Below are 57671 nucleotides of genomic sequence, written 5' to 3'. Positions count from 1 at the left end.
TGCAGTCTTCAGACTACTATTCAGTTGCGGTGCCGGGAGTCTCCCGAAACATACCATCTACCTCAATATGTAATATGTCAGCACCCCTCGGACGAACGTTACCAGACCACTCCCGCACTTGGGAATACCTCAATAAAGAATGCAGTATCGACTTTACCCGTAGAATTCTTACTCAAATACGAGGACTCACAACGCTTTTGATAAAGCAAACGATAACACTGTTCTGCCCCACGCTAATTGTAGATTCACTGCATTCAGATTGCGTCTTATTGTTTCCTCAAACCTAAGCATCAAAAAATGGCTAACAGCAAGACGCATATAAATACTATAAAAATAGTGACACAGAGTTTGTAGCTGGTTTTGTCCACAAACAGAGGTTGTGTGATAAAGGTGCGTTACAACGCCAAGTTATTAAACCATCCCCATAAACTTCCGTTTACCTGTGTCACAAATCATTAAAAAATGACAACGAGAAGAATACGCGTACATATTCTGAGAGTCAACTCTTTGCCTATCACAACGGAATAATACTAGACAGAATCAACCCTCTTTATTTTCTTTCATAGACGCTACATGATATGAAAGAAAACTGGAGTGGGTTGCGGGAATCGAATCCACATCAGCAGCAACCTAGAAGGCTAAGGTAATAGTCTACGATACCCACATATGGTGCCGACTACCGGAATCGAACTGGTGACCTACTGATTACAAGTCAGTTGCTCTACCTACTGAGCTAAGTCGGCATTAATTGGTTCATCAGGGACATCCGTGACCGAGCAATATAAAGTCACCCATCAGAACCGCTGTAAATAATACGGATAGAACTATTATTTTCAACCAAAGCAATGTCAGTTAATGTAAAGTTTTTTTGTTAAAGTTATGTTTCTTTTGTAAAACCAACTAAAGATTAAAATATTGAAAAATCAAAAATAACAAATAGCAATAATATTTATTTTTGAATATGCCTTATATTGATTTAGAAACGAAAAAACCCGCACAATGGCGGGTTTTGAAATTTGTTCATACCTGTTATTCGCCCCGCGATACAGCTATGCGAAGCATACCGTAATTTAAGCAGTTTGTTGGCAAAAAAGCAATAACTTTTTAGCGACGCGTCACATTAAACACATTTTGCATTGGTATATAAAGCATATACTCCACAATGTTTAACCATGCATCAATACGATTTCTACACGTTTTAAGGCTCCACTCAGGATGTAGCTCATTGAACGCTTCTGCCATCTTTAACTTACTCATCCCACTCCCCATATAACGCTGACTCAGGACATTGTATAGCCCGGGATGATCCGCCAAGACTTCGCCTATAACCCCATCGATTTTTAGCGCTTCTGAATCGGTACAATGCGCCAGCCAACTCTTTTGCTTACCGCTGATCATTTCCCGCAAAAATGCTTCAAGTTCAGGCTTGTCCAGCCCTGCTTTTTTCATTCTGCGAAGTGCCTCATTAATTGCCGTTTTTGTCAGTTTTTTAGAGGTCAGCAACTGGTTGAACATATTCCCCGGCTTTCCGCCGCCAATATATGACCAGCGCCCCCACATGCGTAGTTTCCCCTGAATCCATATACTTTCCAGCGTGGTGAGCCGAAGGTGTTCTCCGGGTTTTCCCGTATTAATTGGATAGATCATATAAGGCTTTCCTCTCTCCAGATTTTTTGCGTGCAGAAAACACCCTCTGCATGCATGAGGCGAATTTCTGTTTTCATGAAATCGTAGATTTTTACCCTGCCATCGATTATGTCATGACAGGCGCTACAGGCGATCGCCGCCTACATGTCATGGGGTTTTGTCGCGATGCCGCATGTTCCCGCCAGTCGGTAATGCGCCAGTACGGACGTTTCGGGGTTGTGATTGCAGTAACCCGGAATTCTGACCTGACACATTCGCCCCCGCGCAGCTTTTCGTAAGTCAGCCATTACGCGAACTCCAGCAGCTGCGCGGCCACGTTTTCAACTTCTTCCTGCGAGGAGAATTTTCGGAACAGGATCCAGTTCCAAAGAACGTTAAGCACGGATTTATAAACCTGCCTGAACTCGGTTTCGTCCATGTTGGCAAACGCGATGGATTTCGCCCGGCACCCGCGACTACCGTCCGGATAAAAATGCTCGGTATAAAATCCGGCCTGGATTGTCACCCACTCGCGGAAAGCGTCAAATGACTTGAGCAGTACAGTATCTTGGGTTCTGTGTGTCGCTACGGTATTCAGATATTGTTCCGCGGCATCACTCAGGGCTGGGGTGTGCTCCCGGCCCACTGACTCACACAAAAAATCAACGAAGCCTGAAACCAGTTTTCGTTCACGCGGTGTGATCGCGCCGCCGGCCGGAGTCCAGTAGTCGAAGCCGAGTTGCAGGAGTTTGAAGAACCGCTTGTGAAAGGCATAGTTTCGGACACGCCTGAAGTCGGCATGTATCCACTCACCAGTTTTGATTTGACGTAAAAAATCGCTACTCTCCGGCGTCGCCGGAAGCAGTAAGCCTGAGGAGGTTTGTTTAACCAGTTGTAAATGCACCACTACTATCCTCGTAATGGTGCGACAGGTGTCAGTTGTTCAGGCTGACGCCGATTAGTATAGTTCAGTCATGTTTGGAGCAGAAGTGCTCTGCTGACTTTACGTGTGACTTGTGCTCAATGAGGATCGCGCCGGGAGGTATAGGGATAACGATAAATGTCCCGTCAGCAAGAGTGATTACCTCATAACGTCCAGACACTTTAATTATTGCCAAGAGTTCCTTTTCATTCATGATTGAGATCCTAAAACATGAAACATCTCCTCAGGAGGAGTCCATCCCTCTTCTCCCTGCGCGCTAATCAAGCAGGGGGATTTTATTCAACCCAATGCAGCAATCAACATCAGTAACCTCTCTTCATTAATCCTAATCGACAAAACTGATTATCAATACATGAAATTTGATTAAACATGATTGGAATAGTTATAGACTAACAACAAAAAAATAGTAATCGCGAAAACTATTTTAAGTTTAATCATGCTAAATCCGTAGATATCGAGCATATAGATCGAAATTAATGATCCATAAGCATATATATTAAGGTTTTTTTGAATTGAACTCCCTTAAAAAATGAATGATAATAGATTAATCCTTGGGTTAAATATAGGAATAATATTTTCATTTGTAGCTACTGGCTATAGAAATAATTGGTTTAACAATTTTATTTAAACCAGTAACTGTTTCTTTTTGATTTTTTATGGTGATTTAATAATGTCCTTGACGTTCTCATATTGCTTCAAAAACTCATTAAAAAACCTTACCAACTTCAATGGCCGAACCAGAAGAAGGGAATATTGGTATTACCGTATAGGTGTTCTATTATTCATTATGTTCCCGTGTATAATAGGCTTGCTCCTTGCAGGTATAGATAAAGATATAGTCCAGGTGATAACAACTATCGCATTTATACCATTTACGATGGCCGTTACAGTTAGGCGGTTGCATGACACCAACCGTTCCGGATGGTGGTATTTATTGGCTTTTATCCCTCTTGTTGGTGACCTTGTGCTATTCATCTTCATGTGTCTTAAAGGCACTGAAGGTGAGAACCGTTTTGGCAAAGATCCTAAAGCTGAAGACGAAAGAACACTTGATGTCGCAGGTGAGCAAAAGCTAGTAAAATATTGCAGATAAAAAAGAGCAGTAAGTTATTCCAAATAAATACCACTGTTCTTCAGAAGGCATCCAGCTTGTATCATACAAATCATGATTTCAGGCTGGATCAATAATAAACTGATCCGTAACAGCATGAAATACATTCTCATTCTTATAGCAACACTTGTGGCAATTATTTTAAATATTACTTTGTCATCGATATTAAACAGATGTCATGAAGTGATTGTAAATAAAGAAAACATTTCATCTGCTGAAATTATAAAGGTTAAAGAGGAGAGAAGAAAAGAAATACTTAACCAGATACCTGTTATTAAAATCCCAGAAACCGGTCATATGGTACTTATGAGTAATAAGTCATTACGAGAATCACGTAATAGTTACTCAACTAAAATTATTGCTGAAAGTTTTACTGACTCAGGGCGGATACTTACGCCCCCAAGAGATACTTATATATTAACAAAGTATCCGACACAACTTGGAGATATGACTACCTATGTCACCCCAGATCCTAAGGATGGTAAACGGCATCCTGCTGTAATATGGATATCGGGTGGATATGGCGGATTAAGTGACAGTGAGGATTTTTTTTGGAGAGAACATGATAGAGATGATGACCAAAGCGCCAGTGCATTTCGTAAAGCTGGTCTGGTAGTCATGTTGCCAAGTTTCCGTGGCGAGGATAAAAACCCAGGTCGCTATGAAATGTTTTATGGCGAATTAGATGATATTGAAGCAGCTTTTGATTGGTTGTCGAAGCTGAGCTATGTCGATCCAGAACGTATATACCTTGCAGGCCACAGCACTGGTGGTACACGAGTTCTGCTTGCAAGTGAATATAGTACAAAATTTCGAGGATATTTCAGCCTTGGCGGAATACCAGATCTGAAAGCTCGCGTTGAAGGTGGCGAAATGTCGGTGAGGATTCCTTTTAAACAAACAAAAAAGGAGTTTCAACTACGTTCTCCCGCAAGGTACATTAAATCAATCAAAAATCCTACATGGTATTTTGAAGGAGAAGAGCATTATTGGCAAGCATTCGACAATATCGAAAAAGTAGCTAAAAAAGAAAAAATTCCGCTTTTCATTTACAAGATTCCAAACGGAGATCATTTCAATATTATTGCACCATTAACAGAAATGATAGCTGAAAAAATACTGGCAGATACTGGAAGAAAAAGTAATATTACTTTTTCTGATAAAGATATTGCTAAGATTTCTCATGAATTGACAGGAAGATAGTTATTTGATGGCTATAATTGCAACGCAGAGCGCGTGCCCCATATTTTTATATAAGCTAAATTTTCCTTAGAACTACTGTTATCGCCCCTTATGGGGCGATTTCCTTCAATATATTAAAAAATTACCCCGTGGATTTAATCGTTCTTCCCCGCGCCTCCTCCTTGCGAAGCTGGGTGACAATATCTCGGTGCTTATTCAGCTCCCGCAGCGCTGCGCAAACGCGCTCCCACTTCTGAACCTTATATTTCGCCCGGCGTAACTCGCGATTGGCCATATGTAGAGAGGGAAAAATCATGTCGTCGTGACGATTTTCAGTGAATGACGGAATTGACTGCACCACTTCTACAATATCTTCTGTGCTCGCCGGAGATGTAATTCCTGGCGCGTGTAATCTCACTCTCTCCGGCTGCTGCTCAGGTTTACTGTTTCCCTGGTTTTCCTGCACTTCAGCTACATACTGGTTTGGCAGGCAGTAGCGATATTTACCGTCTTTGGCGACACGATGAACACGCGATTTTTTAGTTGCCATCGCCAGCGTCGACGCCACCTTGCGTGATGTAACACCGAACAAAGCGGCAAGCTCGTCAGCCGTCTGCGGACCATGCTTTTCGAGAGCTTCGGTCAGATGCAGCTCGGTAACCCTGGATGCGGGCATTTCGCCAACATTTTCATTTTCCAGGTCGCAGCCATCTGATAACGACCAGGACGGGCCGTTTTTAGTTACCACTCCAGCGTTTTTCAGTTCCCACAGTTTGTTAATCACTTGTTGACGCTCCATGCCAAGGCGCGCGGCAAGTTCAAGTGATGAGGCCTTCCCCATTGATTCAAGCGCTTTCAGGATAGTTTCCATTTAAACTCCTTAAACTCTGTTACCGGCTCCCCGGCTGCTCCCAAAAATTTTGTGTACCTGATACCCTTTCCAGTTGCGTCGGCACTCCTGCACTGCAACACATTTCGTCGCTGGCTGGCGCTCGGGTAGTGGTTTGGCAGTACAGATTTTTTCCTGCCAGTTCCGCGCCAGTCAGTATTTTTTTCCTTCCCGCTCAAGCCGTCCGTACCGCTGCATGTTCTGGAGCAGGTTGTGTATTTTTTTGTTGGCCACACCAAGAGCATCAGCCAGCTCGCGTGGCGTAGCTTCCCCGTTCTCCAGCAGATGCCGGATCACCGCCTGTTGGTTTTTGCTGTTCATGCCTCTGAACTACCTCACCGCGTCAACCTGACCAACATTCGGGCGCCAGCTTTCCCAATTAAAATTCACCCATCTCCCGCCGTTCATGGTCATGCGATCCATAACACGTTCACCCAGGAGGGCTTTCATTGCGTCGTAGTTCAGATTGGTCAGCATTCCCACGCTGCGCATCGATGCAGTCCGGCGATCAACAATCTGGTGCAGCACAACCTGCTCGTTTTTCGTTTCGCGCTGCACACCAATTTCATCCAGGACCAGCAGATCAACCTCACACAGTTCCCGTAGAAATTTTTCGCCGGACTGCCCGTCGTCGTAGCTGGCGTATAAGGCGCTCATAACGTCTGCAACGGTAACCACAATCACGGTTTTACCGGTTCTTAACAGGTGATTACCGATAGCCGCCGCCAGATGATTTTTCCCTGTTCCCGGCTTCCCGCTGAAAGCGAAATTTGTGCAACCCGAATCAAGTTCACCAGCGATGGACCTGGCCTGGCTGCGTGCGTACCGCTGGCCATCGTTCTGAACCTGATAATTCGCAAACGAACACTTGCGGTGAAGCGGCTGGATGCCCGAACGATTGAGAATTTTTTCAACCCGTACCTGCCGGTTCTGGCGCTCGATCTCCTCGCAGCGCTTCCGCCCTTCGGCAAGTTGCCACTCCCGCCACTCCTCCGGAGTACGGAACGGCGCGGTCAGATGCGCTGGCGCAAATTTTCGAATACGCTCCAGAACTCCGCTTGTCGCTATATTTTTCATGGTCAGTTACCCCTTGAAACCCGGTGGGATCGTGTTGTCCGGTTGCGAAACGCTGTTGATATTTCGACTGTTTGCCATCGTCTGAAACTCTTTCGGCGGATATAACCCCTGATACTCGTGGGCAATGCTGTGCCGAATAACCTGCTCCGGCGTAAATCCCTGTTGCCGGAATTTATCCAGTTCGCGAATTGCCCCATTTGCGCCTTGTGGTGTTTTTACTGGCTTGCCCAGCGCGCGGCGAAACTCGATCCACTCAGACCACAACGGAGCCGAAAGCCAGTCAGGAAGCACCACGTTCAGTGGATTGAATTTTTTGGTTTGAATTGCACCGCCAATGACCAAAATGTTCTGCTCAATTCGCCTTGCGATACCGCTAAGCCGTAAAACGCAAATCCCCACCTCGACAGAGCCAAGTTTGAACAGTGATTTTTGCCGCGGAGAGTTTCGATCAAGCTCAATACCACACCGGACCCCGTTTCCATCAATCACGACAATATCAATCCTCCCTTCACGTCCGTCACCACGTTCAGAAACCGGATACTCGCAGCAAACATTCAGCCCAGCAGCTTGTAACGCTGCGATCGCAGACTCGTGAAATTCCGATGCAGAGTCGCCTGATAATTTGCCCTCCAGCACCCCTGCGACGTAATCCCTAAAGTCCCTTCGGTCAGGGAAGGATTTAAGAACAATACAACCATCGAAACACAAGGTGCGACAGGTTATAGGTTCCGCCACCGGACGTTAAACGGGAGAAGGAAAGATGGGAAGGAATGAAGTGATTCAGTATTTGATGGATAGTTGCAACGTCAGCTTTAGCGCAGCTCTCCAGGCATTGCGCGACAATGGATGGGATATGTTTTTAGCCCAATGCGATCTCCAAGAACAGTATTATCAGGGTTGAAAATGGACAAGCTGCAAAAGATCGATGCTGCAATCGCCCTGCTCCGGGATATGAAAAAGGACTTAAACCGCCTGGCAAAGCTCAGTTCTGTTGATTATCAGGATTTGACACCGAAGCAATGCCAGAAGGTTTCCACCGAGGCCAACTGGATCGGAATGGAGAACATTAAACGCAAACATGAACTGCATGCTCTGGCTGTAGAACTTGGATTTGCAGAACGGCGCGAAACTTACGAGCCGATCGAATTAACTGATGGCTGGCACCGATTTAAATATCAGCCACGTGAACCAGAATAAATACCAGAATTCTCGCTGTAGGGGTATAGCCGAGACCACCGCAGCCCGGAGGTGGTTAAATAAACCGGGCACAACACGAAGGCGCATTTCCGTTGTTTTCTGAGTCGGTCTTGTCTGTAAATTCAAATAGTGGAAGTGCGCCTCCGGTTGTAGTTGCCACTGCGACACCATTGCTGTGTGTAGTCTTGGCGGCATCAGGTTTTGTTTTTCCTTCTGCTCTGCCGCCATTTTTAAAGTCAATTTTGTAGTGCAGTGAATGCGGCTAAGCGCACGCGGAACAGTTAATAAAATACTTATCAGTTGGGTGGATTTGTATCCGGCATTAATTGTTAACTGGTTAATGTCACCTGGAGGCACCAGGCACTGCACCACAAAGTTTTCTTAAAATCGATGAATCAAGAGGCGTTATATGCGAAGCCGTCATTTAACTGCTATCAGTTCGGCACAGAGTAAATTTGCCATCGCTGTATTTTTACAGAATAAGGAAATGTTTGAGCAAGCCATTATTCAGTTTGCCATTGCGACCGGGATTAAAATTAATGAACACTTTGTTCGCTCTTGTTATGACCGTTTTTCTGACAACCGGAGAAGCTCAGGATGTGGTAACCGGAATTTACGACACTGAGGCCGAATGCCAGGCCGCGTCTGTTGAACAAAAAATTTCAGGCGAATGTTTCCCTGTGGAGCAATTCATTCTCCCTGTTAATAGAGAGATACCAGCCGGAGCATAAGGAATAAATTTATGTGGATAAAGTGCGCCTATCATCTTTGTAATAAAGAAATCGAAGAAAAAGAAAGTGTAGAAAAACCACTTCATTTTATGCAGGGGGTTATACCAACCACTGAACTTAAAAAATATTGCTGTGAACAATGCGCTGTATATGACCAGATGGCGCATGAACTTTAAGTAAAGACTTAACAAACTATGAATTATGCCAGTAATGGCAGGGATTCACTCAATCTAATAACTGGAGTTAATTATGAAAATTGAATTTAATGCAACCGTTACTACCCGTGATGAAGTAGTTCATAACGTTTATAAAGACGATAAACAAATTGGATTCATTATTAAAACAGACAGAAAAAATAAACCATATCATTTTGTAGATATGGTCGGAGATTCAGGAAATACCGATTCTTTAAATAAAGCCGTCAAAAATCTTTGTGTGAAAGACTGGTTTGTAAATACCGAAAAAGAAAAACGTCAAGAAGTTATTGCAGTCATTCTGGCAATGAAAATTAGCGGTGAACTCTACAAAGAAAAAGCCTGCAACAGGTGCAGGCTTATCCCCATTTTTTCATCTGGCGATGTGCTGGTCAGCGACCAAACCGACCAGACAGAGATGTGACCAGTAAGCACCCGGAGAGGAAGACTTACTGGACGAGCAGGATTTTAATCGTAGTTGAGGTTAAAAAACAATGAGTACCAAACCACTTTTTCTGTTACGGAAAGCAAAAAAATCATCAGGACAACCCGACGCCGTTTTATGGGCCTGTTGTGATTTTGAATCTGCCTGTGCCACCCTGGATTACCTTATCGTGAAATCCGGTCGGCAACTGAAAAACTACTTCAAAGCTGTCGCGACAAACTTCCCTGTCGTGGACGATCTGCCTCCTGAGGGAGATATCGACTTCACCTGGTGCGAACGCTATCAACTCGGGAAAGACAATCTGACCTGGGAATGCAAACCCGGATCCATTACCCCATCGGCTAATGATGATTCCATCAATGCTGAAATTGAAACCCGGAATGACGATGCCAGCGTACAACCTCAACTCACGGTTGTTGCAACCCTGCCATTACGTCACCGACTTCTGGCGCAGCAGCTCGGCAACGGCGAATACCTGTACCACGTCGATGCAGAGCAAAAAGCAGAAATCCTGCGTATGGAAATGGACACTGAAAATGCCCGTGTTCAGAACATGATGCTCGCGGCCGAAAATGTCGAGCCATTCAAAAAAGCCACCGAACACGACATCCACCGTGTAGTGGTTGCGTTCAACGCGATATTCCCTGCCGACGGTACCCTAAGATTAACCAGTTAGTTCAGGAGTCATAATGTCGTACCCAACTGGAGTTGAACTACATAACGGAAAGATCCGTATAACTTTTACGTACCGTGGCCATCGGTGTCGTGAGATTCTCAAAGGTTGGGTAGTAAACGCTACTAATATAAAAAAAGCCGGCAATCTTCGTGCTCTTATAGTTAGCGAGATTCAGCTTGGGCAGTTCGACTACACGTCACGATTCCCCGAATCAAAAGCGGCAAAGAAGTTTACCTCTGCGCGTGTTGCTTACACATGGGGTGAACTGGTCGATATGTGGACAAGTGCCAAAGAAGAAGATATTTCAAAAAACACAATGACACGAGTAAAAGCCCAGCTTAAAACGATTAATAGGATCATAGGGGAAATGACCCCTATAGCCGCCATTACTCACAGTGACTTAATGAACTACAGGAAAGAACTTCTACGCGGTGAGACTTTTTATGCGGACGGGAACAAGCGTAAAAAAATTGGACGAAGCGTTAATACAGTTAATGACTATATGTCTTTAACGTGTCAGATACTTCGTTACGCACATCGTAGTAAATTTATCACTGATAAACCTTTCGAGTACGTTCCCAAATTGCACAAGGACAGAAAGAAACCAGATCCTTTGCTTCGTGACGAGTATGCAAAACTAATACTCTCCAACTCAGGTCAGGACCGAAATATGTGGCAATTTGCTATCAATACAGGCCTGCGCCACGGTGAACTTGCGGCGCTTGCCTGGGATGACGTTGACTTCTCTGCTGGCGTAGTACGTGTAAAGCGGAATCTGACCAATCAGGGAGATTTCGTTCCACCTAAAACTAGAGCAGGTGAACGAGAAGTAGCCCTTCTGATCCCTGCTCTCGATGCGTTGCGAGCGCAATTTAAGCTGACAGGTCATCTGAATGAAACTGAAATTATTCAACATTTCAGGGAGTACGGCAGTAACGAACCGCAAAAACACAGATTTGTTTTTTTGCCGGGACTAAAACAAAAAAATCCGGGTAAGTATTTTTCCAATCAATCGATAACTGATCGATGGAATGCCGCGGTCAAAAAGGCCGGAATCCGACGCCGAACGCCTTACCAGACTCGACATACATTCGCTTGCTGGGCATTATCTGCCGGAGCCAACCCATCCTTCATCGCAAGTCAGTTAGGCCATGAAGATGCTCAGATGGTGTATCGGGTGTATTCGTCGTGGATTAAAGAATTTAATGGTGATCAAGTACGTATGCTCAATGATAAATACGGCATTGCCCCAATTACGCCCCTATCGATAATTGAAGTGAAATAATTTATATATTATTCAATGCGTTAATTAAATCCATATATACTATAGGGGGGTATGGTATTTCATTTAATAGCCCCGTGTAAACGGTGAAATTTATGGGGTCATGAGGAGAGGCGCCATTGGCCGCCAGTATCGGTTTTTTAAATAAATGCGAGGCGTCTCCAGAAAATAAATAACATCTCCCTGTTTTATACAATCAACTCACCCGCAGCAAATCCGCAAAACGCGTGGTATACCGTGGGGATAGCATTCCTCGTTTCATTTTCCACTGCTGTTCTATTCCCTGCCCGGCAAACCAGAGCGTTCCGCGCCCTTCTTTATTGAGCCGATCCACCACGGTCATCAACTCCGCGCTGTTGCGTCGAGGGCCATTGTCATCAAACAGATTCAACTGTGCCACGCCTGAACTGAAAAAATCCCCCAGCATCACGCCCGCTTTTTGATAGCGCAGTCCGTCTCGCCAGATAACGTCCAGGCAGCGTGTTGCCGCATTGATAATATCCCGACTATCCTGGGTGGGGATCAGCAATTTGGTCGACGCGCTATTAGCATAATAAGGTTCATTCGGGGCAAATGGACTGGTTTTAATAAACGCAGAGATAAACTGACAATACTGGTGTTCCCCGCGCAATTTTTCTGCTGCACGCGCGGCATAGGCGCAAATCGCCTCCCGCATGGCGTTGTAATCCGTGAGCCTCTCACCAAACGATCTTGAGCAGATGATTTCCTGCTTCACCGCTGCAAACTCTTCAAAACCCAGGCAGGGTTCACCGCGTAGTTCACGTACGGTACGCTCCAGTACCACGCTGAAATGCTTGCGGATAACGTCAGTGTGGGTATCCGCCAGATCCAGCGCACTCTTGATACCCATCGCGTCGAGTTTCTTGCTGGTACGGCGACCAACGCCCCAAACATCATCGACCGGAAGCGCCGCCATCAGCTTACGCTGGCGTTCCCTGTTCGAGAGGTCCACTACGCCGCCCGTCTGCTGTTGCCACTTTTTGGCCGCATGGTTCGCCAGCTTCGCGAGGGTTTTGGTGGGCGCAATACCTACGCCGACGAGCAGATGTGTGCGCTTGTGCAGCGTGTGTCGAATTTCACGTCCAAACGCCGCCAAATTGCAGCAATTCCTGACTCCAGAGAGATCGCAAAACGCCTCATCAATTGAGTAGATCTCCACCCGTGGCGCGATCTCTTCCAGGGTGGTCATCACCCGCTGGCTCATATCGGCGTACAGTTCATAGTTGCTGCTGAAGGTAACAATCCCGTGCCGGCGGAAAATTTCTTTCTGTTTGAAATAAGGTGCGCCCATTGTTACCAGCCCTTTGGCTTCGGCGCTGCGGGCAATGACGCAGCCGTCGTTATTCGATAGAACCACCACCGGGCGGCCTTTCAAATCCGGGCGAAACACGGTCTCACAGCTGGCATAGAATGCATTTACATCACAGAGCGCAAACATTCTCACCCCGTCGATTTGACGATAAAAGTCACAACACCAAAGATATCGAGCGTATCTTCACTGCTGATCCGAATCGGTGACCAGGCGCGGTTCATCGGATTAAGCTGCACGGTAGGTCTGAGCTGGAGACATTTTACTGTAAACTCACCGTCCACCGCGGCAATCACAATATCCCCGTGAGCGGCGGTTCTGGCGCTGTCAACAATCAACAGATCGCCCTCATTGATCCCGGCATCAACCATCGAATCGCCTGCCGCTTTCACAAAGTAGGTCGCGCTGGGGTGCTTGATCAACAAGGCATTCAGATCAATACGCTGCTCCACGTAGTCCTGTGCCGGGCTGGGGAACCCGCACGCGACAACATCACTGAAAAGGGGTAGCGCGATCGCCTCGCGCGGTTCTGAAGGTCTGTACAACATCATGACGCATCCCTCACATACTGTTTTTATATACAGTAGTTGTAGTGAAGCATGCAATCAAGTGATGGGAAGACGGGCGCTGTTTATTGCTTAACCACCTCACGTGTAAGTATGGGTTGCGGTTAAAAATATCGGTTTTGTAAATTATTTCGGGAGGCCCAAATGTTGACGTTTTTTCAGCCAACCACACCACCGCTGCGCTGAATTTAACTATTTCTGAAACCGTTCACGTTGTGTTTTATCCGCCTCTTCTGCCTGGTTTGCCAACGGCTGGAATTGAGCCGGACCATAAAATACTTTTGGTAAAGGAAGTGATTCCATCGACGTTCCCGGATATATTTGCAATTCCCCCAGTCGAGACAACTGATACCCCAACACCACGGCGGGCATTGTGAGCATATAAGGTGCCGTTTTTTCGTAAGAGACCGGGGTCGGTAAGCGATTGTGGTCGAGATTATAATTACGCTTCAGCACCAGAAATTTATCAGGCACCCTGCGTTTGCTATTCCACCAGTCACCGTCCAACTCACGAAACTTTCTTTCGGTTTCGGTTCCGGTGACCACCCCGAGCTGCAATAGCGCATGGCGCAGCTCACCGTCCATCGCGGCGTTATAAGCATCGATAGTTTCTGCTTTTCCTTGCAAAATCACGTTGATGGCAAGCCGTGCCCCCAAAAGATTTGAATATAAATCTTCCGGTGAAAATGCAGATATCTCTTCGGAAAATCCGGGAACAGACTGAAAACCGTACCATTGTGCAATTTCGTGCCACTGTGCCAACTGAAACGCCAGATGGCCTGCCAGCCAGGCCGCCAGGGTATAGCGCTGGGACAGTGAAGACGGCGGCGTAAATGCCAAGAGCTGCACTCGGCGAACGCCCAACTCTTCACTGTAGAAATAACGCCAGCGCTGACCCAGTTTGGGAAGAATACGCGAGAAAATATAGAACGTATTATCCGCCGTATCGCGAACATGGGCGATATCAATAAACCCACCGCGATGGGTATAAATAAGACCGCTTTTTTCTGCGCTGAGCCCGACAATATTCTTCACGGCACCCAACGCACTATCGTTATAATGATGGCTACCCAGCGTATCCAGGGTCAGGACGTTGCCAATCTGGTAAACCGGAATCGGGACCCCAACCGCACGGACGTGAAGATCATAGCCAAACGCACAGCAAGGACGTAACGACTCCGGCGGCGAAAGCTGACTGACGACCGGGTAAACCTGGCGCGCGTGCTTTATCGGAAACAGGTCCCCTTCTGCACAGGCCAAACCCGCCACCAACCACAAAAACATTAACCCTTTACGCATTCAGAAAGCCTCCGCAACCTGAAAATAAAAACCGGCACTTTCTTTACCAAACCCCAGATCCAGACGCACGTTCATCGCGGGCTTCACTTCAAACCGATATCCCACGCCTGCCGTGGGTAACAACGGATGATCGTCCAGCGCGCTGATGTTTTTTCCCAGCGTCCCGGCACCCAGCCACAATACAAATCCGTGTCGCCAGTTCAGCTTTCGTCGGTACTCTACCTGCCCACTGACAACGTCGTTGTCCCGGTAGCGGCCCTGATAATAGCCACGCATCCGCCGATCGTCGCCAGCCATCGACAACCGATCCCAGGGAACATCCCCTCGCGTAAAACGGCCCCAGAGATCAAAGGCCAATACCGTTTTTTCATTCAGTAAGTGGTAGTAATCGTATTGCCACTCGGTTGCGTTGAAATGGGTGTCAGACCCTACCGATGGATCGAACCAGGTGTATTCCACTTTAAAGAACTGTCCTCGTTGCGGGCGAGTGATCGCATCGCGAGAATCGTAATTCAGGCTGATGCTGGCACCCGATGCAAGTGAGGAGGACTGCGCGTCATAGCGTGTAAAGGTGTCATCCGCGCGGGGATCATCAATAGTCGCGTGCAACGTTGAAAAGTCCCAACCGGCGCCAAGATAAAGATTTTTAACGACCTCCCGCATAATAATCGGATGCACGCGGATGGCGTTATTGGTGTACTCCTGCTCATTGCCCTGCGCCGCATCGTAGCCAATGCCCCAGAAACCAGTCGGCACTCTGTTCACCGAACCGTCAACAAACAGTCGCCAACGATCGTCAGTAAAAAAGGTGTAACTGCTTAACCCAATCCCTAGTGCGCCGCTGCTACTGACATAGCCGGTAAAAGACAGCGACGAGTTCTGGGTGGTTTTATCATTGGGATCGACCCGATAAATTCCCGCCACGGCCATCCCCAGACCCAGCTTGAGCTCAGGGGTATAAAACGGGCCCGGCAACACGCTCCAGTTAACGCCCTTCTGCGGATCATAGTGGTTATCGGCCCCCAGGCCGGAAAGCAGTTTATCTACTGATTTTTGATCCAGCGCTACTGCCGCCGAAGGCCAGGCGGTCAGCGTCAGTGACAATGTCAGCATGATGCGATGGGGTCTCATCAGAAACGGTACTCTCCCGCCACGAAGAAACTGTTACGCTCATTGAAACCGAATTCTGTGAGGACATTAAATTGCGGCGTCATTTCAAACTGGGTACCAATCAGCATATTCCAGGGTGATGTTAGCTTCTGTTTAACATCAAACCGCCCTTCATTATTCTGGTTCACGGTGTCAATGAGCGGTTGCAGTGCAGCGGGCATATGCAAGTCGGAAAGGCTGCCCCGGAACTCCTGCTGAACATTCTGGTACATACTCCCCAGCCAGACGCTAAGGTGAGACTCTCCGACGGGCCCCTGGAAACGAAAACGGTATCCCACCCGAGGTGACACCGTTAGCGCCGAAATTTTGCCATCCAGAATGTCGAAATCAGTACGGGTGTAGTTGGTGTCCACTAGCGCAAACCAATTTTCATATCCGCCCGCCAGCGTGATCCCGGTTCCCCAGGTCGTGCCTTTGAAGTCGAGAGTAAAATCGATATCCTGCAATTCACCACTCTGATAAAGCTGATGCACCGACGAGGCAATCACCCTGTCAATACCGGAATAGCGTGTCGGATCGGCATCGACGGAAACGTTCGATACCGATGAACCGCGCGTATGTCCCACTAACCCGTAGATATTGAGAAACGGAAACACCCACATATCGATACGCAGGTTTTCTGATTTACTTTGCTCACGGGTATGCCCGGCATCAATATTAAACATATCGGTCGGGATCGCATGGTTACCCAACGCCAGCCCTGAAAAACCAATGCTGTCGACGTCAATGTTCTGGCGCATATTCATATAGCTGAGATTGACGCCAAACGGCAACGGAATCGAGTATCCACGGGCTTTGGCCTCTTCTCCCCAGATGGGAAAGGTGCGCTCTTCCGTATCCGCGGCACACGCCACACCAGAAACCAGCAGAAGCGGCACCATCGTATTAGTCCATCTCATTATTATCCTCATTTATGTCTCGCTTCATTGGTTACAGGCCAGCGCCCACATTGAAGTAAACCGCCTCTTCGTTGTCACTAAGGGCAACATCAATGCCGGTATGCAGACCGTATTCCCGGGCGATTAAATAGCGGAATCCCGCGCCCCAACCAACTTCGGTGCTGGAGTAAAGATCGCCTGCATTGTCGGTAGCACTCCCCGCGCCTACGAATCCCTGAACAATCCAGCGCGACGTCATTTGCCAGGCAAGCTGTGTTTGCACGGTGCTGACATCATTGCCTTGATAGCGATAACGGGAGATCCCACGCAGCGCGATATAAGGACGCGTCATCGGTGGGAGATGTTGGTCATGTCGGGACAGCATTTGATAATTAGTTGCCAGAGAAAGCGTCCAGTCCCGACTTAGCGGCAGGAAAAATTTGCCATCAAGCGTCAGTAAATCGTAGCGGTAATCGCCCCCAAGGTAGTGACCGTAAAACTGATATTCACCGCTGAGCGACACACCGTGTCCCGGCCAGAAAAAGTTATCGGTGGTGTCGTATTCTGCGACAATCCCTAAGCCCGATGACGTGCTGCTGTCACCGAGGACGTGTTTCCAGACGCGGTCGATAACCGGGTTGTTTCGCGCAGAAATATCCATTTTCGCCCAAAACTGTGAGGCCCCTAAAAACACCGGAGAATCACTGACACGAAACAATAACTTTTGTATCCCGCCATAACCTTTGGTCTCAGTTTCAATCGCGTGATTGTTGCTGAAACCCGCGAGGTCACCCGAATAGATATCCAGATCGATATTTGCGTAACCTGCCGCAATAAAGTAACGAATATGATCATCCGTCCAGGTATGCCGGTGGCCGCCCCCCACAAACCAGGTACCGTTATCCGTCGCGCCGCCGCCCAGCGCGGTCATGGCCGGGGGAATGAATTGCCCGTCAACCTGCTGGCCTTTTCCATGAAGAAATAAACCAAACACGCCGCCGCCATAGCCCACGGCAGGTTCTGTAATCACCACAGGGATGGGTAAAAAGCCGTACCGGTTTTCTTGCAAATAGCGGCTCATATCCAGCATCCCATCTTCAGGATCGATCAGGCCAACGGCGTGCGCTTGTCCGCAGAAAATCAGCAGCAAAAGGGAGGTTTTTTTCATGGTGCGGTTCCTTCCGGCGGTATGGCAGGCGCGGCATACCAGTTTTCTTTCGGCACCCTCACCGCATCATCGGGTTGCAACACAAAATTCGGCGACATGATCTGTACGTTAAATTCGTTGAACACATCCTGAATATGGCTGTACAACGCGTTGCGCGCCTCAGCCAATGACTGCCCCGGTAGTAACCTGACCTGCAATTCATAAGAGACATACCAGTCCATTAACGCCAACTGGCGCACAAGCGGCGGCTGGGATAGATCGATTCCTTTTGCCCGCTTGGCAGCCAGTTCCAGCATGGCATGCACCTGCCGCCAGGGGGTGTCATAACCGATGGTGACACCGACAGTCAGATTGATACCGCCCCCCGAGTTTTGTGCGCTGAGATTGGTAATTTTGCCGCTGACCACCACCGCGTTCGGCACCGTGACGACGTAATTTTCACGGGTAATGATTTTGGTAGCGAGCATGCCTATCTCGCTCACCAACCCTTCGTTATCCGCAACGCGAATAACGTCACCTTTACGCAGGGCGCGGGAGTAGATCAGCACCAGCCCGCTCATGGCATGATTCATTACCCCTGCCGACCCGAGTGTCAGCATCAGACCAAAGAACACGCTAATCCCTTTGAACGCCAGTGAATTGGCACCAGGAAGGAAGGGATAGGCTGCTGAAAGGGCGAACAACCACACCACCACGGAAATCAGCTTACGCGTCGCCCCCACGGTTTCAGGGTGAATACCGGGAAGCTGTAAGCGCCCTGCTTCTACCTGATTAAGTACAACTTTAAGCAGCTTAAGAATAAACGCGGTGATAAGAACAATAATCAGGACAATCATCAGCCCCGGTAATGCCGACGCAATCGACAGCGCGATTTCACGCAGCACCCGTATCGACCAATCACCCAAAGATGTCCCCCAGACACGCGTCCAGGGAAACAGGCTAAATACCCAACTGAGCCAGACATACAACGCGACTATGCCCAGCAGAATCATCAATAAGGCATACAAACGTGCCTCGATTGCACCAGTAAAACGCCGCCAGCGCTGGGGGAGCCAGCTTCTGTTGGCAATGATTCGACGCCGGTAATAACGGCGAACCCATCGCCATGAACGGTACGCGCCATAGAAAAAAAGAATCAGCCCCAGCAATCCCGCGGCTGTTTTCACCGCAGACAGCGCCAGCCAACCGCCGTCAAATTGATCGCGCAACGCCGTCCGCTGGGTCTCCATGCGCACCAGCACCCGCTGAGCGGCCTGATCGAGGGTCAGATCGTCGCCTTCATCCAGATCGGCTTGCGCCAGCAGCAGCAGCGGTTTGCCGTTCATGACGATCAGCCTTCCCGGCTGGTTGTAGCGGGTTATCGGCACAATTTTCAGCGGTTCACGCAGGTCCGCCTGCGTAAAATTACGCAGCGTATTACGGATGCGCAACACCCGCTCTTCTGGCGTGGTTAAGCCAAATTTTGCCTGCAGCATCACAATCGGCTGGTGAAAGATATACACCGTCCGCGCACGTTCCTGTTCCGATGGCTGCTGTCGGGGCTCCGCCGCGAATGAGGGAAAAGCCAGAGCGCTAATAAAACCCATCAAAAAAATGAGCAGTACCTTGTTCATACTCACCATCCCGCATGTGTAAACATACTGACCAACACTGTCCGCTTAAATGGAACGGTCTTGAGCATGGTGGAACTCCTTTCATTAGCGGCAAAAAAAGTATAGGAAACAAATTGATGAAAGACGCAGTTAAAAAAAACAATATTTTTACAGTTTTAAACATATCAATATTGTTTATAAAAAAGTGCATGCATGATTAGTAGTCTATTGATTAGAAAGGAGGTAATAAAAAACAATGATTTTTCGATAAACGGTATCGCGGTCATAAACCGGGTATAGTGGCGCCATAAAATCATTAAAACGGATACACCATGAGCACTGCAGGGAAAAGTAACCCACTGGCGATTGGCGGCCTGGTCGCCTTGACGCTCATCTGGAGCTACAGCTGGATCGCCATGAAACAGGTCACGCTGTACATCGGCTCGTTCGACTTCACTGCCCTACGCTGTACTTTCGGCGCACTGGTCTTATTTATTGTCCTGATGCTTCGAGGCCGAGGGATGCGCCCGACGCCTTTCCGCTATACGCTGGCAATTGCTTTGTTGCAGACCTGCGGCATGGTTGGGCTGTCGCAATGGGCGCTGGTCAGCGGCGGGGCTGGTAAGGTCGCGATCCTGAGCTATACCATGCCATTCTGGGTGGTGATTATGGCGGCCATGTTTTTGGGCGAACGCATGCGGCGTATACAGTATGCCGCGATTGCGGTAGCGGCATCCGGACTGCTGCTGGTTTTACAGCCGTGGCAGATGGACTTCACCTCAATGAAAAGTGCGTTGCTGGCGATCCTGTCGGGGATCAGTTGGGGGGCGAGCGCCATTGTCGCCAAGCGCATGTATGCCCGTCATCCGAATATCGATCTGCTCGCGCTAACCTCATGGCAGATGCTGTATGCCGCACTGGTAATGAGCCTGGTGGCCTTCCTGGTCCCTCAGCGCAGCCCTGACTGGCAGCCGGTGGTCTTCTGGGCGTTAGGCTATAGCGCCATACTGGCAACGGCGCTGGCATGGAGTTTATGGCTGTTTGTCCTGCGTAATTTACCTGCCAGTATTGCCAGTTTAAGCACATTGGCGGTACCCGTTTGCGGGGTCCTGTTTTCCTGGTGGCTGCTGGGTGAAGAGCCCGGCGTAGTTGAAGGGAGCGGGATTGTATTGATTGTTGTGGCGCTGGCGATCGTCAGTCTGAAAAAACGGTCCCCTCAGGTGCAGAGCATCAAAAAATAAGTGGCCCAAAACACACGCCCCGCATAATGCGGGGCGTTGATTATCGACATTACGAACGCTTGCGCGGCATCATGCGTAGCAGGGTATTATCCTGCCAAAAATAGTGATGCATCAGGGCGGCGGCGGCATGTAGACCAATGACAAAATAGCCCAGTTTTGCCAGCGTCACATGCCAGGACTTCAGCATATCCACAATATCAAAGTTGGCTTCTGTCGCATGTGGCATAACGATGCCAAAGGCGATCCACGGATTCCCTCGGTTGTACATCATCACCAGACCAATTATCGGCAGGACGATGAACAACAGATAAATAACCAGATGCCCAAGATGCGCCATACCGGTCATCATTGGCTTCGGTTTTGGCACAATCGGCGGCGTCGGATATTTAAGTCTGACCAGCAGGCGCGTTACCATCAGCGCTAAAATCGTGATGCCGCAGGACACGTGTACCATGTTGAACCCGGGGCGATAGCTGCGCGGGAAAAATCCGCGGAGTTCCATGGCACAGTAGGTCACAATCACCAATAAAAAAACCAGCCAGTGGATGCCAATTTGCAGGCCAGAATACTTATTCCCCATAACACTTCCTGAGTAAAAACAATAATGCGTCAACATAACCAGCTTTTGTTAAAAATTCATTAACTTTGTTAGATCCTTTTCCGTTGATTACGTGTAACCGCAAAAAATAACGATTGCCGGTACCCCGCCAGTACAGCGGAATACCGGTTGCAGATGAAGCATTACGTCCCGGTCACCATCAGTACGTCATCGACAAAATTTTTGGCGCGCGGAATATCCGACTCATCCACATGTTCAATAATCAGCGGAATATTCGGATGGTTTTTAGCGAGTAGTTCCACATACAGCAGATAGTTGAGTGACCCGAGGCCGGCAGCTGGCAGTTCCACCGAACCGGCCCCACGGAAGCTATTATGCTCCGCGGCACCGTCACCGAATTTCTCAATAACCACATCAGTTTTTTTGCAGTCCTTGGCGTGGGCAATTGATTTCCTTCGTGATCAGGCACAACAGCGATCGTTCCATGAATCACGATAGATAATATTACCTTCCGTATACTTCCAGGTAATCGCCTCATAACGCAATTCGAGTGTTTCAAGATGGGTGCTGCTCATGCCATTAGGGGCAAGATAAGGGGAAACCGCCGTGATTTTGATGTTTTCCAGGATGATATTGAAATACTCGGCTTCGATGCCCGATTCCAGAATACGGTACATCTTGATTGTCGCCTTCTTCATGGTTCGGCCTTCACAGACCGCGCGGTACAGAAGTGGTGTTGTCTGATCAAATTCTTTCACTATCGTTATAGGGCGGTGTACGCGCGTAGCTGTAAGCTTTCCCCAGCTCGGGTCAACCGGAATAGTGACACCGTGAGAGAATGATTTTAACTCGATAGAACCCTGGCGAAGTGGCATCATGCAACTACCGACTATCGGAGAACCGTTCTCATCTTCAAGCCATAGATGTGCGGGTGTAGACATACTATTTCCTTATAAATAAATTTTCGATGATGCTAACGTTTGTACTTTACAATCTCACATATTGATAAAACAACCATCACAAATACAAAAAATACGGGGATGAGCCAGATTGGGCTGTCAGGGAAAAATAAACCCTGAGCCAAAGCGAAAATTATTGTCAGCACTGCCGGGCCATAATACGAAATCAATGAACTGAATACCCGTCTGAAAAACCTTTTAATAAAATTCATCATGATTATCGAATCATCCTGGTGATGATGTCTGCAATACCATCATCCGATGCCCATTGTGCTTTAAATGACTCAGCCCGCTGAAATAATGGTTCTATCATGAAGTACATCATTTCTAATTGTTGCATGTACAGTGCAGAGTAATAGGCTGGGTATTGGACGTGTAGGCGATGGGCACTATCTGCCGCTTTTTGCACCACGCCGTATATGCCAATAGCCCCAACAACCCCGCCCGCTCTTCGCCCTGCCAGTGCACTGAGTTCAAGACTTAGATTCATACCTGCAGCGACAAATGACGCTGTTGCCAGAGCAAATCCAGCGTTTGTGAGTGAACTGGCGGCAATATGGATATTAACAGCCATAAGCATCTGTTTGATACGCTCCAGTTGATCGGGGGTTTTATATTTAAATATTTCTTCGAAATATATTTTGAGCATGTCATACGCAACATTTCCATGTCGCAAAAGATAAATGACGCCGTTTTTGAATCGAATGTCTTCGGTTTTTTGTTTCTGGCAGACATCCTGATATTCATCAGTAAAGCAGGATGTGTAATACAGTGCTCGCGTTGCACCGGCACCTATCGTTTCAATCTGATTTGATACAGCTTTTCCTACGCCCGTTAATGCGTGGTCGAGTTTTAACGCAAGAATCTTATTAGCCTGCAAATAGCTGATAACTTCATTGCTGTAGTACATAACCGCTCCTTGCTTATTTTCACTAAATCTAGTTTTCCATTATTTCCCACGGGAAAGCGTCCGATAGACCGTGGGGCGGGAGACGGAGAATAATTCAGCCAGATCGCTGATAGAGTACTCGCCGCTTCCGTGCATTCTGCAAAGCTCTTTTTGCTGTTTATCAGACAACTTTGGTTGTTTTCCCCGCAGTTTCCCTTTTGCCCGGGCGATGGCCATCCCTTCGCGAGTACGCAAACGTATCAGGTCACCTTCAAACTCGGCAAGCGTCGCCAGCACGTTAAAGAACATCTTACCCATCGGGTCCGCAGGATCGTAGAGGCTGGCTCCCAGCGCCAGCTTCACGCCACGGGCCTGAAGGGCATCAGCAATTTCTCTTGCATCCGGAACTGAACGGGCCAGCCTGTCCAGTTTCGGTACGACCAGCGTGTCTCCCTGACGAACAGCCGCCAGAGCTTGATCCAGACCGGGTCGCTGGCGATTTGAACCGGTCAGCCCCTTATCGGTATAAATCCGGTCCGGGGAAACGCCCAGGCTGATGAGGGCTTCCTGCTGTGCGGCCAGATCCTGCCGGTCAGTTGAACATCGGGCATAGCCAATGCGTTTTTCAGTCATAAATATGTACGTTTAAGGGGCCATGAAAGAGATTGATACCGTACCAGCTATATGAGACAACGTCAGCAGTGATTATTTCTGAAGCGAAAATTTAATTTTTTACCGTCCGCAGAACGATCCTCTTACGGACATGATTAATCGGGGTCAGGATGACTACCCGTGGTAAAGCGACAGGCAAAAGTGAACGACTGGCTGTTTTAAATAATGCCGAGCAGGAAGCGCTGTATGGTCTCCCTGATTTCGATGATGCACAGCGGCTGGAACTTCTGGCGCTGGCCTGTAGTCGTCAGGGACTTCCTGCCCAGATTTATTGCATTCTTCAGATCGCTTACTTTAAGGCCAAGCACCAGTTTTTCCGCTTCGAGTAGAGTGATGTTAAGGACGACAGCAACTTTATCCTGAGTCATTATTTTCATGGTGAGTAACTTCCGGACCAGTTTCCTACTCCTGAAGTCGGAGCAGCTTTGCTCGTATGAACAGCTACACCCTGGTGACCGACGCTTACTGCGATATGCTGTGCAGCCAGCTGATTTTTACCCTGCTGGAAAACCGGAGCCACGACGCCGCGCAGTCACAGGTGATCACCCATCGGGGGCTGGGCAAACTGCTGTACCAAATCCACAGCCATTACAACGATGAGTGGGATATCGAAAAGTTTATGCATTATTGTCAGGTGAGTAAGTCGCAGCTTTTTCGCTTGTTCCAGGCGACGTTTAATCAAAGCCCGCTCAAATGGCTGAAGAATTATCGTCTGTCCCAGGCACGACGCTTACTCGTGGAAACTCAGGAAAGTATCAGCCGAATTGCGGTTCAGGTGGGATACAACGATCCGCTGCATTTCTCACGGGATTTTCATCGTGCGGTAGGTCTATCACCCAGTGCATTTCGCAAACAGGAACAGCTGGAAGGTGCCCACGCGTCCAGGCATGAGGTGGAATAACGTATACCCCTTTTTATTTCTCGCGAATTCAAGACGTTGTGAATCGTTCCCCGTTTTCAATGTATTAATTATGTTATAGCTACCCTTTGCCACTGAGGGAGCAACGTAATGGAAGCACTGAGCCGTGAAACATTAGAGAATATGATGGCGCAAGCCGTTGCCCACGCGACCACCTACCCGATATGGCCGCAGGGCGAAGCCCCCGGAGCAAAAAATAGCGATGCGGTATTTACGCCTGAACCCCGGCACACCGGAACGTCAGACTACGACCGCGCGGTAACCGGCATTCGCGCCCCTGAAATTACCGTCTACGCCCCCGCCAAACCGAACGGCGTGGGGATCCTGGTCACCCCTGGCGGTTCTTATCGTCGCGTTGTGATGGATAAAGAAGGCAGCGCGCTGGCACCGTTCTTTACCGCGCGTGGCTATACCCTGTTTGTGATGACCTATCGCATGCCGGGAGACGGTCACGAGGAAGCATCAAACGCACCGCTGGCCGATGCCCAGCGCGCCATCCGCTACATTCGCGCCAACGCACAGCAGTGGAAAATCGATCCGCTCCGTCTCGGCGTACTGGGGTTTTCCTCCGGGGGGCACGTCGCCGCCAGCCTGGGAACCCGCTTTGCAGAATCGGTGTATGCGCCGATGGATAGCATTGATGAACAGCCCACTCGCCCTGCTTTCATGGCGCTGGTTTATCCGGTGATTAGCCTGCGGGAAGGTGTCGCCCATCCGGGCTCACGTCTTGAGCTGGTTGGCGCCGCGCCCGCAGAGCAAGACATTCACCACTACTCCCTGGAAGAAAGAGCGGATGACACCACGCCGCCCGCCTTCCTGCTGCATGCGATTGACGATCCAGCGGTCAAAGTCGAGAACAGCCTGGTCTTGTTTACTGCGCTGCGCAAGCTCGGCGTACCGGTTGAAATGCATCTGTTTGAACGGGGCAAGCATGGGTTCGGCATTCGTGATACGCAAGGACTGCCGCTGGCCATCTGGCCGGAGATGATGATGAACTGGATAGCCAGCAAGGTGTAATGATTATGCCGGGTAGGTCGCTAAACCAACCCGGCAAAAATATCAGGATTGCAGATAAACCACCTGCGTTTGCAGGTACTCGTTCAGACCGTGCTTGCCATCTGCCCCGCCGATACCGGACTTGCGCCAGCCTGCGTGGAAGCCCTGCATCGCTTCGAAGTTTTCACGGTTGATATAGGTTTCGCCGAATTTCAGCCCTTTAATCGCCTTCATCGCCGTGTTCAGGTTTTGCGTGTAAATCGATGAGGTCAGACCGTAGTCGCTGTCGTTAGCCATCGCAATCGCCTCATCCAGGGCGTCAAACGACACCACTGGCAGCACCGGTCCAAAGGTTTCTTCGTGCATAATCGCCATCTCCTGGCGCACATCCAGCAATAACGTTGGCGGGTAGTAATATCCTTTCCCCTCAACCGCTTTGCCCCCCAGCACCACGCGGGCCCCTTCCTGCACCGCACGCGCAACTTTCTGCTCCACACGCTCCCGCGCCGCGGCGTTAATCAACGGCCCCATCGCAATGTCCTTACGTTCCGCAGGATTGCCAAACTGCACCGCTTTCATCGCCTCGCCCAGGCGATTAACAAACTGATCGTAAATCCCCTTCTGGACGTACACGCGCTCGGCGCAGTTACACACCTGCCCGGTATTAATCACGCGGGAATCGACAATCGCCTTCACGGCCAGCTCGAGGTCCGCATCATCCATCACGATAGCCGGGGCTTTACCGCCCAACTCCAGGCACACTTTGGTGATATTTTTCGCCGCCGCTGTCATAATTTTCTCACCGGCCACTACGCTGCCGGTCATGCTGACCATCGCCACTTTCGGGTTCCCGGCCAACTCCTGACCCACCGTTTCTCCCCGTCCGAGCACCAGGTTAAACACCCCGCGCGGCAGGCCGATGTCATCGACAATTTTGGCAAAAGCGATAGCGTTGTTCGGCGTAAACTCGCTTGGCTTAATGACAATGGTATTCCCGGTCAGCAAGGCGGGAGCCAGCTTACGGGCGATCAAGAAAAACGGGAAGTTCCACGGCAGAATGCCCGTGGTTACGCCAAGGGCGCGTTTAAACAGCAGGATGTTCTCGCCCGGACGATCGCTTTGCAGGATCTCACCTTCATAGCGGCGAGCCCACTCCGCCATGTAATCGATATAGTCGGCGGTAAACGCGACTTCAACATCCGCCAGTTGCTGGATTTTGCCACCTTCCGCCACGATAAGCGCGCTAATTTCACCGGCACGCTCACGGATCCCGGCGGAAATCTTGCGTAGCCAGCTGGCGCGTTCAATGGCGGGCAGCGCCTCCCACTCAGGCTGGGCGCGATGCGCTGCGTCAATCGCTTTGCGCGCATCCTCAGCACGGCCATCAGGAATACGGGAAATGACCTCTTCCGTCGCCGGATTGACGACATCAATCCAGGCGTCATCGTGCCAGGTCACAAACTGCCCATCGATATACATAGGATGTTGTACGGGTACTGACATGCGTTGCTCCTGTGATTGATTTGTTTTTAACAAGTAAAACCATTGTTAATTAATATCAATCATGCATAACACATTGCCACTGCGATGGTGGTTCTGTGAGCCGCTTCATAAAAGCGTCAAGCAACGCCGTGGTGACGAGAAAAAACCGGCGGGATGAATGCCCGTTTGCACAAAAAAAGCGACAAACGGGCAGCAGAGATTACAGAGAGCGGCTGTTCAGGAAGTCAATCAGCGCGGCATCGCGTTGCAGATGTAACCCTGCTTGTTCGACGGTCGGCGGAATATCCACATGCGTAATAAAATCGCGACCACGGGGTCCATAGCCAGTTTCATCATCACGCAGACGCGGAAGCTCACCGGTAATAAGAGACAGGTAGCGGTCCACCGACCACAGACCTTCAGCGGTTGGTGCGAAATCCACGCCGTCGCCCTGTAGCGTTAACGCAGGGACAAAACCAGGGAAGCTGAGCCAGCGCGGCGCCTGCGGATCGTCACGCGTGACGCGCTCAAAAGTCGCCATGGTGCGGCGCTGCATGGTGGGGTCCTGCACCACAATCACGGTTTCCATGGTCTGGGTTGCCTGACGCAGTAACGCACAGCTAAAGCGGGCATTCTCCCCACAGTTGGTGGATTGGTCCTCCACCCAAATCGTCTCACCGGGAATGTTCCAGAACTGGTGCGCGATATCGGCAAGGATCGCCGCTTCTGCGCGTCCGGCGGTACGCAGGGTGTTATAGCGTGGGTGCTGCGCGATGGCGGCGTACAGAAAGGTCGTGGAATGACCGATACCGCCACTAATCAGCAAGGGAATCTGTTGTTCTTTCGCTATCCGACAGGCCGCGTCGATGGTCGGGATCACCGCATTCCCGGCCAGAATCACGCAATCAGCCTGAACCGTGATATTTTCATCGAAATCATTCTGCGCCAGCCATTGCCCCACGGTGTTAATCGCCGTAAGGGTGGTGGCGGAAAGTGGCGGAAACTGTCTCATGTTCATGACTCCTGGTGTTTATTCTTTACCGGGTTCAGTAAGCCTGATAAGTGCAGCGCCATCAGGCACTGCATCATATCTCGCCGGATGGCGGCGTCGCCTTATCCGACCTACAGCCCCACCACGCGTTAACCCGTAATCTGATCCATCGCCTGCAGGATACGCTTATCCGAAATCGGATACGGCGTACCAAGCTGCTGGGCAAAGTAGCTGACGCGCAGTTCTTCTATCATCCAGCGGATCTCTTTGACATCGTCATCTTCGCGGCGCGCGGGCGGCAGTTTATTGAACCACTGCTGCCAGGCCTGCTGCACGCTGTCCACTTTCAGCATCTGCGCACGATCGCGGTGCGGATCGATGGCCAGTTTCTCCAGACGTTTCTCGATAGCCTGCAAATAACGCAGCGTATCGCCCAAGCGTTTGAAGCCGTTGCCGGTAACGAATCCACGGTAGACCAGTCCGCCCATTTGCGCTTTGATATCCGAAAGCCCCAGCGCCATGGTCATGTCCACGCGGCCTTTCAGGCGTTTATTGATATTGAACACCGCCGTCAGGATCTGTTCGACCTGCTTGGCAATCTCCACCACGGTGTCGTTCAGTTCGGCGCGCACTTTTTCGTGCAGCGCCGCAAAGCCCTCTTCTGTCCACACCGGGCCGCCGTTGGCGTCGATTAATCGATCCACACCACAGGAGATACAGTCATCAATCAAATCCAGCACTTTGCCGTACGGGTTAAAGTACAACCCCAGCTTGGCTTTATTCGGCAACTTCTCGTGCAGATACTTGATGGGCGACGGAATATTCAGCAGTAGCAGACGGCGTAACCCGCTCCACATAGCCTGCTGTTGTTCCAGCGGATTATCAAATAATTTGATAGCCACGCTGTCGCGTTCATCCACCAGCGCGGGCCACGCTTTGACTTTATAGTTACCGCGTTTTTGCTCGTAGCTTTCCGGCAACTGGCCGAAGCTCCAGATGTGCAGCCCGCTCTGTTCGATGCCGTCATCCGCCACCGCCGACAGAGTTTCCTGCACTTTGCCTTTCAGCGTGTCTTTCAACGCCTGCAGCGAACGACCTTCCTGCAGCTTCTTGTTTTTATCATCCACCACCCTGAAGGTGATTTTCAGGTGATCGGGCACCTGATCCCAGTGCCAGTCGTCGCGGTCAACGGTAACGCCAGTCATCCGGCGCAGTTCGCGCTCCAGCGAGTCCAGCAACGGCAGTTCCAGCGGCGTTACGCGGCCTAAAAACGCTTCCGCATAGTTTGGCGCTGGCACAAAGTTGCGTCGCACCGGCTTCGGCAGCGATTTAATCAAGGCGATCACCAGTTCACGACGCAGCCCCGGAATTTGCCATTCAAACCCGGACTCTTCGACCTGGTTTAACAGCGGCAGCGGAATATGTACGGTGACACCGTCGGCGTCAGCGCCGGGTTCAAACTGATAGCTCAGTCGTAGCTTGAGATTGCCCTGATGCCAGAAGTTCGGGTAATCCAGCTTACTGATTTTTTCCGCGCCTTCTTTGATGAGCATGCTCTTTTCAAAGTTGAGCAGGTCCGGCGTTTCACGGCTGACCTTTTTCCACCAGCTATCAAAATGGCGGGCAGAAACCACATCATGGCTAATGCGCTGGTCGTAAAATTCAAACAGCGTTTCATCATCGACCAGGATATCGCGGCGGCGTGATTTGTGTTCTAACTCTTCCACTTCCGCCCGCAGCTTCAGGTTGTCGCGGAAAAACGCATGCCGGGTCTGCCAGTCGCCTTCCACCAGCGCGTGACGGATAAACAGTTCGCGTGACAGCGCAGGGTCTATCAGGCTGTAGTTGACCTTACGCGCCGCGACAATCGGCAGCCCGTAGACGGTGACTTTTTCTGTCGCCATCACCGCACCCTGCGCGCGCTCCCAGTGCGGTTCACTGTACGAGCGTTTGATCAAATGCTGGGCAACCGGCTCCACCCACTCAGGGTCAATACGCGCGGCAATACGTCCCCACAGTCGGCTGGTTTCCACCAGTTCTGCCACCATCGTCCACTTCGGCGGTTTTTTGAACAAACCGGAGCCGGGGAAGATCGAAAAACGAGCGTTACGCGCGCCGGTAAATTCCTGCTTATCGGCATCTTTCATCCCGATATGCGACAGTAAACCGGTCAGCAGCGCGACGTGGATCTCCCGATACTCAGCAGGCTCGCTGTTAACCGGGATCCCTAACTCTTTCACCACCTGACGTAGCTGGGTGTAAACATCCTGCCATTCACGCACGCGCAGATAGTTGAGGAAATCAAGCTTGCACTGGCGGCGGAACTGATTCGACGACAGCGCTTTTTGCTGCTCGCCAAGGTAGTTCCACAAGTTCACAAAGGCGAGGAAGTCGGACTCTTTGTCGTGGAATCGACGGTGTTTTTCGTCAGACGCCTGCTGTTTGTCCATCGGACGCTCACGCGGATCCTGAATGGACAGCGCCGAGGTAATAATCATCGCCTCACGCACGCAGCCATGCTTCTGCGCTTCCAGCACCATCCGCGCCAGACGCGGATCCACTGGTAACTGGCTGAGTTGGCGGCCCAACGGCGTGAGTTTATATGCGGTTTGCTGTTCATCAGTGGTGATTGCGCCCAGCTCTTCCAGCAGGCGCACACCGTCCTGAATATTGCGTTTATCCGGCGCTTCCACGAACGGGAACGCGGCGATATCGCCCAGCCCCAGCGCGGTCATTTGCAAAATGACGGAGGCCAGGTTGGTACGCAAAATTTCCGGATCGGTAAATTCCGGGCGCGACAGGAAGTCGTCTTCGGAATACAAACGAATACAGATCCCTTCCGATACGCGTCCGCAGCGGCCTTTACGCTGGTTGGCGGAGGCCTGCGACACCGGCTCAATGGGCAAGCGTTGAACTTTGGTGCGGAAGCTATAGCGGCTGATACGCGCGGTACCCGGGTCAATGACGTACTTGATCCCCGGCACGGTCAGTGAGGTTTCCGCCACGTTGGTCGCCAGCACAATACGGCGTCCGCTGTGCGACTGGAACACGCGGTTCTGCTCGCTGTTGGAGAGACGCGCATACAACGGCAACACTTCGGTGTGGCGTAAATCCAGCTTATTCAGCGCATCGGCGGTGTCGCGGATCTCACGCTCGCCACTCATGAAGATCAGAATATCGCCCTGGCTTTCACGTCCCAGTTCATCCACCGCGTCAAAAATCGCCTGCAGCTGATCGCGCTCGGTGTCGTCCGCATCTTCAACAATCGGACGGTAGCGCACTTCCACCGGGTACGTTCGACCGGAGACTTCGATAATTGGCGCGTTATTGAAATGCTTTGAAAAACGCTCAGGGTCGATGGTCGCCGAGGTGATAATGACTTTCAGATCCGGGCGACGCGGCAGCAGCTCTTTCAGATAGCCGAGCAGAAAATCGATGTTCAGGCTGCGCTCGTGGGCTTCATCGATGATGATGGTGTCGTACTGCATCAGCATGCGATCCTGCTGGATCTCCGCCAGCAGGATACCGTCCGTCATCAGCTTAACCATGGTGTTATCACTAACATGGTCGCTGAAACGCACTTTATACCCGATGCAGCCGCCCGGCTCAGTTTGCAGCTCTTCGGCGATACGGTTAGCTACGGTACGCGCCGCCAGTCGACGCGGCTGGGTATGGCCGATAAGCCCCTTCACCCCACGCCCCAGCTCCATACAGATTTTCGGTAACTGGGTGGTTTTACCGGAGCCGGTTTCCCCGGCAACAATCACCACCTGATGGTCGCGAACCGCGTCCAGGATGTCTTGTTTTTTCTGGCTAACAGGCAAGTTTTCCGGGTAGGTAATGTCCGGTCGTGCCGCTTCACGCAGCACAACTTTACCGGCAGCCTGTTCAATCTCTTTTGCCATCTCCTGGTAAATGGCCTGTTGTGCATCAGGATTTTTAACCTTCTTCACGCCGTGAAGGCGGCGGGAGAAACGCTGTTTGTCGCGCAGCATCAGTGATTCCAGCTGCTGCTGTAGCATGTTGAAGGTTATTTTTTGTTGTTCTGTCATAGCGTTAGAGGGCAGTGCTCTGCCGGGTTAAATCTCTTTAAGATGATAGGTATAGAGTACCACATCGGCGCTTTTCATGTGTTGTTCAATAATTTCGAACATAGGATTCGATATATTGCGCTATCACTGCGGCAGGATTGTGAATAAAGTGTCAACAAGCAACGGGGCACATCCCCTTCAAACACATAAAAGGAAACACCCATGAGCAAGGTATTAGTTCTTAAATCCAGTATTCTGGCAGGGTACTCTCAGTCTGGTCAGTTGTCTGATTATTTTGTTGAACAGTGGCGTGAAAAGCACTCTGCTGACGACATCACCATCCGTGACCTGGCGGCAAATCCTGTTCCGGTACTGGACGGCGAACTGGTAGGTGCAATGCGCCCGAGCGATACGCCGCTGACGCCGCGTCAACAGGAAGCACTGGCGCTGTCTGATGAGCTGATTGCTGAGCTGAAAGCCCATGACGTGATTGTGATCGCCGCGCCGATGTATAACTTCAACATCCCGACGCAGTTGAAAAACTATTTCGATCTGATTGCGCGTGCTGGCGTAACCTTCCGTTACACCGAGAAAGGGCCGGAAGGTCTGGTGACCGGTAAACGTGCAGTTATTGTCACCAGCCGTGGCGGTATCCATAAAGATACGCCGACTGACCTGGTTACCCCATATCTGTCGACCTTCCTGGGCTTTATCGGCATCACCGATGTGAACTTCGTGTTCGCAGAAGGTATCGCGTACGGTCCGGAAGTGGCGACCAAAGCACAGTCTGACGCCAAAGCCGCCATCGATAGCGTCGTCGCTGCCTGATAATTCACCCTCTCACCATCCGGTGGGAGGGTTTTTAACCCACCCAATTTTACTTCTTTGCCCGCATCCGCATCTGCTTGCCGTGAATACGATTGATATCACGCCAGATTATCGAATACTCCCGGCATTTCGCCAGATTCTCTTCCCAGCAATGGCACAAAAATTGTTCAGGCTCCGCAACATCCCGGCTTAACAGTTTGAACAGCCAACGATTCCAGACATACCACTTGAGAAGCCACATGTTTTCACTCCAGGAGACACCGGAGGGGGAATATATCAGCATCAACATCGTGTAGTGTGGCAACTATTGCGCTGCCGAAAACGCTACACCAGCATCATCAACCAGGCCGCCCACAGCGCAGCAACCCAATAAAGCGTACGCCGAAACTGCGCCAATGCCCCCGCCTGGCGCTCGGTCAGGCTCAGCGTCTTCAGCTTGTCGCGCTGCCAGATGGCAAAGAGTGCCTCTCCGGCCTGCACGTTATTTTGCACATTGAGCAGCGAAAAGTAGCGGGCATCAAGCCACAGGCGCCAGCAGCCAAACCAGACAATGGCGCACAACAGCGCGATAACCGCACGTAGCCCCCCCGACGGTGCGACAACGATCGCCCACACCATGGGTGGGACGCTAAAAAGCAGGATGAAACGCCAGCTTTCCAGCGTGTGTCGTAGCAAATCGCGGTGCAGCGCTTCATTATTCGTTACACCGTCACTTTCTGTTGCCATTGCTGCAGCCTCTCCAGATGTTTATCCGTCAGCACCACCTGCGCCCGACGTTCGCGAATATACGCCACCGCCTGCTCAACGGTTGCCACATGGCCGCATTGCAACAACCACGCCGCAACCACCATCGCACTGCGCGACAGCCCCAGCGCGCAGTGTACCAGTACGGTCCCCTGCTCTTTATGTAGCGTTTCCAGCCGGTCTACCGCCTGTTGTAACTCGGCGTCGCTCGGGATCACCAGATCCAGCATCGGGACGCAAGCGTAGGCGCGCATGGAAGTAGCATGCCCGCGCGCAAATTCAAAGGTCAGGTCAAGTACCGCGTTTTGTTCAGGTATGCGGCGTGGAAAACTACCGAGATAGACGCCAGCGGTAATGTTGCTCAGCGGTGGCAGACGGCGGGTAAATCCGCGCATCGACAGCCACATCCCTACTCGCCAGGGCAGCGTCAGCCCGTACACGGCAGGCGGCAGTCGCCCTTGTTCATCTTTGCCCGTGGTCGCCGCGCCGAATCCGCCGTAGCCATAGCTCACCATCAGCAACGATACAGCAGGCCACAGCAGCCAGGGCGTTAGCCATACGCTGGCAATAGTGCATAACGCGGCGCCCGACAAATAACGACGCATCAGCCTTAAGCGCGCCGCATCCGGTTTGCGCCAGCACCAGCAACGTTTTTCCGGCACCATCCAGTCAATCAGCATGCCTGCCGCCAGCCCGGTAATGATATCGATAAAATGATGCTGCCAGGTGGTGAGTACCGACACGGCGATCAGCAAGAACCAACCGTCACATAACCTGCGCCAACCCCCACTGAGGTGATGACTGAAATGCCGCCACAGCAGCCAGCAGAGAATAATATGCAGCGACGGGGACTGGTTATACGGCAAGTCGAACTGTTCAAGCTGAGCAAACAGCCAGCCTGCCGCGCCGCTGACCTCCGGGCGCGTAAAGCTAAACTGGAGTGGAAACAGCAAAAAACCGACGCAGGCAATCACCGACGCCAGGAACAGACGCAGCACCAGCCGCCGCTGTTCAACGCGCGTGGTGCAGACAAACAGTGACAATCCGTAAAACAGATCCAGACTCCAGTACGGCAGAATAGTCCACGGAAGAAAGGGAATGGCGGACTCCCAGCCAAACACGATGCTGCCCACATTGTCATGCTGCGTGTCCTGCCAGGCAGTAAACTGATTGACCTTGCCATAGGTAAGAAAGAAAAAAGGCGCCAGCAGCATTAGCCAGCCCACCGCCTGTACCATCACCTTACGGCGTTCAGCCCCCACGGCGCACCGCCAGCGAGACAGTGAAAATCCCCCACTCATCAATCAGCTGCGTGCACTTATCAAACCCGGCTTCACGCACCAGCGCATCCATTTCCCCTTGCGTACGCACGCGCATCACCCAGGCTTTGCCGTCTTTGTGGCTGGTCAACGACCAGGCGATGGTTTTTAACTGCGGATGCCAGGGCTGCCCGGTGTAGATCAGCACGCCTCCAGGGGCAATCGCGTCAGCCAGCCCGGCGAGCGAATTACGTACCAGCGTGTTCTCCGGGAAGAGTTCATATAACCCAGAAACAATACCTAATGTGGGACGCGGTTCCAGCGACGCCAGCTGTTCGCGGTTGAAGGCATCGCCCTGCTCGAAGCGGGCAATTTCAGCCATACCGCGGCTGGCGATCATCTCACTGCCTTTCTTAACATTCAGTTCGCTGTAATCGCGCAGCAAAATCGAGTTGACCGCCGCTTCGCCTTCCAGTGCGTCAAGCACATAGCGCCCGTGTCCGGCCGCGATATCCACTACATGCACTGCGGTTCCTTGCTCTGCCAGTTGCCCCACCGCCTGGCGGATCAGCATCTGCAAATGAACCTTGCGCTGGCGGATCCCCTTCCAGCCCACGCTGTTCAGGTAGTTTTTGTCAATCAGCCGACCCAGCGCGCTGCTGCCCTGAGGCTGGTTGCGATAGACATAATCCAACGTACTACCCGAATCAAAACCGGTCTCAAACCCCAGACGCACGCCCGTTGATTGCGTCCCGAGTAATTTCATCCCATAGCGCAGGCCACGATAGGCAATATCGTCAAGCGAATACGGCGCAGGTCCGCCACTAAGCAGCCGCCAGCTATCTGCTCCGGGGCTCCAGCGGTCTTCATTACGGTAGTCAAAGCGCTGCGGCGGCATCGCGTACAGCGTGCCGATAAAATCACGCATTTTGTCGAACGCCAGATGCCGGTCTTTTTCACCCAGTGTGTCGTGATAAAAGCCCGGCAACACGTGCAGTTCCTTGAGTGGGCTTCTGAGGCGTTGGTAAAAATCAATTTGCGGCTGGCGATGGACCACAAAATCATCCCCGGAAACCAACAGCTGTACAGGCAGAGTAATGGCGCTGGCATCGCTGACAATACGCTCCGCCGTTTTATAGAGATCGAGCAGGATGTTCACCGCAATCGCCCGGGTAATCTGTTTATCCTGGTTAAAACTCGCCACGCGCTCAGGATCGTGCGTCAGGTATTTGCCCTTGACGTAGGAGTTGACGAAAAACAGGCCGCGCAGGCGATGCATTAAGGCCAGCCCCGGACGGGCAAACGGTACGTACAGTTTGACTTTGAACGCCGGGGACGCCAGCACCAGCCCACGAATGGAAGGCGCATAATCATGAGCCCAGGTCGCTGCCAGCACCGCACCCACGCTTTGCGCCACCACCACCACATCTTCCATTGCAGCCTGGCTGTCAGCAGCGGCAAAGCGCACGAACTCGTCGACATCCTGCACCGAACGTGCCAGCGACGGGCTATATCCGCGCGGTCCTGGCGACTGCCCGTGGCCGCGCGCATCCCAGGCATAGAACGCGGTATCCGGCATCACAAGCTCATCGACAATGTGTTGCAAACGCCCGGAGTGTTCGTGTCCGCGATGAAACAGGACAATCACTTTTGGCGCAGGACCTGCTGCTAATGCCGGCCAGTGGCGGAAAAACAGCGCGGTGTTGTCGCTGGTTAAAAATGGACGTTCATCGGGCACTCGAATGTTAGTCATGAGGGTGCGGTCCTGTAGTTTGTTGCTGTAGCAGCACCAGCTGCTGTCTGAGATCGTCCATAAAAACGCGTTTATCGCTCTGCGCGACCAACGGTCTGCCAATGTTGACGTCAATAAACAGCGGCAGAGGAATACGATTCCCCTTCGCCATCACGTGCTCCGTTCCGCGCAGCCAGACGGGAATAATCGGTACCGACGGCATACGCTGACTGAGGTGCCAGATGCCGGATTTCAGTGGTGCCAGTATTCCCGGTTCGCCGCGGGTACCTTCAGGGAAAAGGATCAAGATCTTGCCGTCGCGTAAGGCCTGTTCACACTGTGCCAGCGGGGCAGCTTCGCCGCCCTTACGCGTAATCGGAATAATGTTGAGAATATTAAGCGCAAACCAGGCCATCCATTTATTACGCAGAAAATAGTCAGCGGCGGCCACCGGATGGATGGCCCCCTGACGGCGCAGCGCAAACAGCGACAGCAGCGCAAAAACATCCATATGACTGTTGTGATTCGCGACCACAATCGCCGGCCCCTGCTGCGGCAAGCGATCCCGGTGCCTGACGCGCAGCCCAAGCCACAGCCAAATTACCGGCCAGACGATGCACAGCGTAAACAGCGTTCGTAGCAATGTGTTGATCATACGTTAATAGTAAAAATAGCGAATGAAGTGGAAAAATACCGGGGCGGTGAAGATCAGCGAGTCCAGCCGGTCGAGAATACCGCCGTGACCTGGCAGCAGTGTACCGCTGTCTTTCACGCCAATATCGCGCTTAATGGCCGACATCACCACATCGCCACAGAAACCGCTGATGCCGATAATAAGCCCTGCCAGCATCGCCATCGGGATGCTTAACGGTGTCATGAGCGGGCCCAGCACCGCCGCCGCAAGCGTGGTGGTTGCCACACCGCCAACCAGTCCCGCCAGGGTCTTATTGGGGCTGATCTTAGGGATCACCTTGATACGGCCCATTGATTTTCCCCACAGGTACTGGGCAATGTCGTTGAATTCCGTTAAGCCGACGAGGAACAGCACCAGCAGTGCCCCGGTCTGCTTGCCGTCATCAGGCAGCACCAGCAAAAACGCCACGTGACTGAACGCAAACACGGTGGTCATCAAGCTCCAGTGATGCTGGGAGGCGTAGCGTAAAAATCCCTGCGTATCGCCAGCAATCACCATGCGCACCGGCAAGAATAAGAACGCATACACCGGAATAAACACCACGAACATGCCGTACCAGTTGATACCAATCAGCCAGTAGTTAATGGGGATCGCAATAAACATCCACAACAGCGGCATACGGTCGGTCTGGCGCGATGGGGCCAGCGTTAAAAACTCTTTTAACGCCATAAAGCTCACCAGCGCGAAGAAGGTCAACGCCAGCCAAGGCGGGCTTAAGATAGCCAGTGAAAACAGTACAATGATCACCCACCAGGTGCGAATACGCAGCGTCAGCTCACGCCAGTCTTTACCCGGTCGACGCCACACCAGCAGACCGTTTGCCAGTGTCGCTATCACCAGCAGGGCAAAAATCACTGCCAGCGATTTTTCCAGCAGCATCATTTCGCCCCCTCGTCACGTAATGCGCTCTTACAGCGGTTAACGATAGTCCACAGCAGCAATAGCGTGGCAATGCCCCAAATAACGTTATTCCACTGCGCCACCTGCGGCCACAGCGCCAGCACCAGCCCCCATGTACCGAACACCAGCGCCCTGTCGCTTTTGCCGAACGGTCCGGCATAGCTGCGCACGCCATTGATGGTTTGCGCCAGCACACCGCAGAATTCCGTCATCAAAGCACAAAACAGCATAACCAGTACCAGCAGCGCATTACTGCCGGAAAGCAGCATAAACGGCAGATACAACGCGAGATCGGAGAGAATATCCCCGGTTTCATTGAGAATAGCGCCCAAGCGGGATTGTTGGTTACATTCACGCGCCAGCATGCCGTCCAGCGCATTGAGCGCCATGCGTATAAATAAAACGATGGGTAAAAGAATGAAAAGTTTAGGTTCGGGGAAGATAAACAGCACAGCACCAGTGATAAAAGAAAGCGCCATCGCGGCCAGTGTGACGTGATTGGCGGTGACGCTTTTTTTATCTAACCAGAACATGAGCGGGCGTAAAAGCGCCTGGAAAGCAGGCTTTATCTGATAAAGCGTCATCATCACTCCTTGATAATTTATTGATGCAATTATAGTGGATTAATTAACCATTACCTGCCTGATACTTGCCATTATTTCAAAATGAGATTTAATAAACATATGTTGATTACTTTTTCAACCACTTCCCGTTAATGCCCTGGACGTACTCCCCCGGTTTAGCGCGCGCCACCAGTTTTTGTCCGGCCATTTTTGCCACTTCATCAACAGGAATATTGTTACTCTCAGCCAGTTGCTGGTAGCTGGCGCTACGCGCCTTGTTTATCTCACTCACCAGCGTCTGGGTCTCAGCATCGGTTTGCAATGCCACAAGGTAGCCATTGAGCGTTTCACCCACCCGCCCCTGGTTTCTGGCTTCATTCAGGGTCAGCGCAAACGCATTGGCGCTCAGTAAACTCAGGAGCAACAGGGTCACTTTAAGCGTTTTTTTCATCGTCACCTCAGAATAAATCACTGCGTGATTTCAACAGGCTCTCGACGTCTTTATCGACTTTAATATGGATCTCATGCTCGATTTTGACGTTCATATTGATGGTGATGGGCTCTTTCGGCGCCGCGACTTCAATACGCGGGGTGCACCCTACCAGCAAAGATGACGCCAGCAGTCCCAGCATGGCCGCAATAGTTTTCATTGTTGTTCCTCACATTCCTTGCCTTCCAGGCAATGGGTTTCTGGCAGCGCTGCATTTTGCTCAAGCCATGCCTGTAAATTGTCGCCAAAACGCAAACTGCGCCATAACGTAAAGACGTTTTCTTCATGGGTGTAATTCAAATTCACCGTCCCGACTTTGCCATCTACCCGGCTATTGCCGGTGACGGCTGCCTGCATGGTTAATACGCCAAGGTTATCAAGATTTATTTTCGTCCAGGAATGGGTGATTTCCATATAACGCAGCCAGTTTATCGCCGCACCGGCCGCCATATTGTCTTTGACCACCGCATCCGCCGTGTCTTTATCGATGCGCAACGTCATCGGCCCAGGGTTGGTCAACCAGCCGTCTTTGATAATCCATTTTTCATTGTTTAACCAGAGCGGCAATGCGCCGCTGACCGGGCCGGACATGGCAAACTGTTTGGGATTAACCGCGCTAATCAACTCGCTGGACGAGATATTCTGCACCCGCACTAATGCCGGATCGTGTTGCGGCATACGCAGTTGCTGCATCACTACCTTGCCGCCCAGCAAATCGGCGCTAACATCGCTCAACAGTAAGGGATTATCTTCGCTCCAGGGATAGCCGCCTTGCAGATCCGCGGTGATATTTTTCACCGTGACCTGGTTCACCACCTCTGCAATACGCAATGAAATCGGCCCGCGCGTGCCCAGTTGCCATGCTCCTTCGCTAAAACGAAACGGCAGCACAAAATCGACGCCATTAATCTGGTTGTCGGGCATCCAGGCGCTACCGCCTTTTAATACGCCATGACCGCCTGCCTCAAAGCCTTGTTCTGCGGCGGCGGAGAAGGCAACCTGAGCATACAGTTCGCCTTCGCGCAGGTTCATCTTCCAGTCCGGTGGCACCAGCGGCTGAAATACAGTGAGCGACTGTTTTGGCCACCAGGCCTGACCACGCAAGCGGATCCCGTCCCAGCGACCGTTCAACTGGACCGGGCCAATGGCGCCAGCATGCAGTTGGCCTTTGAACTGGAATATCGTCGGGTCGCTCCCTTCTACGCTGAACTTCAGGGTTGAAGGCGGCAGAGTACTGCCACCGGAGAAGGTGGTTTTCCCGGCGTCCAGCGACAGCGCCCCGCTAAACGTGGGCTGGATCGGGTCTCGCACCCAGACGATCGGCTCATCCATCACCAGACGCGGATTTTCCACCAGCATGGTGCCGTATTGCAGATGGTCAAATCCGGTAGAAAGGTCAAACAGTTTGACGGTGTTGTCGTGCCATTCCCCCTTGCCTGCCACGTCCCAGCGAGCGTGCATCGGGGTAAAACTGCCCTCTCCCCAGTACCGCCACTGCCAGCGACCGGCGTCAGGCAGGAAATCATTAGCCAGACCATCAAGATGCAGCTCAAAACCGCCCATCTGGTTTTCATGGGCGCGTAAAATAGCCTGTAACCGCCCATCCACCCCGCGTTGGGTCACCTTGACACCGGCCAACGGCCAGCGAATTTCGTCTATATCCAGCGAGTCGATAATCCGACCACGAGAACGTAACAGGGCGCCAGGTTCAAAAGCCAGCTGCGGATCGCTCAGACTGCCGCTGAGCGTCGCGGGTAACATCGCATAAAAGATCAGATCACCCTGCTTCGCCTCGCCGGTTAGCTGTAACGGCATGTCGCTGTTGTCCATGCCAAGCGTGCCGGGACCAAAGGTTAACACCGCGTTACCCTTGCCTGCATCACCCTGCGTCAGAATGTTCAAACGCCCGCTGACTACCGCGTTTTCCACACCGGCCTGCCAGTTTTCGACGTTTAAGCCTAAACGACCGCTTAACGGGAAGCCCTGATAGGGCCAGTTCCAGCGCCCGTCGCTCACCGTCAGCCGCTGGCGGGTGATTTCCCACGGCAGATCCAGCAACGGATCTGCATTGTCCCGCGCCATCACGATCAGCTGTCCGCTGTTTTCTCGCCATTCCAGCTCTGCATCCACAAGCGTTGGCTCCTGCGGCAGGCTTAGGGTGGCAACCGCGTGACCGCCCACCGGCAGTCCGTCGGGCACCAGCGGCATCGTAAACTCCCCGACCAGCTTCACCGGTGGTTGCTCTTCAAAAGCCGCCACAGACAGTTCGTTGACCGTCAGATTTTGTCCGTGCAGACGTCCCTGAAATTTAACCTTTTCGCCCTGATAACTGACTTGCTGGATGGCAGGCGTCAGCGAAAGTGACAGTTTGCCCTGCCACTCCTGCCACGGAGAAAGAATAAGTTTATCGATGTTAATCCAGGTGTTGGGCAGCATGGATTGCCATTCTGCCAGCGTTTTCGGCGCGGCGGGCGATGGCTCCGTCTGCGGCAGTTTAGCCAGGCAAGCGGCATCCAGTTCAATACTGCCGACGTTCAGCAACCAGCGGCTGGGGTGGGATAAATCCGCCTCGGTGATACGCGCGAGTGGACAATCATCCACCAAATAACGGAGTTCGGGAATATGCAGCCCATGTCGGGTAAGCCGTGGACTCTCGTCCAGCGCAATGCGCGTACCGACAGGCAACCAGATGCCCGCCAGTGTAGGAACCCACAAGCCCAACGTCATCAATAACGTCAGCGGCACAAGGGTCAATAATAAGAGTAGAGCCAATACGGCTTTATATTTACCCTTCATGGGTAGTTAATATCCTGATTTAGCGAAAATTTAAGCCGGTTTCGGCGTCTATTGTGGCATGTTTAGCTAAACATGCCCACCTTAAGAATAGATGCCATTGAAATATATGTAATATTTATAGCTTGTGAATAATTTAAATAAGTTATCTTTAATCAGAGAGATACCAAGGAAGAATATAACTATGCCCCACTTTCGTCTGGCCCTTATCCCATTACTTACCGCATTTTGTCTGCCCGCGTTTGCCCACCCGACAACGCTGAATAAAGTCAAAGAAGCAGAAAGCCAGCTCACCGCACGCGTCGGTTATGCCGAGCTGGATCTCACCAGCGGCGAGATTCTGGAAAGCTATCGCCTGCAAGAGCGTTTTCCGATGATGAGTACATTTAAGGTTTTACTCTGCGGCGCGGTGCTCGCACGCGTTGACGCAGGAAAAGAGCTGCTGGATCGTCGCATCCCGTTCAGCCGGCGTGATCTGGTCGAATACTCGCCGGTTACAGAAAAACACCTGACCGATGGCATGACCGTCGGCGAATTATGCGATGCCGCCATCACCATGAGCGATAACACGGCGGCGAATCTACTGCTTACGGCCATCGGCGGTCCGCAAGGATTAACCGCGTTTCTGCGCACAACCGGCGATCGGGTGACCCGACTCGACCGCTGGGAACCCGAATTGAACGAAGCGCTACCCGGCGATAAACGCGATACGACGACACCTGAAAATATGGCGCAAACGTTGCGCCAACTGCTCACCGGAAAAATCTTGACGACGACATCACAGCAGCAACTCACCCACTGGATGGTGACGGATAAAGTCGCGGGGCCACTGTTGCGCTCGGTACTTCCGGCAGGCTGGTTTATAGCAGATAAAACAGGTGCCGGGGCACGCGGTTCTCGCGGGATCGTCGCGGCGTTAGGGCCGGACGGTAAGCCTTCCCGTATCGTGGTGATTTACGTCACCGAAAGCCAGGCAACACTGGAGGAGCGAAACAGGCAGATTGCGGGGATTGGGGCGACGCTGATCCAACACTGGGATGAGTAAAATTGCCTCAAAACAACGGTACGTTGTTACGCGTGCCAGCGGAAATATAAAAAATCAGGGAATTGAGTTGAGTCATCTGCAGTGCATCGCGCGATTCCCCGTTGTTCTGTCTGCTCTTAAGACATCATACTAACGGGGACGCGGAAGCGTTCAAACTCAGTGATGGCGCAGTTGTCCATCGCTATGTTTAGGTCCGATACGACCTGCTTCTATCAGAATTTCCTCTATGAGCTCTTCGAGGCACGCCTTGCCATGATGATCGCAGACAAGATGCACCTGCCGGGAAATTTCTTCAGGTTTCATACCATCACATAATGCAGCCTTCAGCATTAAGGTGGCCCAGCGTTTTGCTTCAGAGTGAGTTAACATGACCCCTCCCGATATGTGATACCTGTATAAGCGTAGCTGCCTGAAGGTAATTCACCTGGCTTTTTCTCCGCGTTACAGGCTTAACGAACGTGGAGGAGATCGACGTGTCGGATGCTGTTACGGCACGACAACACCACACGGTTTATTGGACTCGGCGGTGGGGATACTTAGGCCCCGGCCATGTCACCCTCACACATGATCAGCATGAATGGAGCACGGGCAACCAGCGACGGTAATCAAGCATATTGCGAAGCGGTAGAATCAGCAGCGTAAAAAGCCAAACTCCCAACCTTTACCAATCCGGAACTATATCGAGAGTTTTAAAAATCCGGTTTCAATATGAGTGGCTAACCACATTAAGGCTATGAAAAGATGCGCCTCTCGCTCATCATTTCCGAATCTGCCCAACATACCCAAAGGTAGCAATGCTTAACGGCAGGACGCCCAAAGGAGTACATATACTAAGACGAGTGGTTTAAATCCAGCAATGTGCCCACATTAAGAAGAGATGCTCTAGAATTATTCATTATATCTATGACTATCAATTGTTTTTTGGATTTTGTAAAATAATTTGAATTGGATTAATGTGATTTCAGAATCACTGGAGAAAGTCTTATGAAACTCGCCATCTATAGTACAAAACAGTACGACAAGAAGTACCTGCAACAGGTTAACGAGGCTTTTGGTTTTGAACTTGAATTCTTTGACTTTCTGCTGACCGAGAAAACGGCCAAAACAGCCCATGGCTGCGAAGCCGTGTGCATCTTCGTCAACGACGATGGCAGCCGCCCGGTTCTGGAAGAACTGAAAAAGCACGGGGTGAAGTACATCGCCCTGCGCTGCGCCGGATTCAATAACGTCGATCTGGACGCCGCCAAAGAGCTAGGCTTGCAGGTTGTGCGCGTTCCGGCCTATTCGCCGGAAGCGGTCGCCGAGCATGCGATTGGTATGATGATGACGCTGAACCGTCGTATCCACCGCGCGTACCAACGCACTCGTGACGCCAACTTTTCTCTGGAAGGCCTGACTGGTTTTACCATGTACGGTAAAACCGCCGGGGTGATCGGTACCGGTAAAATTGGTATTGCCGCGCTGCGGATCCTGAAAGGCTTTGGTATGCGTTTGCTGGCGTTTGATCCCTATCCAAGCGCTGCTGCTCTTGAATTAGGCGTTGAGTATATCGATCTCAACACGCTGTTTGCGGAGTCAGACGTCATTTCCCTGCACTGTCCGTTAACGCCGGAAAACTATCATCTGCTCAATGAAGAAGCCTTCGCGCAAATGAAAAGCGGCGTAATGATCGTTAACACCAGTCGCGGGGCCCTGATCGACTCACAGGCTGCCATTGATGCCCTGAAAAACCAGAAAATTGGTTCTTTGGGTATGGACGTGTATGAAAATGAACGCGACCTGTTCTTTGAAGATAAGTCCAATGATGTTATCCAGGATGACGTATTCCGTCGCTTGTCTGCCTGTCATAACGTGTTGTTCACCGGGCACCAGGCATTTTTAACGGCCGAAGCGTTAACCAGCATTTCGGAAACAACCTTACAGAATTTGGCCCAGATTTCCAAAGGCGAAACCTGCCCGAACGCCCTCTTCTGAAAATGCCGCTCCCCTGCATTCGGGGGAGCATTTTCAGATAACCCCTGATGATAAATCCGACAGTATCATTATTATATTGATTGTATTCCCGTCACTAACGTAGAGAAATTCAATGAAGAAAATTGTCACGTTGATTGCGCTCAGCATGCTTATGGCTGGCTGTGTGAGCAATGGAAAAGTTTCCGTTAATCGCGAACAGTTACAGCACCACCGTTTCGTTCTGGAGAGCGTGAACGGCAAACCGGTCACCGTTGCGAAAAATCAACCCGAATTGAGTTTTGGTGAAAATATGACGGTGTCGGGAAAAATGTGTAATCAATTCACGGGCCAGGGCAAGCTGTCTGACGGCGAATTGAAGGTGAAAGACCTGGCGATGACCCGCATGATGTGCGCCGACCCACAGCTGAACGCACTTGATGGCGTTATCAGCGACGTGTTTAAGCAAGGCGCACAGGTCGATTTGACGGCTAACCAGTTAACACTGGCGACGGCAGAGCAAACACTGACGTATAAACTGGCAGACTTAATGTAATTAACGCGGAGACTTAATAGTTCCCGCAACTCCCGGCGGCAAGCGACTGTTCACTGCAGCGTTTGCCGTTAGGTAAAGCACACATCCCGATGGCGGAACCATCCAGTTGACGTGCAATCGACAACGAACCGCCAATCATAGCGCAGTTGGCCTCACCAGAACCCGACATTGCAGCCTTCATGCCCGGCGCGACGTGCGCGGCCGTTGCCTGCTGAACAGGTTCACTGCTGCAAGCCGATAATAATAACGCGGCACACCCTACCCAAAACGCTGCGCGCATCTCACTCCCCTCTAAAAAATAACCCAACGACACAGCCCTAAATAATAGGCAGCAGAAACACTGTCGTCGAGAGGTAAAGTGCGCATTTATGCGCCCTGTTTACATTTTCTGGCAATTTTTTGACGGCTCCTTTGATCAAACCATTCATTCTGTTTATTACAGGGACACAAATGCGAAAATGTGTCCAGATGGCTTTTGCTAAAATAGAAAGATAACTACAGGACTCGTCGTCGTTTTGCGGGTCCCTCTTTTTGCGCAATGTAAGGGTGTCAGTATGCAAACAATTGACGGTAATGGTGCGGTTGCTTCGGTTGCATTTCGTACCAGCGAGGTTATCGCCATCTACCCGATTACGCCGAGTTCGACGATGGCGGAGCAGGCCGATGCCTGGGCCGGGAACGGGCTAAAAAACGTCTGGGGCGATATACCTCGCGTTGTGGAGATGCAGTCGGAAGGCGGTGCCATTGCGACCGTCCACGGCGCGTTACAAACCGGGGCGCTGTCTACATCTTTTACCTCATCGCAAGGTTTATTGCTGATGATCCCGACGCTGTACAAACTGGCCGGTCAACTGACGCCGTTTGTATTGCATGTTGCGGCACGTACGATTGCCACCCATGCGCTGTCGATTTTTGGCGACCATTCCGACGTGATGGCCGTTCGCCAGACCGGCTGTGCAATGCTGTGCGCCAGCAGCGTTCAGGAAGCGCAGGATTTTGCCCTGATTTCGCATATCGCCACGCTGAAAAGCCGCGTCCCGTTTATTCATTTCTTTGATGGTTTCCGCACCTCACATGAAATCAATAAAATCGTACCGCTGGCCGATGACACCATTCTTGGACTGATGCCGCAGGCGGAGATCGACGCCCATCGTTCTCGCGCGCTGAATCCGGAGCATCCGGTGATTCGCGGCACCTCGGCTAACCCGGATACCTATTTCCAGTCACGCGAAGCGACAAACCCGTGGTACAACGCGGTTTACGAGCATGTCGAACAGGCGATGAACGATTTCGCCACCGCAACGGGTCGCCAGTACCAGCCGTTTGAATACTATGGACATCCGCAGGCAGAGCGCGTCATCATTCTGATGGGCTCCGCCATCGGCACCTGCGAAGAAGTCGTGGATGAGTTGCTTACCCGTGGCGAAAAAGTCGGCGTACTGAAAGTCCGTCTGTTCCGTCCGTTCTCAGCCCGACATTTGCTGCAGGCCTTGCCGGAAACCGCACGCAGCATCGCCGTTCTGGATCGCACCAAAGAACCCGGGGCACAGGCTGAGCCGTTGTATCTGGATGTCATGACCGCGCTGGCCGAAGCCTTTAACTGTGGCGAGCGTGAAACGCTACCGCGTGTAATTGGCGGGCGCTATGGCCTTTCCTCGAAAGAGTTTGGCCCGGACTGCGTGATGGCGGTGTTTAATGAGTTAAGCCACGCCAAACCAAAATCGCGCTTTACCGTCGGCATCTATGATGATGTCACCAATCTGTCACTCCCCCTGCCAGAAAACACCCTGCCCTCCACCGCAAAACTCGAAGCCCTGTTTTACGGATTAGGCAGCGACGGCAGCGTGTCAGCGACCAAAAACAATATCAAGATTATTGGTAACTCGACGCCGTGGTATGCGCAGGGTTATTTCGTCTATGACTCGAAAAAAGCCGGCGGCCTGACGGTGTCCCATCTGCGCGTCAGTGAAAAACCGATCCGTTCGGCGTATCTGGTGTCGCAGGCGGATTTTGTTGGCTGCCATCAGCTGCAGTTTATCGATAAATATCAAATGGCAGAACGCCTGAAGCCAGGCGGTATCTTCCTGCTCAATACGCCGTACAGCGTGGATGAGGTGTGGTCACGTCTGCCGCAAGAAGTTCAGGCAGTTCTGAACCAGAAGAAAGCCCGTTTTTACGTGATTAACGCGGCCAAAATCGCCCGTGAATGCGGCCTGGCAGCACGTATTAACACCGTAATGCAAATGGCGTTTTTCCATCTGACACAAATTTTACCCGGTGATAGCGCACTGGTGGAACTGCAGGGCGCAATTGCAAAAAGCTACAGCAACAAAGGTCAGGATCTGGTTGAACGTAACTGGCAGGCGCTGGCGCTGGCACGTGAGTCGGTCGCCGAAGTGGCTCTTCAGCCGGTTGATCCGCACAGCGCCAACCGACCGCCAGTGGTCTCCGATGCCGCGCCTGATTTTGTGAAAACCGTGACGGCGGCGATGCTCGCGGGTCTGGGTGACGCACTGCCCGTCTCCGCACTGCCGCCAGACGGTACCTGGCCCATGGGCACCACGCGCTGGGAAAAACGCAATATCGCCGAAGAAATCCCTATCTGGAAAGAAGAACTGTGTACACAGTGCAACCACTGCGTTGCCGCCTGCCCGCACTCGGCAATTCGTGCCAAAGTGGTTTCCCCGGAAGCAATGGCAGACGCCCCGGCTAGTTTGCATTCGCTGGATGTGAAATCCCGCGATATGCGCGGTCAGAAATATGTTCTACAGGTCGCGCCTGAAGATTGCACCGGCTGTAATCTGTGCGTGGAAGTCTGCCCGGCGAAAGATCGTCAGAATCCAGAGATCAAGGCCATCAATATGATGTCCCGCCTGGAGCATGTCGAAGAAGAAAAAGTGAACTATGATTTCTTCCTCAACCTGCCAGAGATCGACCGCAGCAAACTGGAACGCATTGATATTCGCACCTCACAGCTGATCACCCCGCTGTTTGAATATTCCGGTGCTTGCTCAGGCTGTGGCGAAACGCCGTATATCAAACTGCTTACCCAGCTGTACGGTGACCGCATGCTAATCGCCAACGCAACCGGGTGTTCATCGATTTATGGCGGAAACCTGCCCTCCACACCGTATACCACCGATGCAAACGGCCGTGGGCCAGCCTGGGCAAACTCTCTGTTTGAAGATAACGCCGAGTTTGGTCTGGGCTTCCGCCTGACGGTGGACCAACATCGCGTTCGCGTCATGCGCTTGCTGGAACAGTTTGCCGATAAGATCCCGGCTGAGCTGAATGATGCCTTGCACGCAGAAGCCACGCCGGAAGTTCGTCGCGAGCAGGTCGCCGCACTGCGCCAACATCTGCAAGGTGTTGATGGCGCACAGCAACTGTTAACCGATGCCGATGCACTGGTTGAGAAATCAATCTGGCTGATTGGCGGTGACGGTTGGGCCTACGATATTGGCTTTGGCGGGTTGGACCATGTCCTGAGCCTGACCGAGAACGTTAACATCCTGGTACTGGATACCCAGTGTTATTCCAACACTGGCGGGCAAGCCTCGAAAGCGACACCGCTTGGCGCGGTCACCAAATTTGGCGAACACGGTAAGCGTAAAGCACGTAAAGATCTGGGCGTCAGTATGATGATGTACGGTCATGTTTACGTCGCACAGATCTCGCTGGGAGCGCAGTTAAACCAGACGGTGAAAGCGATTCAGGAAGCAGAATCTTACCCTGGTCCGTCGCTGATTATTGCCTACAGCCCGTGTGAAGAACACGGCTACGATCTCGCCCTGAGTCACGATCAGATGCGCCAGCTCACGGCCACCGGATTCTGGCCACTGTATCGCTTTGATCCGCGTCGCGCTGACGAAGGTAAACTGCCGCTGGCACTGGACTCTCGCCCGCCGTCAGATGCGCTGGCTGAGACTTTGATGAACGAACAGCGCTTCCGCCGCCTGAATGCACAGCAGCCGGAGGTGGCAGAGCAGTTGTGGAAGGATGCGACCGCAGATTTGCAAAAACGCTATGACTTCCTGGCGCAGTTGGCGGGAAAAGCCGAAAAAAGCAGTACCGATTAATACGTTCAGTTAAGTATTACTCTGGAATAAAAAAAGCCCGAACAGATGTTCGGGCTTGTCAATTTATTCGCTGGCTAATCAATTCTGGGACAACTCTCCAACGAAAAATAAAACGTGACAATAAAGGCATATAACCCGCGCAGAATATCCCAACAAAATTAACTTGTATAATATTTATTTTATATATTTAATCATTAATTCATTCACCACGATTATCATCATTTCCGTGGAATTATTTATTTAAGATTTTACTTAAGACGTAACAATTCATATTTATCTCTTTACGGAACTTCTCCTTTAGCATGCGTTAACACCCTACATGGGTCGTCGCAGGTAAATAAAAAAACTAAAGGATTATTTCAATGAACAGAAAAGTATTGGCCCTTGTAATTCCTGCTCTGTTAGCTGCAGGCGCTACTCACGCTGCTGAAGTTTATAATAAAGACGGCAACAAGTTAGACCTCTACGGAAAAGTAAACGCCCTGCGTTATTTTTCTGACACCCCAAGCAACGATGGTGATCAGACTTATTTCCGTGGTGGTTTCAAAGGCGAAACTCAGATCAACGATATGCTCACCGGTTATGGTCAGTGGGAATATCAGGTCAATGCTAACACCACCGAAAGCAATCGCAGCAACAACTTTACCCGTCTGGCCTTCGCGGGTCTGAAATTCGGCGACTACGGTTCATTCGATTACGGTCGTAACTATGGCGTTCTGTACGACGTAGAAGGCTGGACCGATATGCTGCCAGAATTCGGCGGCGACTCTTACACCAAAGCTGATAACTTCATGACCGGTCGTGCCAACGGTGTTGCAACTTACCGTAACACCGATTTCTTCGGCATGGTGAATGGTCTGAACGTGGCGTTGCAGTACCAGGGCGCGAACGAACAGAGCAGCGATGAGCTTGATAACTTCGACCAGGAAGGTACCGGCAACGGCGGCGATCGCAACGTTCAAAACTCTAACGGTGACGGCTTCGGTCTCTCCACGACCTACGATCTGGGTATGGGCGTTAGCCTCGGTGCAGCATACACCTCTTCTGACCGTACTAACGAGCAGACCACTGCCGGTGGCGACGTTGCTGGTGGCGACAAAGCTGACGCATGGACTGTCGGTATGAAATATGATGCAAACAACATCTATTTCGCAACCATGTACGCTGAAACACGTAACATGACCCCGTACGGTGATGCTGGCGTAGCTGACAAAACTCAGAACTTCGAAGTGACTGCACAGTACCAGTTCGACTTCGGTCTGCGTCCGTCCGTCTCTTTCCTGATGTCTAAAGGTCAGGATCTGGGCGCCAACGGTTCTGATGGCGACAAAGATCTGGTTAAATATGCTGACGTAGGTGCGACTTACTACTTCAACAAAAACTTCTCTACCTACGTTGATTACAAAATCAACCTGCTGGATGAAGACGACAGCTTCTACGCTAGCAAAGGTATTTCTACCGATGATATCGTAGCACTGGGTATGGTTTACCAGTTCTAATCTGTCAGCCCGCTGGAAACAGCGGGCTACTCCCACCCCCTGCGCCGTAATTGCGTTTTATCTAGATCAAAACATTATATCTGTTGCGTTAAAACACATCACTGATAGATGATATATTGCCTTCACACTCGCCGCAGAGGATGCCTGCAATGAATCATCACCCCGTTAAATCATCCCGTATTGCATCCGTCGGTTATGACGAATCATCCCGCACGTTAGAAATTCGTTTTCACCATACGGAAATCCTGCAATATCACGCGGTCCCGGCGCGTATCTTTCGAGATTTCCTGACAGTGGTCTCAAAAGGCCGGTTTTACGATGGCGTAATAAAAGGCAAGTTCCCTGAACTCAAAATAAAGTGATGCCAAAATGTGATCTCTGTCATTGTACATAAAGTGCCATTACGCGGTAAGCTTTAGGAGGATACTTAAACAGGAGGTTTTATGAACAGAACGATTCTTGTACCCATCGATATTTCAGACTCAGAATTAACTCAACGTGTTATTGCCCATGTCGAAGCCGAGGCAAGAATTGACGATGCACAGGTCCATTTTCTGACCGTTATTCCGTCATTGCCCTATTATGCTTCGCTTGGACTGGCCTACTCGGCTGAGTTGCCGGCCATGGACGATCTTAAGGCCGAAGCGAAATCTCAACTGGAAGAGATGATCAAGAAGTTCAATATCCCGGCAGACAGAATTCACGTTCATGTCGTTGAAGGTTCGCCAAAAGATAAAATTCTGGAGCTTGCCAGGAAATTACCTGCAGATATGGTCATTATTGCCTCGCACCGACCTGACATCACCACTTATCTGCTTGGCTCCAACGCCGCAGCTGTAGTGCGGCATGCGGAGTGTTCGGTTCTGGTCGTCCGCTAAGCTTTCTGGCCCGCACATCGCTGCGGGCTTTTCATTTCTACCTCTTTTACCCCGCGATTCCTGACCTAAATGTGCTGACATTTTTCCCGCTTATCCGTACCATACACGCCACAGTTTTTATATCAGACTTCTTTTGCCGGACAATCCGGCGTGATGCATTCTCTTCTGATGCCACACTATGAATTGAGCCTCTATTAAATGTCGCAAAATCAAGAAATTAACAAGAAAGAACAATACAACCTGAACAAATTACAAAAGCGTCTGCGTCGTAACGTGGGCGAAGCGATTGCCGACTTCAACATGATTGAAGATGGCGATCGCATTATGGTGTGCCTTTCCGGTGGGAAAGACAGCTACACCATGCTGGAGATCCTGCGCAATTTGCAGAAAAGTGCGCCGATCAGTTTTTCTCTGGTTGCGGTTAACCTGGATCAGAAACAGCCCGGTTTCCCGGGACACATTCTGCCGGAGTATCTGGAACAATTGGGCGTCGAGTACAAAATTGTCGAAGAGAATACCTACGGGATCGTCAAAGACAAAATCCCGGAAGGGAAAACTACCTGCTCACTGTGCTCTCGCCTGCGCCGCGGCATTCTGTACCGCACGGCAACCGAACTCGGTGCCACGAAAATTGCGCTGGGACACCACCGCGACGATATCCTGCAAACGCTGTTTTTAAACATGTTTTACGGCGGGAAAATGAAAGGTATGCCACCGAAACTGATGAGCGACGACGGAAAGCATATCGTCATTCGTCCGCTGGCCTATTGCCGTGAAAAAGACATTGAGCGTTTTGCAGAAGCCAAAGGCTACCCGATTATTCCGTGTAACCTGTGCGGTTCACAACCGAACCTGCAGCGTCAGGTGATTGCTGACATGCTGCGTGACTGGGATAAACGCTACCCGGGCCGTATTGAAACCATGTTCAGCGCAATGCAGAACGTGGTGCCTTCGCATCTTAGCGATATCAATCTGTTCGACTTTAAAGGTATTAAGCACGGCTCAGCGGTCGTTGACGGCGGTGACTTAGCGTTCGATCGCGAAGAGATTCCGCTGCAACCTGCTGGCTGGCAGCCGGAAGAAGATGAAAATCAGCTGGATGAGTTACGCCTGAACGTGGTTGAAGTGAAGTAATTTATCATGCCGGATGGCGACGTAAACGTCTTATCCGGCCTACGACGTGCATAAACGCCTGTAGGCCGGATAAGTAGAGCGCCATCAGGCACTCCAACGGACATTTATTTCAACAGACGAACCCGACAGGTTTTGCCTTTAATCTTACCGTTTTGTAACTGCTTCCACGCTTTATGCGCCACGGACTGACGAACGGCCACGTAGACATGCATCGGATGCACGGCAATCTTGCCAATGTCGGCCCCATCCAGCCCCATATCACCGGTCAATGCCCCCAGAACATCACCCGGACGCATTTTTGCCTTTTTGCCGCCATCAATGCACAGCGTCGCCATCTCGGCCTCAAGCGGCACAATTGAACCGTTGCCAGGTGCAGGTAGCCAGTTCAGCTTAAGTTGCAGCATTTCAGAAAGAATATTGGCACGCTGGGCTTCTTCTGGCGCACAGAAGCTGATGGCCAGGCCGCTGTTACCCGCACGCGCAGTACGTCCAATACGGTGTACATGCACCTCCGGATCCCATGCCAGTTCGTAGTTCACCACCAGCTCAAGCGATTTAATATCGAGGCCACGTGCTGCAACATCGGTTGCCACCAGCACGCGCGCGCTACCGTTAGCGAAACGAATCAGCGTCTGATCGCGATCGCGCTGCTCCAGGTCGCCATGTAGTGACAGCGCACTTTGCCCCGCGGCATTCAACGCGTCGCACACGGCCTGGCAATCTTTTTTGGTGTTACAGAAGACAACGCACGATGCCGGCTGATGTTGACTGAGCAACTTTTGCAGCAACGAAATTTTGCCGTGTGTGGAGGTTTCAAAAAACTGTTGTTCAATCGCCGGTAGCGCATCTACCGTATCGATTTCAATCGTTAACGGGTTTTGCTGCACCCGGCCACTGATTGCGGCAATCGCTTCCGGCCAGGTCGCCGAAAACAGCAGCGTTTGGCGTGACGCAGGCGCAAAGCGGATCACCTCATCAATGGCATCGCTAAAGCCCATATCCAGCATGCGATCGGCTTCATCCATTACCAGTGTATTCAGGGCTTCCAGCGACACGGTACCTTTTTGCAGGTGGTCGAGCAATCTGCCCGGCGTGGCGACAATAATATGTGGCGCATGTTGCAAAGAATCACGCTGTGCGCCAAAAGGTTGCCCACCGCACAACGTTAATATCTTGGTATTCGGCAGGAAACGCGCTAATCGACGCAGTTCGCCCGCGACCTGGTCAGCCAGTTCACGTGTGGGGCATAAGACCAGCGACTGCGTCTGAAACAGCGCGGCATCAATGTGCTGTAACAGTCCAAGACCAAACGCGGCCGTTTTGCCACTGCCGGTTTTTGCCTGCACGCGAACATCTTTTCCTGCCAGGATCGCCGGTAGCGCAGCGGCCTGAACAGGCGTCATTTCAAGATAACCCAGCTCGTTAAGATTCTCGAGTTGAGCGGCAGGTAAAACATTCAGAGTAGAAAAAGCGGTCACAATTTAATCTCGCGGTAAGAACTTACAATTAGCAGGCGCGTATCCTCGCAGATCTGCGCCCGTGATGCGACAATTTAATCGGTTCTTCATCCGGCGGTGGATCAGGCATCGGCTGCGGACGAGGTATCGGGTCAGGAATGGGTACCGGATCGGTCGGTACAGAGTCGGTGTTGAGTGTGGGCAACGGTAGCAATAGCGTGAGACGGGTCATATTCCCTCCAGTCATTCAGGTTGACTCTTTTAGGGTAGACGCTCATTTCCTGCAGGCAAAAAAAAGCCGACTAATCTAAGTCGGCGTCGTACGAATCAATTGTGCTATGCAGTAATTCAAAAAAGGAAGTAAGACAATATGGAGCGCAACGCCCATCGCTTGACGTTGCATTCACCTGCGAGAGAGATATTGCCCCGAATAGGTAGAGAGTTTATTGACCTCGCTCAAAATATTAAACGTTTTCGCCCATCAGAGGCGGTAAAAAACGTTGCTGTTACAACCATTTACTACGATGCAACCATAAAGTAACACCACCAATCAGGAGCACTAACAGAATACAGAACAATGAGAAACCAAACTGCCAGCCGCCACCGGGAATTCCCCCAAGGTTAACGCCAAACAATCCGGTTAAGAATGTGCTGGGCAGAAAGACCATCGCCATCAACGACATGGTATAGGTTCTGCGAGCCAACGATTCCTGCATCACCTGCGCAATTTCATCCGCCATGATACCGGTCCGGGCAATACAGGCGTCAATCTCATCCAACCCTCTTCCCAGCCTGTCGGCGATATCCTGCATCCGGCGCCGCTGATCGTCGGTCATCCACGGCAGTCTTTCGCTCGCCAGACGTGCATAGGCATCTCGCTGTGGAGCCATATAGCGCCGCATGACGATCAGTTGCTTACGCAGCAGTGCCAGAAAGCCGCGCGGTGGGATTTGTTGATCGAGTAAATTGTCTTCCAGATCGATAATTTTGTCGTGCAGCTGTTCAATAAACTCACTGGCATGATCGGTTAACGCGTCACAGACATCCACCAACCAACTGCCACAGTCATTCGGCCCCGTTCCTTCTTGCAAATCGCTGATCACATCATCCAACGCCAGCACTTTACGCTGACGCGTCGAGACAATCAGCCGCTCATCCATATATAAACGCATTGCCACCAGTTGGTCTGGACGCTCATCCGTGCTGCCATTAATACACCGCAGGGTGATCAGCGTGCCTTCCCCTATCCGGCTGACTCGTGGGCGCGTACTTTCACCGGCCAGCGCATCGCGCACAATATTAGGAAGCAGAGGCGTCGTCGCCAACCACTTCGCGCTATCAGAATGGGTATAATTAAGATGCAACCAGCAGGGATGCTGAGCATCGATCACATCGTTATCTTCCAGCGGTTTTACTCCGCCCTGGCCATCCAGTAACCAGGCAAACACGGCATCCGGCACATTAACGTCCGCTCCCTTAATGGCTTCCACAGCGCCTCCACAGTCATTCAGTCTTTTTCGTTAGTCTAGCCTGCAGATTATGTTAAGCAATATCTCATTATCCCATTGTGCTGAAATGATTCAGAAAAGTTAAATAAAAATGAAAACGCCGACGACGTCGGCGCGGGTGACGACAGGATTAGAATGAATGACCGTATTTATCCCGTCGGCTGAACCCCGAAGGTGTTACGGTGCCGTGAGGTTGTGGGAAAAATTCTTTTTCCGGAGTGTTACTTAAATGAAATTTATGTGTTCGTGACTGCAGGTCGTTTACCTGATTTTTCAGAATGGCAGATGAATCCGATAACTCATCGACCATGATGGCATTACTTTGAGTCACGTTTTCCAACTCTGCCAGGGCCTGGGTAATCTTAACGATACCCTTCTCCTGTTCCCGCGTGGTGGTTAATATCTCCCCCATCAATTGGTCCAATTGCCCGGCGCCGCCCACGATATCCTGCATATTTTTTTCGGCTTCGCGGACAATAGCCGCCCCTTCGCGCACGTTATAATGAGTTTCATCAATCAGCCGTTTAATACTCTTTGCTGCTTCAGCACTACGATGGGCCAGCGTCCTCACTTCTCCCGCTACCACGGAAAACCCCTTGCCGTGCTCACCTGCTCGTGCTGATTCCACAGCTGCGTTTAATGCCAGAATATTCGTCTGAAAAGCAATGCCATCGATCAGGGCGATGATTTCCGTCATCTGCTGCGCGCATTCGGTGATAGAGCGCATATTGGTCGCAACCTGTACCATTAATTCGCCCCCCTGACGGGCAGAGTGTGTAGCGATATTCGCCTGGGCACTGGCCAACTGCGTATTCTCAGCATTATTACGTGTACTGATGGCTATCTCATCCATATTGGCAGAGGTTTGCGTTAACGCCCCTGATTGCTGCTCCGTTTTAACCGACAGCGCTGCACTGCGGTCCGCAAGTTGTTCAGAGAGCATCATCGCCGTGCGTGAAGAAGTGCGGATTTCGCTGACTAACGCAGAAATATTACTCGATAAGCTATTGATACCCGGAATAAGTCGCCCGGCGCAATTATTTCCGAACTCAGGAATACTGATCGCCAAATTCCCTGACGTGACCTCTTCTATGCTTTTTTTGACGGTATTGATTGGTTCAACGAGATATTTTGTCATGTACCACCACAGACATAATATCGAGATCAGACTCACTACGTCAGTATAAATAATAGTATCAATCTCTGTGGATAATAATAACTCCATCACATTGAGAATAAAAAGTGTTAATGTCACAAATGAAATAATAAATGTCCTGACGCTTATATTCTTCAACATTTCAGCTCTGCTCACCAAGAAATAATATAAATACGGGTAGTAATTTTTATAGCAGTTGCGATACAGATTACCATTCGCTTACGCAGAAACCTTAATTTTCAATTGGACCCTACCCCACTTTCACTTAAGGCGTATTAGGTGATGCTGCCAACTTACTGATTTAGTGTATG

General features: G+C 51.1%; 54 protein-coding genes, 1 tRNA gene and 6 pseudogenes. 21 read left to right on the top strand and 40 right to left on the bottom strand.

What is annotated here, in order from left to right; all coding sequences use genetic code 11:
• Positions 1-667: 667 nt before the first annotated feature.
• The 4 genes and pseudogenes from FDX01_RS00875 to FDX01_RS00860 form a co-directional block, all read right to left on the bottom strand.
• Positions 668-743, bottom strand: a tRNA-Thr gene (locus FDX01_RS00875).
• Positions 744-1104: 361 nt separating this feature from the next.
• Positions 1105-1647 carry a DUF1133 family protein gene (locus FDX01_RS00870; RefSeq protein WP_137399073.1) on the bottom strand — a complete coding sequence of 181 codons (543 nt, stop codon included), beginning with the start codon at positions 1645-1647 and terminating at the stop codon, positions 1105-1107.
• Positions 1644-1934 (bottom strand): annotated as a pseudogene (locus FDX01_RS00865) (DUF1364 domain-containing protein). The gene FDX01_RS00870 and the pseudogene FDX01_RS00865 overlap by 4 nt, the downstream one beginning before the upstream one ends.
• Complete coding sequence (locus tag FDX01_RS00860; protein WP_137399072.1) at positions 1934-2533, bottom strand: DUF1367 family protein; 600 nt, start codon at positions 2531-2533, stop codon at positions 1934-1936. Before FDX01_RS00860 ends, FDX01_RS00865 begins: the two are co-directional and overlap by 1 nt.
• Positions 2534-3239: 706 nt before the next feature.
• Here FDX01_RS00860 and FDX01_RS00855 point away from each other — a divergent pair.
• Positions 3240-3662 (top strand): DUF805 domain-containing protein, encoded by a 423-nt coding sequence (locus FDX01_RS00855; RefSeq protein ID WP_137399071.1) that lies wholly within the window; start codon positions 3240-3242, stop codon positions 3660-3662.
• A 114-nt stretch (positions 3663-3776) separates the two neighbouring features.
• Entirely contained in the window at positions 3777-4883 is a 1107-nt protein-coding gene (locus FDX01_RS00850) for a prolyl oligopeptidase family serine peptidase (RefSeq protein ID WP_137399070.1), read from the top strand.
• Positions 4884-5004: 121 nt separating this feature from the next.
• Here FDX01_RS00850 and FDX01_RS00845 read toward each other — a convergent pair whose 3' ends face one another.
• The 4 genes and pseudogenes from FDX01_RS00845 to FDX01_RS24125 all read right to left on the bottom strand — a co-directional run.
• Complete coding sequence (locus FDX01_RS00845) at positions 5005-5733, bottom strand: DUF1627 domain-containing protein (protein WP_137399069.1); 729 nt, start codon at positions 5731-5733, stop codon at positions 5005-5007.
• Between the two features lie 171 nt (positions 5734-5904).
• Positions 5905-6072, bottom strand: a complete 168-nt coding sequence (locus tag FDX01_RS00840; protein ID WP_137399068.1) for a winged helix-turn-helix transcriptional regulator — start codon at positions 6070-6072, stop codon at positions 5905-5907.
• 9 nt (positions 6073-6081) lie between these two features.
• Positions 6082-6828, bottom strand: a complete 747-nt coding sequence (locus FDX01_RS00835; protein WP_137399067.1) for an ATP-binding protein — start codon at positions 6826-6828, stop codon at positions 6082-6084.
• Positions 6829-6834: 6 nt separating this feature from the next.
• A pseudogene (locus tag FDX01_RS24125) lies at positions 6835-7143 on the bottom strand (hypothetical protein); the annotation flags it as partial.
• A 588-nt stretch (positions 7144-7731) separates the two neighbouring features.
• On the opposite strand from FDX01_RS24125, the gene FDX01_RS00825 reads away from it, so the two are divergent.
• The 6 genes and pseudogenes from FDX01_RS00825 to FDX01_RS00800 all read left to right on the top strand — a co-directional run bounded on the left by FDX01_RS00825 (position 7732) and on the right by FDX01_RS00800 (position 11356).
• Entirely contained in the window at positions 7732-8025 is a 294-nt protein-coding gene (locus FDX01_RS00825; RefSeq protein ID WP_137399065.1) for a regulator, read from the top strand.
• Between the two features lie 539 nt (positions 8026-8564).
• Positions 8565-8756 carry a DUF1482 family protein gene (locus FDX01_RS00820; protein WP_137399079.1) on the top strand — a complete coding sequence of 64 codons (192 nt, stop codon included), beginning with the start codon at positions 8565-8567 and terminating at the stop codon, positions 8754-8756.
• Between the two features lie 11 nt (positions 8757-8767).
• Entirely contained in the window at positions 8768-8932 is a 165-nt protein-coding gene (locus tag FDX01_RS00815; protein WP_137399064.1) for a YdaE family protein, read from the top strand.
• A gap of 73 nt (positions 8933-9005) precedes the next feature.
• Entirely contained in the window at positions 9006-9374 is a 369-nt protein-coding gene (locus FDX01_RS00810; protein WP_137399063.1) for a hypothetical protein, read from the top strand.
• Between the two features lie 70 nt (positions 9375-9444).
• Positions 9445-10050, top strand: a pseudogene (locus FDX01_RS00805) (RecE family exodeoxyribonuclease); the annotation flags it as partial.
• Between the two features lie 31 nt (positions 10051-10081).
• Positions 10082-11356, top strand: a complete 1275-nt coding sequence (locus tag FDX01_RS00800; protein WP_170974745.1) for a site-specific integrase — start codon at positions 10082-10084, stop codon at positions 11354-11356.
• A gap of 193 nt (positions 11357-11549) precedes the next feature.
• Here the strand turns inward: FDX01_RS00800 and FDX01_RS00795 are convergent, their stop codons facing one another.
• From FDX01_RS00795 to FDX01_RS00765, 7 genes are all read right to left on the bottom strand, one after another.
• Positions 11550-12812, bottom strand: a complete 1263-nt coding sequence (locus FDX01_RS00795; protein ID WP_135911994.1) for a Y-family DNA polymerase — start codon at positions 12810-12812, stop codon at positions 11550-11552.
• Positions 12813-12814: 2 nt separating this feature from the next.
• Complete coding sequence (locus FDX01_RS00790) at positions 12815-13234, bottom strand: translesion error-prone DNA polymerase V autoproteolytic subunit (protein ID WP_117342847.1); 420 nt, start codon at positions 13232-13234, stop codon at positions 12815-12817.
• Positions 13235-13441: 207 nt separating this feature from the next.
• Positions 13442-14548, bottom strand: a complete 1107-nt coding sequence (locus FDX01_RS00785; RefSeq protein ID WP_137399060.1) for a DUF4056 domain-containing protein — start codon at positions 14546-14548, stop codon at positions 13442-13444.
• Positions 14549-15679, bottom strand: a complete 1131-nt coding sequence (locus tag FDX01_RS00780; RefSeq protein ID WP_137399059.1) for a BamA/TamA family outer membrane protein — start codon at positions 15677-15679, stop codon at positions 14549-14551.
• Complete coding sequence (locus tag FDX01_RS00775; RefSeq protein WP_161959023.1) at positions 15679-16617, bottom strand: porin family protein; 939 nt, start codon at positions 16615-16617, stop codon at positions 15679-15681. Before FDX01_RS00775 ends, FDX01_RS00780 begins: the two co-directional genes overlap by 1 nt.
• A 31-nt stretch (positions 16618-16648) precedes the next feature.
• On the bottom strand, positions 16649-17764 hold the full coding sequence (locus tag FDX01_RS00770; RefSeq protein ID WP_170974743.1) for a BamA/TamA family outer membrane protein: 1116 nt from the start codon (positions 17762-17764) through the stop codon (positions 16649-16651).
• Entirely contained in the window at positions 17761-19377 is a 1617-nt protein-coding gene (locus tag FDX01_RS00765) for a mechanosensitive ion channel domain-containing protein (protein ID WP_137399058.1), read from the bottom strand. Before FDX01_RS00765 ends, FDX01_RS00770 begins: the two co-directional genes overlap by 4 nt.
• A 311-nt stretch (positions 19378-19688) precedes the next feature.
• Between FDX01_RS00765 and FDX01_RS00760 the strand changes: the two genes are divergently transcribed.
• Positions 19689-20597 (top strand): DMT family transporter, encoded by a 909-nt coding sequence (locus tag FDX01_RS00760; protein ID WP_135911989.1) that lies wholly within the window; start codon positions 19689-19691, stop codon positions 20595-20597.
• A 49-nt stretch (positions 20598-20646) separates the two neighbouring features.
• On the opposite strand, the gene cybB is transcribed toward FDX01_RS00760, so the two are convergent.
• From cybB to FDX01_RS00730, 6 genes and pseudogenes are all read right to left on the bottom strand, one after another.
• The gene (gene cybB, locus FDX01_RS00755; protein WP_137399057.1) at positions 20647-21177 is read right to left on the bottom strand and encodes a cytochrome b561; all 531 of its coding nucleotides are present in this window, start codon (positions 21175-21177) and stop codon (positions 20647-20649) included.
• Between the two features lie 161 nt (positions 21178-21338).
• Positions 21339-21602: pseudogene (locus tag FDX01_RS00750) on the bottom strand (sugar phosphate isomerase/epimerase); the annotation flags it as partial.
• A gap of 15 nt (positions 21603-21617) precedes the next feature.
• The gene (gene tssD, locus FDX01_RS00745; RefSeq protein ID WP_137399056.1) at positions 21618-22097 is read right to left on the bottom strand and encodes a type VI secretion system tube protein TssD; all 480 of its coding nucleotides are present in this window, start codon (positions 22095-22097) and stop codon (positions 21618-21620) included.
• A gap of 32 nt (positions 22098-22129) precedes the next feature.
• Complete coding sequence (locus tag FDX01_RS24120; RefSeq protein ID WP_137399055.1) at positions 22130-22330, bottom strand: hypothetical protein; 201 nt, start codon at positions 22328-22330, stop codon at positions 22130-22132.
• Positions 22331-22332: 2 nt separating this feature from the next.
• The gene (locus tag FDX01_RS00735) at positions 22333-23025 is read right to left on the bottom strand and encodes a hypothetical protein (protein WP_137399054.1); all 693 of its coding nucleotides are present in this window, start codon (positions 23023-23025) and stop codon (positions 22333-22335) included.
• 39 nt (positions 23026-23064) lie between these two features.
• The gene (locus FDX01_RS00730) at positions 23065-23637 is read right to left on the bottom strand and encodes a recombinase family protein (RefSeq protein ID WP_137399053.1); all 573 of its coding nucleotides are present in this window, start codon (positions 23635-23637) and stop codon (positions 23065-23067) included.
• Positions 23638-23786: 149 nt separating this feature from the next.
• Between FDX01_RS00730 and FDX01_RS00725 the strand changes: the two are divergent.
• The 3 genes and pseudogenes from FDX01_RS00725 to FDX01_RS00715 form a co-directional block, all read left to right on the top strand.
• Positions 23787-24002, top strand: a pseudogene (locus FDX01_RS00725) (hypothetical protein); the annotation flags it as partial.
• 113 nt (positions 24003-24115) lie between these two features.
• Positions 24116-24577: pseudogene (locus FDX01_RS00720) on the top strand (AraC family transcriptional regulator); the annotation flags it as partial.
• A 108-nt stretch (positions 24578-24685) separates the two neighbouring features.
• Positions 24686-25612 carry an alpha/beta hydrolase gene (locus FDX01_RS00715; protein WP_115258374.1) on the top strand — a complete coding sequence of 309 codons (927 nt, stop codon included), beginning with the start codon at positions 24686-24688 and terminating at the stop codon, positions 25610-25612.
• 42 nt (positions 25613-25654) lie between these two features.
• Here the strand turns inward: FDX01_RS00715 and aldA are convergent, their stop codons facing one another.
• The 3 genes from aldA to hrpA form a co-directional block, all read right to left on the bottom strand.
• Positions 25655-27094, bottom strand: a complete 1440-nt coding sequence (gene aldA / locus FDX01_RS00710; protein WP_115258373.1) for an aldehyde dehydrogenase — start codon at positions 27092-27094, stop codon at positions 25655-25657.
• A 199-nt stretch (positions 27095-27293) separates the two neighbouring features.
• Positions 27294-28091: a YdcF family protein gene (locus FDX01_RS00705; RefSeq protein ID WP_170974742.1), complete on the bottom strand. Its 798-nt coding sequence runs from the start codon at positions 28089-28091 to the stop codon at positions 27294-27296.
• A 122-nt stretch (positions 28092-28213) separates the two neighbouring features.
• Entirely contained in the window at positions 28214-32116 is a 3903-nt protein-coding gene (gene hrpA / locus FDX01_RS00700; protein ID WP_137399051.1) for an ATP-dependent RNA helicase HrpA, read from the bottom strand.
• Between the two features lie 201 nt (positions 32117-32317).
• Here hrpA and azoR point away from each other — a divergent pair, with 201 nt between their 5' ends.
• Positions 32318-32923, top strand: a complete 606-nt coding sequence (gene azoR / locus FDX01_RS00695; RefSeq protein ID WP_115258370.1) for an FMN-dependent NADH-azoreductase — start codon at positions 32318-32320, stop codon at positions 32921-32923.
• A gap of 49 nt (positions 32924-32972) precedes the next feature.
• Here the strand turns inward: azoR and FDX01_RS00690 are convergent, their stop codons facing one another.
• From FDX01_RS00690 to FDX01_RS00645, 10 genes are all read right to left on the bottom strand, one after another.
• Positions 32973-33164 (bottom strand): hypothetical protein, encoded by a 192-nt coding sequence (locus FDX01_RS00690; RefSeq protein ID WP_096756937.1) that lies wholly within the window; start codon positions 33162-33164, stop codon positions 32973-32975.
• Positions 33165-33247: 83 nt separating this feature from the next.
• Complete coding sequence (locus FDX01_RS00685) at positions 33248-33649, bottom strand: hypothetical protein (protein WP_117342857.1); 402 nt, start codon at positions 33647-33649, stop codon at positions 33248-33250.
• Positions 33625-34929 carry a phosphatase PAP2/dual specificity phosphatase family protein gene (locus tag FDX01_RS00680; protein ID WP_135911983.1) on the bottom strand — a complete coding sequence of 435 codons (1305 nt, stop codon included), beginning with the start codon at positions 34927-34929 and terminating at the stop codon, positions 33625-33627. Before FDX01_RS00680 ends, FDX01_RS00685 begins: the two co-directional genes overlap by 25 nt.
• Entirely contained in the window at positions 34919-36679 is a 1761-nt protein-coding gene (locus FDX01_RS00675) for a bifunctional alpha/beta hydrolase/class I SAM-dependent methyltransferase (RefSeq protein ID WP_137399050.1), read from the bottom strand. Before FDX01_RS00675 ends, FDX01_RS00680 begins: the two co-directional genes overlap by 11 nt.
• Complete coding sequence (locus FDX01_RS00670; protein ID WP_137399049.1) at positions 36672-37313, bottom strand: lysophospholipid acyltransferase family protein; 642 nt, start codon at positions 37311-37313, stop codon at positions 36672-36674. The genes FDX01_RS00675 and FDX01_RS00670 overlap by 8 nt, the downstream gene beginning before the upstream one ends.
• Before the next feature lie 3 nt (positions 37314-37316).
• Positions 37317-38234: a phosphatidate cytidylyltransferase gene (locus tag FDX01_RS00665; protein WP_117342860.1), complete on the bottom strand. Its 918-nt coding sequence runs from the start codon at positions 38232-38234 to the stop codon at positions 37317-37319.
• Positions 38231-38836 carry a CDP-alcohol phosphatidyltransferase family protein gene (locus FDX01_RS00660; protein ID WP_096756931.1) on the bottom strand — a complete coding sequence of 202 codons (606 nt, stop codon included), beginning with the start codon at positions 38834-38836 and terminating at the stop codon, positions 38231-38233. Before FDX01_RS00660 ends, FDX01_RS00665 begins: the two co-directional genes overlap by 4 nt.
• A gap of 106 nt (positions 38837-38942) precedes the next feature.
• A complete protein-coding gene (locus FDX01_RS00655) occupies positions 38943-39266 on the bottom strand; it encodes a YdbL family protein (protein WP_137399048.1) in 324 nt (107 codons plus the stop codon).
• Between the two features lie 7 nt (positions 39267-39273).
• Positions 39274-39465, bottom strand: coding sequence for a YnbE family lipoprotein (locus FDX01_RS00650; protein WP_003020350.1), 192 nt, complete (start codon positions 39463-39465; stop codon positions 39274-39276).
• Positions 39462-42101, bottom strand: a complete 2640-nt coding sequence (locus FDX01_RS00645; RefSeq protein ID WP_137399047.1) for a YdbH family protein — start codon at positions 42099-42101, stop codon at positions 39462-39464. Before FDX01_RS00645 ends, FDX01_RS00650 begins: the two co-directional genes overlap by 4 nt.
• A gap of 181 nt (positions 42102-42282) precedes the next feature.
• Between FDX01_RS00645 and blaGIL the strand changes: the two genes are divergently transcribed.
• Positions 42283-43143 (top strand): GIL family class A beta-lactamase, encoded by an 861-nt coding sequence (gene blaGIL / locus FDX01_RS00640; RefSeq protein WP_349290573.1) that lies wholly within the window; start codon positions 42283-42285, stop codon positions 43141-43143.
• Positions 43144-43299: 156 nt separating this feature from the next.
• Here blaGIL and FDX01_RS00635 read toward each other — a convergent pair whose 3' ends face one another.
• A complete protein-coding gene (locus FDX01_RS00635) occupies positions 43300-43512 on the bottom strand; it encodes a hypothetical protein (RefSeq protein ID WP_096756927.1) in 213 nt (70 codons plus the stop codon).
• A gap of 615 nt (positions 43513-44127) precedes the next feature.
• On the opposite strand from FDX01_RS00635, the gene FDX01_RS00630 reads away from it, so the two are divergent.
• Together FDX01_RS00630 and hslJ are read left to right on the top strand one after the other, a co-directional pair.
• Positions 44128-45117, top strand: coding sequence for a 2-hydroxyacid dehydrogenase (locus FDX01_RS00630; RefSeq protein WP_137399046.1), 990 nt, complete (start codon positions 44128-44130; stop codon positions 45115-45117).
• A gap of 112 nt (positions 45118-45229) precedes the next feature.
• Positions 45230-45649: a heat shock protein HslJ gene (hslJ, locus tag FDX01_RS00625; RefSeq protein ID WP_115258361.1), complete on the top strand. Its 420-nt coding sequence runs from the start codon at positions 45230-45232 to the stop codon at positions 45647-45649.
• A gap of 13 nt (positions 45650-45662) precedes the next feature.
• Here the strand turns inward: hslJ and FDX01_RS00620 are convergent, their stop codons facing one another.
• The gene (locus FDX01_RS00620) at positions 45663-45929 is read right to left on the bottom strand and encodes a DUF333 domain-containing protein (protein ID WP_096756923.1); all 267 of its coding nucleotides are present in this window, start codon (positions 45927-45929) and stop codon (positions 45663-45665) included.
• A gap of 274 nt (positions 45930-46203) precedes the next feature.
• Between FDX01_RS00620 and nifJ the strand changes: the two genes are divergently transcribed.
• The 5 genes from nifJ (at position 46204) to ttcA (ending at position 53239) form a co-directional block, all read left to right on the top strand.
• Positions 46204-49728, top strand: a complete 3525-nt coding sequence (gene nifJ / locus FDX01_RS00610) for a pyruvate:ferredoxin (flavodoxin) oxidoreductase (protein ID WP_135911974.1) — start codon at positions 46204-46206, stop codon at positions 49726-49728.
• A 362-nt stretch (positions 49729-50090) separates the two neighbouring features.
• Positions 50091-51227 carry a porin OmpC gene (ompC, locus tag FDX01_RS00605; protein ID WP_137399045.1) on the top strand — a complete coding sequence of 379 codons (1137 nt, stop codon included), beginning with the start codon at positions 50091-50093 and terminating at the stop codon, positions 51225-51227.
• Positions 51228-51376: 149 nt separating this feature from the next.
• Positions 51377-51589, top strand: coding sequence for a KTSC domain-containing protein (locus FDX01_RS00600; protein WP_137361785.1), 213 nt, complete (start codon positions 51377-51379; stop codon positions 51587-51589).
• Positions 51590-51670: 81 nt separating this feature from the next.
• Positions 51671-52105, top strand: coding sequence for a universal stress protein UspF (uspF, locus tag FDX01_RS00595; RefSeq protein ID WP_115258358.1), 435 nt, complete (start codon positions 51671-51673; stop codon positions 52103-52105).
• Positions 52106-52303: 198 nt separating this feature from the next.
• Entirely contained in the window at positions 52304-53239 is a 936-nt protein-coding gene (gene ttcA / locus FDX01_RS00590; RefSeq protein ID WP_137399044.1) for a tRNA 2-thiocytidine(32) synthetase TtcA, read from the top strand.
• Positions 53240-53343: 104 nt separating this feature from the next.
• Here the strand turns inward: ttcA and dbpA are convergent, their stop codons facing one another.
• The 4 genes from dbpA to FDX01_RS00570 form a co-directional block, all read right to left on the bottom strand.
• Positions 53344-54717: an ATP-dependent RNA helicase DbpA gene (dbpA, locus tag FDX01_RS00585; protein ID WP_096756917.1), complete on the bottom strand. Its 1374-nt coding sequence runs from the start codon at positions 54715-54717 to the stop codon at positions 53344-53346.
• 28 nt (positions 54718-54745) lie between these two features.
• Positions 54746-54928 (bottom strand): hypothetical protein, encoded by a 183-nt coding sequence (locus FDX01_RS00580; RefSeq protein ID WP_096756916.1) that lies wholly within the window; start codon positions 54926-54928, stop codon positions 54746-54748.
• A gap of 274 nt (positions 54929-55202) precedes the next feature.
• Positions 55203-56186 carry a zinc transporter ZntB gene (gene zntB, locus FDX01_RS00575; protein WP_096756915.1) on the bottom strand — a complete coding sequence of 328 codons (984 nt, stop codon included), beginning with the start codon at positions 56184-56186 and terminating at the stop codon, positions 55203-55205.
• A 148-nt stretch (positions 56187-56334) separates the two neighbouring features.
• Positions 56335-57501 carry a methyl-accepting chemotaxis protein gene (locus tag FDX01_RS00570; RefSeq protein ID WP_137361788.1) on the bottom strand — a complete coding sequence of 389 codons (1167 nt, stop codon included), beginning with the start codon at positions 57499-57501 and terminating at the stop codon, positions 56335-56337.
• Positions 57502-57671 lie beyond the last annotated feature (170 nt).

The sequence above is a fragment of the Citrobacter sp. wls613 genome (genome assembly GCF_005281195.1).
GTDB classification, from domain to species: Bacteria; Pseudomonadota; Gammaproteobacteria; order Enterobacterales; family Enterobacteriaceae; genus Citrobacter; species Citrobacter gillenii.
Note: the sequence above shows the minus strand (reverse complement) of the source record. Positions and strands in the feature narration are given on the sequence as shown.

Bases quoted from the DNA above. Each gene is read 5' to 3' on its own strand.
- FDX01_RS00870 (WP_137399073.1), bottom strand. From the start codon at position 1,647: ATGATCTATCCAATTAATACGGGAAAACCCGGAGAACACCTTCGGCTC.
- FDX01_RS00855 (WP_137399071.1), top strand. From the start codon at position 3,240: ATGTCCTTGACGTTCTCATATTGCTTCAAAAACTCATTAAAAAACCTT.
- FDX01_RS00850 (WP_137399070.1), top strand. From the start codon at position 3,777: ATGAAATACATTCTCATTCTTATAGCAACACTTGTGGCAATTATTTTA.
- FDX01_RS00845 (WP_137399069.1), bottom strand. From the start codon at position 5,733: ATGGAAACTATCCTGAAAGCGCTTGAATCAATGGGGAAGGCCTCATCA.
- FDX01_RS00840 (WP_137399068.1), bottom strand. From the start codon at position 6,072: ATGAACAGCAAAAACCAACAGGCGGTGATCCGGCATCTGCTGGAGAAC.
- FDX01_RS00835 (WP_137399067.1), bottom strand. From the start codon at position 6,828: ATGAAAAATATAGCGACAAGCGGAGTTCTGGAGCGTATTCGAAAATTT.
- FDX01_RS00825 (WP_137399065.1), top strand. From the start codon at position 7,732: ATGGACAAGCTGCAAAAGATCGATGCTGCAATCGCCCTGCTCCGGGAT.
- FDX01_RS00820 (WP_137399079.1), top strand. From the start codon at position 8,565: ATGAACACTTTGTTCGCTCTTGTTATGACCGTTTTTCTGACAACCGGA.
- FDX01_RS00815 (WP_137399064.1), top strand. From the start codon at position 8,768: ATGTGGATAAAGTGCGCCTATCATCTTTGTAATAAAGAAATCGAAGAA.
- FDX01_RS00810 (WP_137399063.1), top strand. From the start codon at position 9,006: ATGAAAATTGAATTTAATGCAACCGTTACTACCCGTGATGAAGTAGTT.
- FDX01_RS00795 (WP_135911994.1), bottom strand. From the start codon at position 12,812: ATGTTTGCGCTCTGTGATGTAAATGCATTCTATGCCAGCTGTGAGACC.
- FDX01_RS00790 (WP_117342847.1), bottom strand. From the start codon at position 13,234: ATGATGTTGTACAGACCTTCAGAACCGCGCGAGGCGATCGCGCTACCC.
- FDX01_RS00785 (WP_137399060.1), bottom strand. From the start codon at position 14,548: ATGCGTAAAGGGTTAATGTTTTTGTGGTTGGTGGCGGGTTTGGCCTGT.
- FDX01_RS00780 (WP_137399059.1), bottom strand. From the start codon at position 15,679: ATGAGACCCCATCGCATCATGCTGACATTGTCACTGACGCTGACCGCC.
- FDX01_RS00775 (WP_161959023.1), bottom strand. From the start codon at position 16,617: ATGAGATGGACTAATACGATGGTGCCGCTTCTGCTGGTTTCTGGTGTG.
- FDX01_RS00770 (WP_170974743.1), bottom strand. From the start codon at position 17,764: ATGAAAAAAACCTCCCTTTTGCTGCTGATTTTCTGCGGACAAGCGCAC.
- FDX01_RS00765 (WP_137399058.1), bottom strand. From the start codon at position 19,377: ATGAACAAGGTACTGCTCATTTTTTTGATGGGTTTTATTAGCGCTCTG.
- FDX01_RS00760 (WP_135911989.1), top strand. From the start codon at position 19,689: ATGAGCACTGCAGGGAAAAGTAACCCACTGGCGATTGGCGGCCTGGTC.
- cybB (WP_137399057.1), bottom strand. From the start codon at position 21,177: ATGGGGAATAAGTATTCTGGCCTGCAAATTGGCATCCACTGGCTGGTT.
- tssD (WP_137399056.1), bottom strand. From the start codon at position 22,097: ATGTCTACACCCGCACATCTATGGCTTGAAGATGAGAACGGTTCTCCG.
- FDX01_RS24120 (WP_137399055.1), bottom strand. From the start codon at position 22,330: ATGATGAATTTTATTAAAAGGTTTTTCAGACGGGTATTCAGTTCATTG.
- FDX01_RS00735 (WP_137399054.1), bottom strand. From the start codon at position 23,025: ATGTACTACAGCAATGAAGTTATCAGCTATTTGCAGGCTAATAAGATT.
- FDX01_RS00730 (WP_137399053.1), bottom strand. From the start codon at position 23,637: ATGACTGAAAAACGCATTGGCTATGCCCGATGTTCAACTGACCGGCAG.
- FDX01_RS00715 (WP_115258374.1), top strand. From the start codon at position 24,686: ATGGAAGCACTGAGCCGTGAAACATTAGAGAATATGATGGCGCAAGCC.
- aldA (WP_115258373.1), bottom strand. From the start codon at position 27,094: ATGTCAGTACCCGTACAACATCCTATGTATATCGATGGGCAGTTTGTG.
- FDX01_RS00705 (WP_170974742.1), bottom strand. From the start codon at position 28,091: ATGAACATGAGACAGTTTCCGCCACTTTCCGCCACCACCCTTACGGCG.
- hrpA (WP_137399051.1), bottom strand. From the start codon at position 32,116: ATGACAGAACAACAAAAAATAACCTTCAACATGCTACAGCAGCAGCTG.
- azoR (WP_115258370.1), top strand. From the start codon at position 32,318: ATGAGCAAGGTATTAGTTCTTAAATCCAGTATTCTGGCAGGGTACTCT.
- FDX01_RS00690 (WP_096756937.1), bottom strand. From the start codon at position 33,164: ATGTGGCTTCTCAAGTGGTATGTCTGGAATCGTTGGCTGTTCAAACTG.
- FDX01_RS00685 (WP_117342857.1), bottom strand. From the start codon at position 33,649: ATGGCAACAGAAAGTGACGGTGTAACGAATAATGAAGCGCTGCACCGC.
- FDX01_RS00675 (WP_137399050.1), bottom strand. From the start codon at position 36,679: ATGACTAACATTCGAGTGCCCGATGAACGTCCATTTTTAACCAGCGAC.
- FDX01_RS00670 (WP_137399049.1), bottom strand. From the start codon at position 37,313: ATGATCAACACATTGCTACGAACGCTGTTTACGCTGTGCATCGTCTGG.
- FDX01_RS00665 (WP_117342860.1), bottom strand. From the start codon at position 38,234: ATGATGCTGCTGGAAAAATCGCTGGCAGTGATTTTTGCCCTGCTGGTG.
- FDX01_RS00660 (WP_096756931.1), bottom strand. From the start codon at position 38,836: ATGACGCTTTATCAGATAAAGCCTGCTTTCCAGGCGCTTTTACGCCCG.
- FDX01_RS00655 (WP_137399048.1), bottom strand. From the start codon at position 39,266: ATGAAAAAAACGCTTAAAGTGACCCTGTTGCTCCTGAGTTTACTGAGC.
- FDX01_RS00650 (WP_003020350.1), bottom strand. From the start codon at position 39,465: ATGAAAACTATTGCGGCCATGCTGGGACTGCTGGCGTCATCTTTGCTG.
- FDX01_RS00645 (WP_137399047.1), bottom strand. From the start codon at position 42,101: ATGAAGGGTAAATATAAAGCCGTATTGGCTCTACTCTTATTATTGACC.
- blaGIL (WP_349290573.1), top strand. From the start codon at position 42,283: ATGCCCCACTTTCGTCTGGCCCTTATCCCATTACTTACCGCATTTTGT.
- FDX01_RS00635 (WP_096756927.1), bottom strand. From the start codon at position 43,512: ATGTTAACTCACTCTGAAGCAAAACGCTGGGCCACCTTAATGCTGAAG.
- FDX01_RS00630 (WP_137399046.1), top strand. From the start codon at position 44,128: ATGAAACTCGCCATCTATAGTACAAAACAGTACGACAAGAAGTACCTG.
- hslJ (WP_115258361.1), top strand. From the start codon at position 45,230: ATGAAGAAAATTGTCACGTTGATTGCGCTCAGCATGCTTATGGCTGGC.
- FDX01_RS00620 (WP_096756923.1), bottom strand. From the start codon at position 45,929: ATGCGCGCAGCGTTTTGGGTAGGGTGTGCCGCGTTATTATTATCGGCT.
- nifJ (WP_135911974.1), top strand. From the start codon at position 46,204: ATGCAAACAATTGACGGTAATGGTGCGGTTGCTTCGGTTGCATTTCGT.
- ompC (WP_137399045.1), top strand. From the start codon at position 50,091: ATGAACAGAAAAGTATTGGCCCTTGTAATTCCTGCTCTGTTAGCTGCA.
- FDX01_RS00600 (WP_137361785.1), top strand. From the start codon at position 51,377: ATGAATCATCACCCCGTTAAATCATCCCGTATTGCATCCGTCGGTTAT.
- uspF (WP_115258358.1), top strand. From the start codon at position 51,671: ATGAACAGAACGATTCTTGTACCCATCGATATTTCAGACTCAGAATTA.
- ttcA (WP_137399044.1), top strand. From the start codon at position 52,304: ATGTCGCAAAATCAAGAAATTAACAAGAAAGAACAATACAACCTGAAC.
- FDX01_RS00580 (WP_096756916.1), bottom strand. From the start codon at position 54,928: ATGACCCGTCTCACGCTATTGCTACCGTTGCCCACACTCAACACCGAC.
- FDX01_RS00570 (WP_137361788.1), bottom strand. From the start codon at position 57,501: ATGTTGAAGAATATAAGCGTCAGGACATTTATTATTTCATTTGTGACA.